Source organism: Pseudoalteromonas sp. 31A1, assembly GCF_011378815.1.
Taxonomy (GTDB): Bacteria; Pseudomonadota; Gammaproteobacteria; order Enterobacterales; family Alteromonadaceae; genus Pseudoalteromonas; species Pseudoalteromonas arctica.
This window is the reverse complement of record NZ_WTKY01000019.1, coordinates 1-57,317: the sequence shown is the minus strand read 5'-3', so window position 1 is coordinate 57,317 and position 57,317 is coordinate 1. Positions and strand designations below refer to the sequence as shown.

The 57,317-nt window shown below is 39.5% G+C and carries 59 protein-coding genes and 1 pseudogene (1 of these 60 running past the window's edge); 20 read left to right on the top strand and 40 right to left on the bottom strand.

The annotated features are described in order from the left end of the window. The 3 genes in view from GQR52_RS16090 to speA are tightly spaced (at most 60 nt apart) and all read right to left on the bottom strand, a layout consistent with a single transcriptional unit that may run on beyond the window. Positions 1 to 868: the 5' portion of an acetyltransferase gene (locus GQR52_RS16090; protein WP_165729081.1), read on the bottom strand. 53 nt of this gene lie to the left of the window's left edge; 868 of the gene's 921 nt are visible here — the first part of the coding sequence; it begins with the start codon at positions 866 to 868; its stop codon lies beyond the left edge, outside the window. 25 nt (positions 869 to 893) lie between these two features. Next, positions 894 to 1,772, bottom strand: a complete 879-nt coding sequence (locus tag GQR52_RS16085; protein ID WP_024594279.1) for an acyltransferase — start codon at positions 1,770 to 1,772, stop codon at positions 894 to 896. 60 nt (positions 1,773 to 1,832) lie between these two features. Continuing rightward, positions 1,833 to 3,713, bottom strand: coding sequence for a biosynthetic arginine decarboxylase (gene speA / locus GQR52_RS16080; protein WP_007584591.1), 1,881 nt, complete (start codon positions 3,711 to 3,713; stop codon positions 1,833 to 1,835). Between the two features lie 198 nt (positions 3,714 to 3,911). Between speA and speE the strand changes: the two genes are divergently transcribed. Beyond that, a complete protein-coding gene (gene speE, locus GQR52_RS16075; protein ID WP_010554937.1) occupies positions 3,912 to 4,775 on the top strand; it encodes a polyamine aminopropyltransferase in 864 nt (287 codons plus the stop codon). A 59-nt stretch (positions 4,776 to 4,834) separates the two neighbouring features. On the opposite strand, the gene GQR52_RS16070 is transcribed toward speE, so the two are convergent. Further along, positions 4,835 to 6,067: a hypothetical protein gene (locus GQR52_RS16070; protein WP_024594280.1), complete on the bottom strand. Its 1,233-nt coding sequence runs from the start codon at positions 6,065 to 6,067 to the stop codon at positions 4,835 to 4,837. Then, a complete protein-coding gene (locus GQR52_RS16065; protein ID WP_024594281.1) occupies positions 6,057 to 6,680 on the bottom strand; it encodes a plastocyanin in 624 nt (207 codons plus the stop codon). Before GQR52_RS16065 ends, GQR52_RS16070 begins: the two co-directional genes overlap by 11 nt. A gap of 158 nt (positions 6,681 to 6,838) precedes the next feature. Here GQR52_RS16065 and GQR52_RS16060 point away from each other — a divergent pair, with 158 nt between their 5' ends. Then, positions 6,839 to 8,881 (top strand): glycoside hydrolase family 97 protein, encoded by a 2,043-nt coding sequence (locus tag GQR52_RS16060; RefSeq protein ID WP_165729080.1) that lies wholly within the window; start codon positions 6,839 to 6,841, stop codon positions 8,879 to 8,881. A gap of 42 nt (positions 8,882 to 8,923) precedes the next feature. Here the strand turns inward: GQR52_RS16060 and GQR52_RS16055 are convergent, their stop codons facing one another. From GQR52_RS16055 to ompR, 3 genes are read right to left on the bottom strand one after another with little or no spacing between them, the layout of a single operon-like run. Next, on the bottom strand, positions 8,924 to 9,637 hold the full coding sequence (locus GQR52_RS16055; RefSeq protein ID WP_024594282.1) for an ion transporter: 714 nt from the start codon (positions 9,635 to 9,637) through the stop codon (positions 8,924 to 8,926). A gap of 58 nt (positions 9,638 to 9,695) precedes the next feature. Then, the gene (gene envZ / locus GQR52_RS16050) at positions 9,696 to 11,003 is read right to left on the bottom strand and encodes a two-component system sensor histidine kinase EnvZ (protein WP_024594283.1); all 1,308 of its coding nucleotides are present in this window, start codon (positions 11,001 to 11,003) and stop codon (positions 9,696 to 9,698) included. Between the two features lie 5 nt (positions 11,004 to 11,008). Continuing rightward, positions 11,009 to 11,728: a two-component system response regulator OmpR gene (ompR, locus tag GQR52_RS16045; protein WP_002959552.1), complete on the bottom strand. Its 720-nt coding sequence runs from the start codon at positions 11,726 to 11,728 to the stop codon at positions 11,009 to 11,011. Between the two features lie 195 nt (positions 11,729 to 11,923). Between ompR and greB the strand changes: the two genes are divergently transcribed. From greB to GQR52_RS16025, 4 genes are all read left to right on the top strand, one after another. After that, positions 11,924 to 12,403, top strand: a complete 480-nt coding sequence (greB, locus tag GQR52_RS16040; protein ID WP_165729079.1) for a transcription elongation factor GreB — start codon at positions 11,924 to 11,926, stop codon at positions 12,401 to 12,403. A 116-nt stretch (positions 12,404 to 12,519) separates the two neighbouring features. Further along, on the top strand, positions 12,520 to 12,831 hold the full coding sequence (locus tag GQR52_RS16035) for a hypothetical protein (RefSeq protein ID WP_007584977.1): 312 nt from the start codon (positions 12,520 to 12,522) through the stop codon (positions 12,829 to 12,831). A gap of 50 nt (positions 12,832 to 12,881) precedes the next feature. Then, the gene (locus tag GQR52_RS16030; RefSeq protein WP_165729078.1) at positions 12,882 to 13,463 is read left to right on the top strand and encodes a CBS domain-containing protein; all 582 of its coding nucleotides are present in this window, start codon (positions 12,882 to 12,884) and stop codon (positions 13,461 to 13,463) included. 168 nt (positions 13,464 to 13,631) lie between these two features. Beyond that, the gene (locus GQR52_RS16025; protein WP_165729077.1) at positions 13,632 to 15,959 is read left to right on the top strand and encodes a Tex family protein; all 2,328 of its coding nucleotides are present in this window, start codon (positions 13,632 to 13,634) and stop codon (positions 15,957 to 15,959) included. A 72-nt stretch (positions 15,960 to 16,031) separates the two neighbouring features. On the opposite strand, the gene GQR52_RS16020 is transcribed toward GQR52_RS16025, so the two are convergent. The 3 genes from GQR52_RS16020 to bioH form a co-directional block, all read right to left on the bottom strand. Further along, a complete protein-coding gene (locus tag GQR52_RS16020; RefSeq protein ID WP_165729076.1) occupies positions 16,032 to 16,886 on the bottom strand; it encodes a putative metalloprotease CJM1_0395 family protein in 855 nt (284 codons plus the stop codon). A 4-nt stretch (positions 16,887 to 16,890) separates the two neighbouring features. After that, a complete protein-coding gene (locus GQR52_RS16015; RefSeq protein ID WP_007584971.1) occupies positions 16,891 to 17,199 on the bottom strand; it encodes a hypothetical protein in 309 nt (102 codons plus the stop codon). A 90-nt stretch (positions 17,200 to 17,289) separates the two neighbouring features. Further along, positions 17,290 to 18,027, bottom strand: a complete 738-nt coding sequence (gene bioH / locus GQR52_RS16010) for a pimeloyl-ACP methyl ester esterase BioH (RefSeq protein WP_024594288.1) — start codon at positions 18,025 to 18,027, stop codon at positions 17,290 to 17,292. A 74-nt stretch (positions 18,028 to 18,101) separates the two neighbouring features. Here bioH and GQR52_RS16005 point away from each other — a divergent pair, with 74 nt between their 5' ends. Next, positions 18,102 to 18,779, top strand: coding sequence for a ComF family protein (locus tag GQR52_RS16005; protein ID WP_010554946.1), 678 nt, complete (start codon positions 18,102 to 18,104; stop codon positions 18,777 to 18,779). Between the two features lie 224 nt (positions 18,780 to 19,003). On the opposite strand, the gene GQR52_RS16000 is transcribed toward GQR52_RS16005, so the two are convergent. Then, positions 19,004 to 21,553, bottom strand: coding sequence for a M14 family zinc carboxypeptidase (locus GQR52_RS16000; protein WP_165729075.1), 2,550 nt, complete (start codon positions 21,551 to 21,553; stop codon positions 19,004 to 19,006). Positions 21,554 to 21,699: 146 nt separating this feature from the next. Between GQR52_RS16000 and nfuA the strand changes: the two genes are divergently transcribed. Beyond that, on the top strand, positions 21,700 to 22,275 hold the full coding sequence (nfuA, locus tag GQR52_RS15995) for a Fe-S biogenesis protein NfuA (protein WP_007584966.1): 576 nt from the start codon (positions 21,700 to 21,702) through the stop codon (positions 22,273 to 22,275). A gap of 9 nt (positions 22,276 to 22,284) precedes the next feature. Continuing rightward, a complete protein-coding gene (locus GQR52_RS15990; protein WP_002959572.1) occupies positions 22,285 to 22,554 on the top strand; it encodes a hypothetical protein in 270 nt (89 codons plus the stop codon). A gap of 176 nt (positions 22,555 to 22,730) precedes the next feature. Here the strand turns inward: GQR52_RS15990 and GQR52_RS15985 are convergent, their stop codons facing one another. Continuing rightward, positions 22,731 to 24,002, bottom strand: a complete 1,272-nt coding sequence (locus GQR52_RS15985) for an MATE family efflux transporter (protein WP_024591683.1) — start codon at positions 24,000 to 24,002, stop codon at positions 22,731 to 22,733. Between the two features lie 42 nt (positions 24,003 to 24,044). Here GQR52_RS15985 and GQR52_RS15980 point away from each other — a divergent pair, with 42 nt between their 5' ends. After that, a complete protein-coding gene (locus tag GQR52_RS15980) occupies positions 24,045 to 25,082 on the top strand; it encodes a polysaccharide deacetylase family protein (protein ID WP_165729074.1) in 1,038 nt (345 codons plus the stop codon). On the opposite strand, the gene GQR52_RS15975 is transcribed toward GQR52_RS15980, so the two are convergent. The 13 genes from GQR52_RS15975 to GQR52_RS15915 all read right to left on the bottom strand — a co-directional run bounded on the left by GQR52_RS15975 (position 25,072) and on the right by GQR52_RS15915 (position 37,152). Next, entirely contained in the window at positions 25,072 to 26,103 is a 1,032-nt protein-coding gene (locus GQR52_RS15975; RefSeq protein ID WP_165729073.1) for a chemotaxis response regulator protein-glutamate methylesterase, read from the bottom strand. The two genes, GQR52_RS15980 and GQR52_RS15975, sit on opposite strands and share 11 nt — an antisense overlap. Before the next feature lie 8 nt (positions 26,104 to 26,111). Beyond that, positions 26,112 to 26,729 carry a chemoreceptor glutamine deamidase CheD gene (gene cheD / locus GQR52_RS15970; protein ID WP_007584962.1) on the bottom strand — a complete coding sequence of 206 codons (618 nt, stop codon included), beginning with the start codon at positions 26,727 to 26,729 and terminating at the stop codon, positions 26,112 to 26,114. Next, positions 26,713 to 27,543, bottom strand: coding sequence for a protein-glutamate O-methyltransferase CheR (locus tag GQR52_RS15965; RefSeq protein WP_165729072.1), 831 nt, complete (start codon positions 27,541 to 27,543; stop codon positions 26,713 to 26,715). Before GQR52_RS15965 ends, cheD begins: the two co-directional genes overlap by 17 nt. Positions 27,544 to 27,622: 79 nt before the next feature. Beyond that, positions 27,623 to 29,929, bottom strand: coding sequence for a methyl-accepting chemotaxis protein (locus GQR52_RS15960; protein WP_010554953.1), 2,307 nt, complete (start codon positions 29,927 to 29,929; stop codon positions 27,623 to 27,625). Between the two features lie 45 nt (positions 29,930 to 29,974). Further along, positions 29,975 to 30,460, bottom strand: coding sequence for a chemotaxis protein CheW (locus GQR52_RS15955; RefSeq protein ID WP_007584959.1), 486 nt, complete (start codon positions 30,458 to 30,460; stop codon positions 29,975 to 29,977). Next, positions 30,457 to 32,547, bottom strand: coding sequence for a chemotaxis protein CheA (locus GQR52_RS15950; protein WP_165729071.1), 2,091 nt, complete (start codon positions 32,545 to 32,547; stop codon positions 30,457 to 30,459). The genes GQR52_RS15955 and GQR52_RS15950 overlap by 4 nt, the downstream gene beginning before the upstream one ends. Positions 32,548 to 32,557: 10 nt before the next feature. Continuing rightward, positions 32,558 to 32,920 (bottom strand): response regulator, encoded by a 363-nt coding sequence (locus GQR52_RS15945; RefSeq protein ID WP_007584956.1) that lies wholly within the window; start codon positions 32,918 to 32,920, stop codon positions 32,558 to 32,560. 8 nt (positions 32,921 to 32,928) lie between these two features. After that, positions 32,929 to 33,201 (bottom strand): STAS domain-containing protein, encoded by a 273-nt coding sequence (locus GQR52_RS15940; RefSeq protein WP_002959595.1) that lies wholly within the window; start codon positions 33,199 to 33,201, stop codon positions 32,929 to 32,931. Between the two features lie 152 nt (positions 33,202 to 33,353). Next, entirely contained in the window at positions 33,354 to 33,971 is a 618-nt protein-coding gene (locus tag GQR52_RS15935; RefSeq protein WP_165729070.1) for an SCO family protein, read from the bottom strand. Beyond that, entirely contained in the window at positions 33,968 to 34,897 is a 930-nt protein-coding gene (cyoE, locus tag GQR52_RS15930; RefSeq protein WP_165729099.1) for a heme o synthase, read from the bottom strand. Before cyoE ends, GQR52_RS15935 begins: the two co-directional genes overlap by 4 nt. Before the next feature lie 12 nt (positions 34,898 to 34,909). Continuing rightward, positions 34,910 to 35,899 carry a COX15/CtaA family protein gene (locus GQR52_RS15925; RefSeq protein WP_165729069.1) on the bottom strand — a complete coding sequence of 330 codons (990 nt, stop codon included), beginning with the start codon at positions 35,897 to 35,899 and terminating at the stop codon, positions 34,910 to 34,912. 28 nt (positions 35,900 to 35,927) lie between these two features. After that, positions 35,928 to 36,422: a hypothetical protein gene (locus tag GQR52_RS15920; protein WP_007584950.1), complete on the bottom strand. Its 495-nt coding sequence runs from the start codon at positions 36,420 to 36,422 to the stop codon at positions 35,928 to 35,930. Further along, complete coding sequence (locus tag GQR52_RS15915) at positions 36,412 to 37,152, bottom strand: SURF1 family protein (protein WP_165729068.1); 741 nt, start codon at positions 37,150 to 37,152, stop codon at positions 36,412 to 36,414. Before GQR52_RS15915 ends, GQR52_RS15920 begins: the two co-directional genes overlap by 11 nt. A gap of 14 nt (positions 37,153 to 37,166) precedes the next feature. Between GQR52_RS15915 and GQR52_RS20705 the strand changes: the two genes are divergently transcribed. Continuing rightward, positions 37,167 to 37,475 (top strand): DUF2909 family protein, encoded by a 309-nt coding sequence (locus tag GQR52_RS20705; protein ID WP_076916441.1) that lies wholly within the window; start codon positions 37,167 to 37,169, stop codon positions 37,473 to 37,475. Here GQR52_RS20705 and GQR52_RS15905 read toward each other — a convergent pair. The 5 genes from GQR52_RS15905 to lexA all read right to left on the bottom strand — a co-directional run bounded on the left by GQR52_RS15905 (position 37,378) and on the right by lexA (position 42,654). Next, on the bottom strand, positions 37,378 to 38,253 hold the full coding sequence (locus GQR52_RS15905; RefSeq protein WP_024594298.1) for a cytochrome c oxidase subunit 3: 876 nt from the start codon (positions 38,251 to 38,253) through the stop codon (positions 37,378 to 37,380). The genes GQR52_RS20705 and GQR52_RS15905 overlap by 98 nt on opposite strands. 35 nt (positions 38,254 to 38,288) lie before the next feature. Next, positions 38,289 to 38,819: a cytochrome c oxidase assembly protein gene (locus GQR52_RS15900; RefSeq protein ID WP_002959612.1), complete on the bottom strand. Its 531-nt coding sequence runs from the start codon at positions 38,817 to 38,819 to the stop codon at positions 38,289 to 38,291. After that, positions 38,819 to 40,411 carry a cytochrome c oxidase subunit I gene (gene ctaD / locus GQR52_RS15895; RefSeq protein ID WP_165729067.1) on the bottom strand — a complete coding sequence of 531 codons (1,593 nt, stop codon included), beginning with the start codon at positions 40,409 to 40,411 and terminating at the stop codon, positions 38,819 to 38,821. Before ctaD ends, GQR52_RS15900 begins: the two co-directional genes overlap by 1 nt. After that, complete coding sequence (coxB, locus tag GQR52_RS15890; protein ID WP_024594300.1) at positions 40,411 to 41,553, bottom strand: cytochrome c oxidase subunit II; 1,143 nt, start codon at positions 41,551 to 41,553, stop codon at positions 40,411 to 40,413. Before coxB ends, ctaD begins: the two co-directional genes overlap by 1 nt. 483 nt (positions 41,554 to 42,036) lie before the next feature. After that, positions 42,037 to 42,654 (bottom strand): transcriptional repressor LexA, encoded by a 618-nt coding sequence (gene lexA / locus GQR52_RS15885; protein WP_007584941.1) that lies wholly within the window; start codon positions 42,652 to 42,654, stop codon positions 42,037 to 42,039. Between the two features lie 167 nt (positions 42,655 to 42,821). Here lexA and GQR52_RS15880 point away from each other — a divergent pair, with 167 nt between their 5' ends. Continuing rightward, entirely contained in the window at positions 42,822 to 43,262 is a 441-nt protein-coding gene (locus GQR52_RS15880) for a PaaI family thioesterase (protein WP_007584940.1), read from the top strand. Here GQR52_RS15880 and GQR52_RS15875 read toward each other — a convergent pair whose 3' ends face one another. Continuing rightward, positions 43,263 to 43,643, bottom strand: coding sequence for a hypothetical protein (locus tag GQR52_RS15875; protein ID WP_008138697.1), 381 nt, complete (start codon positions 43,641 to 43,643; stop codon positions 43,263 to 43,265). 313 nt (positions 43,644 to 43,956) lie between these two features. Between GQR52_RS15875 and GQR52_RS15870 the strand changes: the two genes are divergently transcribed. After that, on the top strand, positions 43,957 to 44,682 hold the full coding sequence (locus GQR52_RS15870; protein WP_165729066.1) for a hypothetical protein: 726 nt from the start codon (positions 43,957 to 43,959) through the stop codon (positions 44,680 to 44,682). A 75-nt stretch (positions 44,683 to 44,757) separates the two neighbouring features. On the opposite strand, the gene GQR52_RS15865 is transcribed toward GQR52_RS15870, so the two are convergent. Together GQR52_RS15865 and GQR52_RS15860 are read right to left on the bottom strand one after the other, a co-directional pair. Continuing rightward, positions 44,758 to 45,078: a chaperone modulator CbpM gene (locus GQR52_RS15865; RefSeq protein ID WP_007584937.1), complete on the bottom strand. Its 321-nt coding sequence runs from the start codon at positions 45,076 to 45,078 to the stop codon at positions 44,758 to 44,760. After that, positions 45,078 to 46,046, bottom strand: a complete 969-nt coding sequence (locus tag GQR52_RS15860) for a DnaJ C-terminal domain-containing protein (RefSeq protein ID WP_165729065.1) — start codon at positions 46,044 to 46,046, stop codon at positions 45,078 to 45,080. The genes GQR52_RS15865 and GQR52_RS15860 overlap by 1 nt, the downstream gene beginning before the upstream one ends. Before the next feature lie 231 nt (positions 46,047 to 46,277). On the opposite strand from GQR52_RS15860, the gene GQR52_RS15855 reads away from it, so the two are divergent. The 3 genes from GQR52_RS15855 (at position 46,278) to GQR52_RS15845 (ending at position 49,006) form a co-directional block, all read left to right on the top strand. Continuing rightward, positions 46,278 to 46,931: an endonuclease gene (locus GQR52_RS15855; protein WP_029751433.1), complete on the top strand. Its 654-nt coding sequence runs from the start codon at positions 46,278 to 46,280 to the stop codon at positions 46,929 to 46,931. 99 nt (positions 46,932 to 47,030) lie between these two features. Next, on the top strand, positions 47,031 to 48,635 hold the full coding sequence (locus tag GQR52_RS15850) for a S41 family peptidase (RefSeq protein WP_165729064.1): 1,605 nt from the start codon (positions 47,031 to 47,033) through the stop codon (positions 48,633 to 48,635). Next, positions 48,635 to 49,006, top strand: coding sequence for a hypothetical protein (locus GQR52_RS15845; protein ID WP_002959634.1), 372 nt, complete (start codon positions 48,635 to 48,637; stop codon positions 49,004 to 49,006). Before GQR52_RS15850 ends, GQR52_RS15845 begins: the two co-directional genes overlap by 1 nt. An 80-nt stretch (positions 49,007 to 49,086) precedes the next feature. Here the strand turns inward: GQR52_RS15845 and hmpA are convergent, their stop codons facing one another. The 3 genes from hmpA to GQR52_RS15830 are packed head-to-tail and all read right to left on the bottom strand — an operon-like array spanning position 49,087 to position 51,790. Then, entirely contained in the window at positions 49,087 to 50,268 is a 1,182-nt protein-coding gene (gene hmpA / locus GQR52_RS15840) for an NO-inducible flavohemoprotein (protein ID WP_165729063.1), read from the bottom strand. A 20-nt stretch (positions 50,269 to 50,288) separates the two neighbouring features. Beyond that, positions 50,289 to 51,521 (bottom strand): NnrS family protein, encoded by a 1,233-nt coding sequence (locus GQR52_RS15835; protein WP_165729062.1) that lies wholly within the window; start codon positions 51,519 to 51,521, stop codon positions 50,289 to 50,291. Further along, positions 51,521 to 51,790, bottom strand: a complete 270-nt coding sequence (locus GQR52_RS15830; protein ID WP_165729061.1) for a hypothetical protein — start codon at positions 51,788 to 51,790, stop codon at positions 51,521 to 51,523. Before GQR52_RS15830 ends, GQR52_RS15835 begins: the two co-directional genes overlap by 1 nt. A 160-nt stretch (positions 51,791 to 51,950) precedes the next feature. On the opposite strand from GQR52_RS15830, the gene norR reads away from it, so the two are divergent. Next, the gene (gene norR / locus GQR52_RS15825; RefSeq protein WP_165729060.1) at positions 51,951 to 53,507 is read left to right on the top strand and encodes a nitric oxide reductase transcriptional regulator NorR; all 1,557 of its coding nucleotides are present in this window, start codon (positions 51,951 to 51,953) and stop codon (positions 53,505 to 53,507) included. 32 nt (positions 53,508 to 53,539) lie between these two features. Here the strand turns inward: norR and GQR52_RS15820 are convergent, their stop codons facing one another. After that, positions 53,540 to 54,439, bottom strand: coding sequence for a LysR family transcriptional regulator (locus tag GQR52_RS15820; RefSeq protein WP_007584924.1), 900 nt, complete (start codon positions 54,437 to 54,439; stop codon positions 53,540 to 53,542). 119 nt (positions 54,440 to 54,558) lie between these two features. Between GQR52_RS15820 and GQR52_RS15815 the strand changes: the two genes are divergently transcribed. Continuing rightward, a complete protein-coding gene (locus GQR52_RS15815) occupies positions 54,559 to 55,125 on the top strand; it encodes an NAD(P)H-dependent oxidoreductase (RefSeq protein ID WP_165729059.1) in 567 nt (188 codons plus the stop codon). 21 nt (positions 55,126 to 55,146) lie between these two features. Here GQR52_RS15815 and GQR52_RS15810 read toward each other — a convergent pair whose 3' ends face one another. After that, positions 55,147 to 55,587: a TerB family tellurite resistance protein gene (locus GQR52_RS15810; protein ID WP_007584919.1), complete on the bottom strand. Its 441-nt coding sequence runs from the start codon at positions 55,585 to 55,587 to the stop codon at positions 55,147 to 55,149. A gap of 99 nt (positions 55,588 to 55,686) precedes the next feature. Here GQR52_RS15810 and GQR52_RS15805 point away from each other — a divergent pair, with 99 nt between their 5' ends. Beyond that, on the top strand, positions 55,687 to 56,067 hold the full coding sequence (locus GQR52_RS15805; protein ID WP_024591701.1) for a hypothetical protein: 381 nt from the start codon (positions 55,687 to 55,689) through the stop codon (positions 56,065 to 56,067). 2 nt (positions 56,068 to 56,069) lie between these two features. On the opposite strand, the gene GQR52_RS15800 is transcribed toward GQR52_RS15805, so the two are convergent. Next, positions 56,070 to 56,663, bottom strand: a complete 594-nt coding sequence (locus GQR52_RS15800; RefSeq protein WP_165729058.1) for a hypothetical protein — start codon at positions 56,661 to 56,663, stop codon at positions 56,070 to 56,072. 145 nt (positions 56,664 to 56,808) lie between these two features. Between GQR52_RS15800 and GQR52_RS15795 the strand changes: the two are divergent. Next, positions 56,809 to 57,144 (top strand): annotated as a pseudogene (locus GQR52_RS15795) (sugar O-acetyltransferase); the annotation flags it as partial. Positions 57,145 to 57,317 lie beyond the last annotated feature (173 nt).

The following is a 57,317-nucleotide window of genomic DNA, read 5'->3' as shown; positions in this document are numbered from 1 at the left end:
CATAAATGTCGGCAAGCTGCTGATCTTTAGCAACCCATAGCTCATTCACATAATATTGAAAATTAACTTTAAATACGTCATCGCTTTGATAGCTGCCCTGCATATTGTCATTAATGGGCGTTACGTCTATTGAAACATAAATAGAATCTAGCTCACCTTTTAGCAAGTTACGACAAACGTGATCTGTCTTACCGCTGTATACTAAACTTGTATTAAGCATGGCATCAAATTGATCGGCTAATACTTCAAGCGCAAAAGCAATGCCACCCGCTTTGGGCTTTAATAAATGCTTAAAAGGACTTTGTTGCAGATTATGTTTGGCTGGCGTATAGCGTGTACCTTCAACAAAATTAATGATGGTAGTAGGATGATGACGAAAATTACGACAGCTACGCTTCGTGCGCTCTACATCCAACCCTTTCAACTTTGGATTTTTAGCAAGCTGCGCTTTGCTTACCCGTTTCATAAACGGCATACCCATAGCCCACGCACCAGTGCCAATAAAAGGCATGTACTTTAACCCGTCTTTTAAAAAGAACTTAGGGGCAGGCAATGCATGTAATGAGCTAAGTACAGTTATATCTAACCAACTCGCGTGGTTACAAATAAGTAAATACCAACTTTTTGAGTTTAAGTCGCCACTTATATCAACCACAATGTTAGGGCAACCTAACCAAAGCCCTAAACGGTTGCCGTTACACCAACCTCGGTAAGCGCTGTGTAATATAGAGTTAACCACAGGCAAAGGCAGTAATAACTTAATAAGGCCCAGTACAAATACTAGCGAGCCAAAAAGTATCATGTTAGAAAACAATACGCAGCCTACAATTAAGCCGTTAAGCCAATTTGGTAACCACTTTTTTAGCATAACTGTAAGCTCATATTTTTACCTTTTACTTATGGGTTTTTTCGAGCGATTGTAGTGTTTGCTCTTTGTTTTCCCATAAGCGGTTTAACTCGCTTTGAAAGCGAACTCTAAATTCAGAATCACCGGTGTAGTCACCAATAAGCTCTTCGCTTACCGGCCTTACTTCCACGTGTACGTTGATATTTTTTACCTTACCACCAGCAAAATCCATAAAAGTAGGAATACCATCTGGGTACTGAATGGTAACGTTAACCACTTTAGTAATTTGCTCGCCCATTGCTTGCATTACAAAAGCAATACCGCCCGCTTTTGGTTTTAATAAATGTGGGAACGGGCTATTTTGGCGCTCATGCTTTTGCGTAGTAAAACGAGTGCCTTCTACAAAGTTAACCACACTTACAGGCATCTCTTTAAATTTTTCGCAGGCTTTACGTGTGGTTTCTAAATCTTTGCCACGCAGCTTTGGATTCTTTTTTAATTGGCTTTTACTCGTGCGAGTCATAAACGGAAAATCAAGCGCCCACCAACATAAACCTAAAATAGGCACGTAAATAAGCTCTTTTTTCAAAAAGAAGTTTAAAAATGGAATTTTACGATTAAACACGCGCTGTAATACTAAAATATCGACCCAGCTTTGGTGATTTGCAATTACTAGGTACCAATCTTTTAATTTAAGGTCTTCAAGGCCAGTTACATTAAGTTTAGTTGGCGTGAATAACGCTTGATTTAAGCTATTAAAGGTAACCCAAATAGTTGCAAATTGCTTAGCTGCCCAGCTCATAAGCTTTTGTAGAGGCTTAATAGGGATAAGCTTTATAAGCCCACAAACAAAAATAGGCACAAACCAAAAAAGTGTGTTTATTGTGTAAAAAATAATACTAAATACACTGCGAATAACTGACATTACTTCCATTCCTTTAAACATTGCGCAGCCACTAATACTGCGCTTTCAGTTGCTTACAAATTAATCTTCAAAATAGGTATAGCCTTCAAGGCCTGCATTAAGCTCAGCTAAATAACCTTCTTTACACTGCGTCGATACATCAAGTTTATTAACTTGGTACGCAAAGTTGTCAGCTAAAATGGCGCTATCATAGTCAACAAACTTTAATACATCCTTAACGCTATCACCTTTTATAGCATTGGTTAACACGTAGCCGTCGTCGTTAAGCTCTACGTGCACCGAATCAGTGTCACCAAATAGGTTATGTAAATCACCTAGAATCTCTTGATACGCGCCTACCATAAACATAGCAATGTGGTATTGCTCGCCATGCTTATATTCTGGTATTGGTAGGCTGGTTTCGATACCAGCGCCTTCAACGTATTCGCGAATTTGCCCGTCAGAATCGCAGGTAATATCTTGAATAATCGCGCGCTGAGTCAGTGGCTGAGTTAAGTTTTCGATTGGCATAACAGGAAACAACTGCTGAATACCCCATACATCAGGCAACGACTGAAATAATGAAAAGTTAACAAAGAGTTTATCAGCAAGCTTTTCATTTAAATCGTCGAGTACTTCACGATGCGCGCGCGCGTTATTACTAAGCGATGCACGTACACGATGTAAAATAGTAAAGTAAAGCTGCTCTATTTTCGCCCACTCTAGCATGCTTACTAAGCCATGCACGTACTGATCGTGCGCTTCGCTAAATAAGTGCATAGCGTCGTGATAAATTTCTAATGCCATACGCGGGTTTAAACGCTGTAAACACTGCCACATTTCATCAAGCACTAATGCGCTATTTTCAAGCGGTGGCTCTGGATTTAAATGATTAGGCGCTTTTTCTACGTCAATTACATCGGTAATTAATACCGCATGGTGAGCAGTTAAAGCACGCCCCGATTCGGTGATAATGGCAGGATGCGTAAGGTTATGCTGATCGCACACTTCTGCAAATGCATTCACTACGTTACGCGCGTACTCTTCTACGGTGTAATTCATTGAACATGCACTACGCGAGCCAGAGCCCTCGTAATCAACACCTAAGCCGCCGCCCACATCAACGGTATTTAACGGTACGTTTAATTGTGTAAGCTCAGCAAAGTGACGCGCACATTCACGCAAAGCACGGTGAATATCACGAATATTGGCAATTTGAGAACCAATATGAAAATGCACCATTTGCATTAAGTGCAGCTTATTATGCTTTTTAAGCACTTCAACAGCACTTAGTACTTGGCCTGCTGTTAAACCAAACTTGCCTTTTTCGCCGCCCGTGTTTTGCCACTTGCCTTTGCCTACTGAGTTTAGGCGAATGCGAATACCAATAGCCGGTTCAATGCCTAGGTTGTCTATTTCTTCAAGTAGTGTGGTCAGTTCTGAAAGCTTTTCTACCACAATTTTTACGCTGTGGCCCATTGCTTGACCAATACACGCTAAGCGTAAAAACTCACTGTCTTTATAGCCGTTACACACTATTGTGATTGGCTCTTTTGCTACACCCAAAATAGCCATAAGTTCTGGCTTTGAGCCTGCTTCTAGGCCAACAAGCCCGCTTGGATGCGCTAATAGTTTACTTACTACAGAACGTTGTTGATTTACTTTAATTGGGTAAACACAGGTGTATTTTCCGTTATATTCGCGATTTGCTCGCGCCTGCGTAAACGCGTTAGTAAGGGTGTCTACACGATTTTTTAAAATATCGGTAAAGCGTACTAAAACCGGCAACGTTAAACCTTGTTGCTTAAACTGCTCAGTTAATTGCGTTAAAGAAATGGCCGGTTTTGTTTGGTCGCCATCTGGGTAAGCCACCAGTTCGCCTTGTGCGTTAATATCAAAATAACCATCACTCCAATGAGCAACGTTATAAGTGGCGCGTGCTGTTTCTAAACCCCAGGTCATGGCAACTCTTCTTTAGTCAATTAGGTATAAAGGCGCATTTTAATACGTCACTATCCACTAGGCTAACAAAAATTGAACTTTCACTCACTCCTAACTAACTTTATTCGTCAAATCAGTTAAAATGTCATTGAGCAAAACGCCAAGCACTGGCAGAATTGCCCCTTTTTCATACTCAACCTAAAAAGTGTAATAGTAACTATGGCAAATTTAGATCAAAGTAAGTGGTTTACTGAAATTAGCGACCGCGATGGCAGCGCATTTTCATTACGTATTAATAAAAAGTTAGATGAAAAACAGTCTCCTTTTCAAAAGGTAGAAATGTTTGAAACCACAGACTTTGGTAATTTAATGATCATCGACGGGTGTACTATGGTAACAACCCGCGAAAACTTCTTTTATCATGAGATGATCAGCCACCCTGCACTTTTAGCGCATCCAAACCCTAAAAACGTCGTTATTATTGGCGGCGGCGACTGCGGTACTTTACGCGAAGTATTAAAACACCCAGGCGTAGAAACTGTAACGCAAATAGATATCGACGAAGTAGTAACGCAAATGTCGTTAAAATACTTCCCAGAGCTTTGTGAATCTAATAACGACGCCCGTGCAACTGTTATGTTTGACGACGGTATTAAATACATGCGCGAAGCCGCTGGCGAATCTATCGACGTAGTGATTGTTGATGGCACAGATCCGGTAGGTCCAGGTGAGGGTTTATTTAACCATGCGTTTTACACAAGCTGTTTAGATGCACTGCGCCCAGGTGGTATTTTAGTACAACAAAGTGAATCACCACTTATGCACATGCCACTATTAGTTGAAATGCGCGAAGCAATGTTAAGCGTAGGCTTTAACGATTTACAAACATTACCATTTCCACAACCAATTTACCCAAGCGGTTTATGGTCAGTAACACTTGCACGTAAATCACAAGCATTTGACGGCTTTAGAGAAGATGGCGCGGCACAAATAGCCGAGCACAGTGAATACTACAATAGCGGTATTCATCATGGCGCACTCGCTACACCTAACTACATGAAACGCGCATTCGATAAAAAATAATCTATACCAATTTTATTAAACTAAAAAGGGAGCATTTAAATGCTCCCTTTTTTATGCTTTTAAAAACGCCATTGCGCATTTAGCATTATTTGCTGCTGCGAGATTCGTTCATTAAATCCAATTGGCTCTCTATTTTTTGCAACACTTTTAAGTGCAGAACCTTCAACCCCTATTTGTAGTTTATTAGTGAGCTGGTAGCGCCATGTTGCGGTTAAGCCTTCCCCATTACTTGCATTAGGGTCAAACGCGGTTGTGTCGTTGTCAGTAACTTTAAAATAATCATAACGTACTGAAACTCGATGTTTGCCTTCTTTATGGCTCAGCATTAAATAATGGCTATAAAAAGCATTATCAATTAATGCGTTACTGCCCATTTCAGTTTTACCATTAAGTACCTGTGCTATTAAACGTGTTTTACTATTAAACTTATAAAGCCAAGCGGCGCTTGTAAAGCGAGTATCCCAAGCATACTGCCCTGTACTAATATTAAGTGTGGTTGGGTCGCCATTATTGTTGTAATAATAAATTCGAAATTGTGATTTTTTTAAGTAATCCCAATGTACGCCAGCGTAATAGCCAAAACGACCGTCTACTTCTTCAAACGGTAAAACCTGATTAGCCTGCCAACGTAATTCGTATGCATTTAATGCCGCTATAGGCGCAAATTTAATACTTTCGTTAAATGTAGTTTGTCTATCGTGTAATGCAAAACCACGCCACGCAAGTAAAGTACCGGCAGGATCATTGCCTTTAAATGTAGCACCTACAAAACTAAAGCTATGAGCGCTGTTAAAACGTTTTGCTGGGCGCTTAATAGTTACCTCTGCGCCAACAGTGCGTACTTCCTCGCCTATCCAGCTATTAATAGCTGAGTTTGTATAGTTATAAGGAGAAGTCCACCCTATATCAGGATTTTCAAGCGACATAAGTGGGTAAAAACCCCCCACGCGCATGTGCCATTTATAGTTGCTGTTAGATAGCGGCTGATACTTTATATAAGCCTGCGTAAAACCAAGGCCAACGTCAGGATCTTGATTCGCATTTAACACCCCATGAGCCGACCAACTAGATGCTAAATCAACATTAAAATCTAAAATACCTTGGGATAAAATAAGTTCGTCGCTTTTAGTATCGTGCCGATATAGCCCAAGACCGCCCTCTTGGAAGCTACGTATATCGTCCCCCTGCACGGCTCTAATTTGTATCAAGCCTTTTACTTGTGCATACAATGCATTACTAAAACATAAAGCACCGGCTACAAATGCCAGCCTTATTAAGCGATTAATAGTCATCAAATTCATCCGTAGCAAAATCAATTTGCTCCGCAATTTCCTGCTTTACTTTATAAGTGATAGGGTTAGTAGCCACAGTAATAGTTTGAGATTCAACCTTACTAATATCACTAAACCCAGAATGCCAAACACTTAACGTGTATTCGCCTGAATTGGCATTTAAATCAACATTCCCGCTTTCATCAGTGATTGCAAAAATAGTGCTATCTACCACTACAATATAACCTAACATCCAATCATGAATATTACAGCCAAGCTCAACAACACCCGTTTGATCAAAAGTAATGGGCGCTTTTGGATGCTCCTTATATAGCTTTAATTCAAATGTTTTAGCTTTAGAAAATGAATAAACATGATGCATGATTGAGTCCGCATTCGGAAACTCTACCTTTGCATTTTGTGGGACAACTAAAATACGCGGCTTAAATTCTCGATTTTGCTGGGTCATCGCATAAGGTGCTTCTGGAGGAATAACGCTAGAGGGGCCTCCTGCAGTTAGCCATACAACAGCATTAGGTAATGGGTCATTATTAGCATTTTTAATTGTAATATTTGCTGCAAAAACTCCAGTACTAACACTTAGTAAAAATACATAAAGTAAGCTTTTTATCATTTTCTTGTCGCTATTATCAATTTGTTTACATTATAGACCGATTAAGCCACCAAATTCTTTCTATTTTTTAAAACATTGAATACGTATGTAAGCAGTCGTATTAATCATCAACAGTCATTATCCTTAGATGTCACCACCGACTCATCTAAGGACATACCATGAGAATACCAGCACTTGTGCTTTTAGCCTTTGCTAGTAATAGCTACGGACAAACCGTAGAGCTAAAATCGCCAGACACACAAATAACAGTAAGCATCTCTGACGAAAACAACACGCCAAGCTACGCTATAAAATTTAAAAACAAAGCGGTTATAAACAAATCTTTACTGGGGTTTGAATTTAAAACACAAGCAGCTTTTAGCGACGGCTTTAAAATTAAAAGCATTGAACAACAAAGCGTTAACTCGCAGTGGCAACAACCTTGGGGCGAACGCCAAAACGTTATTGACGAATATAACGAAGTAGCCGTTACCTTTACAAAAAACGAGCCAAATAAAGGTACCTACACTATTCGATTTAAAGCATTTGATAGTGGTGTAGGTTTTCGATACGAAGTACCACAACAAGCCGGGTTCGAACATACAGAAATAACCAAAGAGTTGACTGAATTTGCAATAAACAATAGCCATGATGCAACAGCATGGTGGATACCTGCTCGTGGCTGGAACCGCTACGAATATGTTTACAACACTACTCCACTTAACGAAGCTCCACTAGCTCACACACCATTTACGTTTAAAACAAGTGACGGTACTCATATTAGTATTCATGAAGCCGCACTTGTTGATTACGCAGGCATGGTGCTTAATCAACGCCGCTCTGGTACGTTCACTGCCGATTTAACACCGTGGTCAGATGGTGTTGCAGTTAAAAAACAAGGTGCTTTTAAAACACCATGGCGCACCATTCAAATAGCCGACAGCGCTGTTGGCTTAGTTAATTCAGATATAATACTAAACCTAAACGAGCCTAATAAACTCGGTGACGTGTCGTGGGCTAAGCCTGGCAAATACGTGGGTATTTGGTGGGGTATGCATATAAACACGCAAACTTGGGGTAGCGGTAAAAAACACGGCGCCACTACGCAAACCACAAAATACTATATGGATTTTGCAGCGCAGTATGGTTTTGATGGCGTACTCGTTGAAGGCTGGAATATTGGTTGGGATGGCGATTGGTATTTTAATGGCGATGTATTTAACTTTACCAAACCGTACGACGACTTTGATATAGCAGCACTGACTCAATACGGCAAAGAAAAAGGCGTACAGCTCATTGGCCACCATGAAACATCAGGCAATGTAAGCAACTACCGTGACCAAATGGAAGATGCTTTTGCCCTTTACGAAAAATCAAACGTAAGCCAAGTAAAAACAGGTTATGTAGCCGATGGCGGAAATATAAAACGTATAGACAAAAACGGTATTGCTCGCCACGAATGGCATGACGGCCAGTTTATGGTTAACGAATACCTTTATAACGTAAAACTTGCGGCTAAGCATAAAATTAGCATTAATACTCACGAGCCAATTAAAGATACAGGCCTGCGCCGTACTTATCCAAACTGGATTGCGCGCGAAGGCGCACGCGGACAAGAGTATAATGCATGGGGTTCACCACCTAACCCACCAGAGCATGTACCAATGCTTGCTTTTACCCGCATGCTTGCAGGACCAATGGACTTTACGCCAGGTATTTTTGATATGAGCTTTAATGGTTTAGGAGGCGATACAAACCGCCCACAAACCACACTCGCCAAACAACTCGCACTTTATGTTGTTTTGTATAGCCCAATTCAAATGGCTGCCGACTTACCTAAAAACTATTTGGCTAAGCCCGATGCGTTTCAATTCATTCAAGACGTACCAACAGATTGGCAGCAAAGTATTGCTATTGATGGTGAAGTAGGCGACTTTATTGTATTCGCTCGTAAAGAACGTAAAAGCACTAAATACTCAGGAAATGATTGGTACCTAGGTGCTATTACTGACGAAAAAGCCAGAACTGTTGAGGTAAAACTCGACTTTTTAGAGCAAGGCAAAAAGTTTGAAGCACAAATTTATAAAGATGGTAAAAGCGCAGAGTGGAAAAACAATCCGTACGATCTAGCTATCGAAAAACGTGTTGTAACTGCAAGCGATAAACTAATACTTAAATTAGCCACTAGTGGCGGTACAGCTATTCGTTTTAAAGCACTTTAAAATAGAAATTAAAGGCCGCAGTAAAATATAGCGGCCTTTAATTTAGTTCTCTAAATTGCAACTAACTTCATCTTCGCGTCTGACAGCAGACAAGGCTGAAGCTACAATACCAGTGGGGACAGCTACGAGTCCAAGCCCAATCATTAAGATGAAAAAAGTAAAAAAACGTCCCCCAATAGTTATAGGGTAGATATCGCCATATCCAACTGTAGTTAATGTGGCAACTGACCACCAAAGGCTATCAAAAATTGATTTAAAAACCTCTGGCTGCGCAGTGTGCTCAAAATGATAAATACCTACAGCTGAAAGATATAATAAAACCAAACTCATCCCTGTAAAAATAACTAACTCTTCTTTTGCTAAGTAAATAGCCCTCGCAAATCGAAGTAAAGCAGTGTTATATCTTACTACCTTCAATACTCGAACTAATCTTAATAGCCTAATTAAGCGTAATGTCCTTAAATCTACAGCAAATGCTAGATAAAAAGGTAAAATAGCAACAAGATCCACAACTCCATAGAAGCTAAAAACAAAGTTTAGCCTGCGTTGCGATAAGGCAACCCTTGTTAAATATTCAAGAGTAAAAATTACAGCAATTAACAGTTCGGAGTACTTTAAAAATACTTTTGTTTCACTACTTAAGTCTGGCAATGTTTCAACTGAGAAACACAATACAGAAAATAAAATTAACCCGGAAATGACCCATACGAATATTGGTCTATCTAAAAATATTTTATCATCTTCCTTAACAACCACATTTATTCCTTGATATTAAAATTCAATAGTCTAAAAGCGCCTTTAGGTATTTTTTAAATTAATTCAAGACCTTTATTGGCAAATATACTTGTGCACTTAAACCGCCTTCTGGGCGGTTTTCTAGCTTTACTTTACCGTCGTGCATATCAACAATGCGTTTAATAATAGCAAGGCCTAAACCACTGCCTTCACTTCCGCGAGCTGCATCGCCTTGTTTAAAGGGCTCAAACACAGACTCTAGTTCGTTTTCAGGAATGCCGGGGCCATTATCGTTTACAGCGATAACTACATACTTTTTGTTTGAATTAAAGTAGCTAAGTACTTCAATATCGCCCTCAGAATAACGCAGTGCATTACCAATCATATTGGTAATTACACGCTTAATAGCCACAGAGCTTAACGGTATATTGCCTATATTTGGATTACTTTTAAACGTAATAGTACGTTGATGCTGAAGCTCAGAATTGACAACCTCGGCAACTAAAGCATTGATATCTTCGCAACTTAGTTCTTCACGTTTATGGTGGCGTAGATACTCAATAAACTGATCAATAATCCCGTTCATGTCTTCTATATCGTAAATAATACCTTCACGAAGATAATCATCTTCATCAACCATCATTTCGGTGGCTAAACGAATACGCGTAAGCGGCGTACGTAAATCATGAGATACACCGGCCATTAGTAAACGGCGGTCGTTTTCAAGTGCGGCAATTCCGCGCGACATTTGGTTAAACGCGCGCGTTACTTCTATTACTTCTGTTGAGCCTTGTTCTTCTAACTTGGTAGAAAAGTCGCCTTTGCCTACTTTTACTGCGGCTTGTTGCAAAGCTTTTAAAGGCCTATTGAGGTGCCTTGCAAACAGCCATCCACCCAGCACACTCAAAAATCCAATACTTGATAAGTAAAAAGTCAAAAACTCTAAGTTATTCTCTTTAAAGCCTTTAAGCGGTACTTTTACCCAATAACCTGGCGCTTGCGGTGCTTCAACCCAATAAATCAACGGATCAGTTTGGCTAATACGTACACGAGAATAACCACCAAGTTGCTCAGTCATGCTGCGCGATAGCATAGAATATTCGCGGCTTTGCCCAAGCCCTTGGCGCATTGCTTCGCGCTGCGTCATGACTTCAATGCCGGTAATTTCAAAAAACTTTGCAGATACTTCGTCGTTTATTTCAACGCCATCTTCCCAGTCAATGAATACTGTTTTAATTTGCTTAGCAAGCATCAAGTTAACTTGCTCAATGGTTGGTTTTACAACATAAAAACTAACCGTAACATAAGACACTATTTGATTTATGAGCAGCAGAGCCGCCACTAAAAAAACAGTTTGTCCAAAAGCACTGCGCGGAAACATGCCCATAAATATTACTTTTCACCGTCGGGAACAAACACATACCCCAAACCCCAAACGGTTTGAATATATCGTGGATTGGCAGCATCTACTTCGATCATGCGACGAAGTCTCGACACTTGCACATCAATGCTTCGCTCAAGCGCACTGTAATCGCGGCCACGCGCTAAGTTCATTAGCTTATCGCGGCTAAGTGGCTCACGTGGATGCGAAACAAGCGCTTTAAGCACTGCAAACTCACCACTGGTAAGCGATATTGTTTTATCCCCTTCACTCATTTCGCGCGTTGCTAAATTAAGCGTAAATTTACCAAAAGCGATTAAGTTTTCTTCAGCAGCAGGTGCGCCTGGCACTTCTTTTGCGCGGCGACGTAAAATGGCTTTTATGCGAGCAAGTAGCTCTCGTGGATTAAATGGTTTTGGAATGTAATCGTCAGCGCCAAGTTCAAGGCCAATAATGCGATCTACTTCGTCGCCCTTTGCAGTAAGCATAACAATAGGAATTTCATTTTCTTTTTGGCGTAGACGGCGGCAAATAGATAAGCCATCCTCGCCTGGGAGCATTAAATCGAGAACCATTAAGTGAAAGTTTTCTCGCTCTAGGAGTCTATCCATTTGCTCCGAGTTTCCTGCGGTTCTAACAATAAAGCCTTGCTCTACTAAATAACGTTCAAGCAAACTGCGTAAGCGCATATCGTCATCAACAACTAATACTTTTGTGGTTTCGTGTCCCATAATCTCTTTCTTATTTTTATATCCAATTACTAGTTAATATAAATGAAAAACTTAATAATCAAAAACTAATTACTTGCTTAGATTGTTACTGAACATTTCAAAGCTTACTTACTCGTACTTTATTACATTTTACGCTCGACAAGTTTTGGCAAATTTAATAACGTGCACACCATTAGAGCTAATAAAGAATTCACCATGAAAACAAATTTAGTTACCCGCGAAGGTTACTTACAATTACAACAAGAACACGACCAACTATGGAACGTTAAACGCCCAGAAGTAACAAAAATAGTAAGCTGGGCAGCCAGCCTCGGAGATCGCTCTGAGAACGCAGACTATCAGTACAACAAGCGTTTGCTACGCCAAATTGACCGTCGTGTACGCTATTTACGCAAACGCATACCTGATTTAAAAATCATCGACTACTCTCCCGCTCAAGATGGAAAAGTGTTTTTTGGTGCATGGGTCGAAATTGAAAACGAAGAAGGTGAAACTAAAAAATTCAGAATTGTCGGACCTGATGAAATTTACGACCGAAAAGACTACATATCGATAGACTCACCTATGGCGCGGGCGCTGATTAAAAAACAAGTAGATGACGATTTTGAGGTACCTACTCCTCAGGGTAAAAAACAGTGGTATGTAAACAGTATCGATTACCAAAAAAAGAAATAAAAAGTTTTGATTCAGATCATGTTAACTTTTGATTGTGTAAATTAAACCAATAAGCTATAACTGAATTATTCAAGTTGATTTGTTTAATTTGAAAGCAGTTAATTAAGGTCGTGGTTATGTCAAACATAGTACAGCGCATATTAAATAATGCCGTATTGTTTGCACTTTTAATGAGTGTAAGTTTGACGCTGCATGCCAGTAACACTGAAGTAAACCTTGATAACGCTAAACTATCTAATCACTTTATTGCTTGTGACATTCCTGACCAAGCAAACCTCGATTTTGACGTAGACTCTCACGTTAATACTATTACCTTTAGGTCGCCTCAACCACTTCCTAATGTCGTAGATTCTTTTTATAAGAGCACCAACCTAAACAGACCTTTTAGCACTGCGTACCAACGCGGACCACCTAGCTATTTAATTTAATTCATTATTTTACAACTTAATTAAATTTTATAACTACTAAGGTGACTACTATGTCTAACTTTAAAGAATTACATACTCAAAATGTTTCTCACGGCGTTATTGCAAGCACATTTGCAGATGACCAACCTTTGATTGATTTATCATCTCCAGCACTAAAAATGGTAAATAACTTTACTCAAAAAACGCCCATTCGCGCAGAGCATACAACAACGATTACAGATGCACTTAAACAAGTTAGTGCACAACAATCTGATTTTGTTTTAGTAACCGACGAGAACCAAAAATTGATTGGTCTTGTTTCTAGCGCCGATTTACAAAGCTCTAAAATTACTATTATTGCAGAGCGTTTAAATACCCCACGAAGTGAAGTAAGCTTGCGCGATATTATGACGCCAATTAGCCGACTTACAGGTGTAAGCATGCAAAGTTTAAGCTATGCATGTATTGGTGATGCGCTGCAAACAATGGAGCATCAAGGTGTAATGTTTTTATTAGTAACAACAGCAAGTAGCGAAATTTGTGGTTTAATTTCAGCTCGCCAAATAGCTAAAACATTACATATTCCACTACATATTAGCCCTATTGCTCACTCTTTCAGTGAAGTATTAGAAAACATTGAGCATCCTCACTAGGGCGCTCTTTTAGTTGAATTGATTTACTCCCCTCCCAACCATCTTAAAGCAAGTGAAATAGCTTGCTTTAAGAGCTTTTTATTACTACCTCCTGTGATATTATTCAAGCAATTAACGGCGCCAGTAACACGCTTCTGGTCTTATTTTATTGTATAAAAAGGTTTTTGCATGAGCGATATCTCTGCACGTTTAGCCGGTGAGTTAAACGCACAGCAGCAACAGGTTGTTGCAGCTACAAAATTACTTGATGAAGGCGCAACTGTTCCTTTTATTGCCCGCTACAGAAAAGAAGTTACCGGCGGCCTAGACGACACCCAATTACGCCTTTTAGAGCAGCGTTTATCGTATTTACGTGAACTAGAAGAGCGCCGTAGTTTTATTTTATCGACCATCGAATCGCAAAATAAATTAACGCCAGAGCTAAGTGCCGATATAACTAATGCACAAAGTAAAACTGAACTTGAAGATTTATACCTACCTTACAAAGCTAAGCGCCGTACTAAAGGCCAAATAGCAATTGAAGCAGGTTTAGAGCCACTTGCAGATGCACTATTTAAAGATGCTAACCTTGACCCAGAGCAACAAGCAGATCAATTTGTAAGTGCTGAAAAAGGCTTTGCAGATACAAAAGCTGTACTCGAAGGCGCTAAATTTATCTTGATGGAGCGCTTTGCTGAAGACGCAAAATTACTTGCTAAATTTAGAAGTCACATAAGCCAAAACGGCGCAATTGAAAGCACTGTAATTAAAGGCCAAGAGCAAGCGGGTGCAAAATACCGTGACTACTTTGAGCATCAAGAACTTCTCAAAAAAGTACCTTCTCACCGCGCGCTTGCTATGCTTAGAGCCCGAAATGAAGGTGTACTTCAGTTAAATGTTAATCCAGAGCCTAGCGCTGAAAATTCAGCGCAACTATGTGCCAACATGATTGCTGACCATTACCGTTTAGATATTAAATATAAAGCGGCAAGTCCTTGGTTATTAAACGTTGTGCAATGGGCGTGGAAAATTAAGTTAGGATTACACCTAGAGAATGAATTTTTTGCAGCAATGCGCGAAAAAGCAGAAGCTGGTGCAATCGACGTATTTGCTAAAAACTTAAAAGATTTATTAATGGCAGCACCTGCAGGCCCCCGTACTACTTTAGGTCTTGATCCAGGCCTTCGTACTGGCTGTAAGATTGCCGTTGTTGATAGCACAGGTAAATTACTAGCTACACAAACTATTTTCCCTCATGCACCACAAAATCATTGGGATAAATCAGTGCGTACGTTAGAGCAACTTTGTCGTCAGCATAAAGTTGAGCTAATTGCGATTGGTAACGGTACTGCATCACGCGAATCAGATAAGTTGGTTGCTGAGCTTATGAAAGCAAACAGCGAACTTAAGCTTAGTAAAATTATGGTTAGCGAAGCGGGTGCATCGGTTTACTCAGCTTCTGAATTTGCAGCTAATGAATTCCCAGATTTAGATGTTTCTATACGAGGGGCTGTCTCTATTGCGCGCCGCCTTCAAGATCCTCTTGCTGAACTTGTTAAAATTGAGCCAAAATCAATTGGTGTTGGCCAATACCAACACGATGTATCGCAAAGCCAATTAGGCCAAAGCCTTATTTCAGTAGTTGAAGACTGTGTAAACTCAGTAGGCGTAGATTTAAACATGGCATCGGTACCGCTACTTACACGCGTATCTGGTTTAAACAAAACATTAGCGCAAAATATCGTTAATTATCGCGATGCTAACGGCACATTTACTAAACGTAGTGAGCTTAAAAAGGTTGAGCGTTTAGGGCCAAAAGCATTTGAACAAGCGGCTGGTTTTTTACGTATTAACAATGGTAGCGATCCTCTAGATAACTCATCAGTTCACCCTGAAGCTTATCCTGTTGTTAAACGTATTTGTGAACGCAATAGCGTCGATGTCAGTAACCTAATTGGTAACAGCGACTTTTTAACTAAACTTGCTGCTAACGATTACACTGACGAAAAGTTTGGCTTACCAACCGTTACCGACATTATTACTGAGCTTGATAAACCAGGCCGAGATCCTCGTCCTGAATTTAAAACAGCTGAGTTTAAAGCCGGTGTTGAAAAAATTAGTGACCTAAAACCAGGTATGATTTTAGAAGGCGTGGTTTCAAACGTTGCTAATTTTGGTGCGTTTGTTGATGTAGGTGTTCACCAAGATGGTTTAGTGCATATTTCAGCAATCACGAATAAATTTATATCAGATCCGCGTGAAGTTGTTAAAGCTGGTGATATTGTAAAGGTTAAAGTTGTTGAAGTAGACGCTGCACGTAAACGTATAAGCTTTACTATGCGCTTAGATGACGACATTGACACAAGTAATAAGTCAGCAGCGCCAGCTACGCAAAAACCACAAGCACGTGCTAATAATTCGCAACTTCGCGCTGCAAAGCCTAAACGTGACAACGGTAATGCGTTAATGGGTAATGCATTTGCCGATGCGTTCGCTAATGCTAAAGTGAAAAAATAATAGTTGTACAGCTAAGCTAAAACGAAAAAAACCGCGTAAGCGGTTTTTTTGTGGTTATGTTTTGCTAAATTATTAACTTAACGCTGAAAAACTACTTTGGCTCGCTGGCGATGTAGCCATTTGATAAAAGTTAGCAATACGCCCCGCCCGTGCCTCAACATCGGCATCACGTGTTTGCTCATCACTTTTAGCTGTTTTTGTATCGTTGCTTTCATCGCTAGAGAATGAAGCTTCAAGCTTACTTTTTGCGTCTTCGTCGTCTTCTTTTTCAGGTTGTGCAAGCTCAGCCTGAGCCGCTGCTAGCTTTTGCGTAGCATCTGCAGCAATAGAGCGATCAGCTCCCGAAGGCTCTGCAGGCGCTAATGCGGCAGCGCGTACCGTTTGCATTTTGTCTATAGTCGCTTGCGGATCATTGGGAACTTCAGATACATCTATTTGTACTTCTCCGCCAACTGCGTAGTTAGTACCATCTGGGCCACGTTGATACTCATAGCTTGGCGAGCCAGCATGTTGCCCACCTACAGAAGCGTGCGCTTGCTCGTGTATTCGTACTTCAGTATCTCGTGCTTTTAGCTCTGTAATTTGTTGTTGTTCTTGTTCTAATTGCAGCTCTTCTTGCTCAGATTCTTTTTTCTCAATTGCTTCACTTTCTTCCTCAGAGCCCTCAGGGTTTTCTGAGTTTCCATCGCGCTGCTGAACTGACTTTTCGTCTGCTATTTTTCCCGTTGCGTTATACGTCGCACCATCGCTACTGCCTGGTAATTTTGCTTTTTCAGAATCACTTTGCGCTTTGGTTTCTGTATTGCTTGCGCTACTAGATGCGGGAGCAGGAATAACTTCGCGTAGTTGGTTGTCACGCCGTGCAGTTTCCGTATAAACATTTGCAGTGTTTATATTGATAGACGGAAATGGCGTGACAATATTCATAATACTAAACTTTAATATCGATTAACGTGCCAAGTACATCATCGGCCGTTTGAATTGATTGCGTATTTGCCTTGGCATTAAACTCTTCAACTTTTAAGTTAACAAGCGCTTCATCAACACGAGCTGGCTGTGCTACAGGTGCAGTAATAGCTTCTTCAGGGCGTGCTGCTGTAAGCTGACGTTGCTGCGCTAATTGTGCGTCATCTTGCTGTTCTATACTGGCACGGTTAATCTCAGCACTGGCCTTTTCAATACCTTGGCTAGCTCGATTAAACCCTTCTACACCACTATTAAATACAGATCCGATTGGCATATTAAAACCTCCACCAAATAAACATTGTTTAATTATCGCTCAGGTTCTGCTCAAAATAAAGCTTTAAACAGCGCTATTATTAGCTCTATTTTAAAGCATTGATTTAACGACAGATAAAAACTCACTTTTATGAGAAATAAATGGCGCGTGCGACGCTTTATCTAGCACCTCGTATTCAAATTCAGTATTTAGTACTGACATTTCACTAATTGCTTTATAAGGCACTAAGGCATCAAGTCGGCCAAATACTCCTTTGATAGGTACTGGGCAATGAGCAAATAAATCACGTAAATCGTCGTTTTGTAAAATATCTAAACCAGCACTCAGGGCGTCGCTTTGTGGTGCGCTGTACTGATTTAGTAATTGTTTAAGCAGCTTTATATCATCACGCGCCGACTCGCTACCCATCGCTTGAATAGCTAAAAAGCGCTCTATTGTTTTTTCTCGATGATTAACTAACTGCTCTTTAAACTGCGCCAATACATTCGCTTTTATTCCGGGCCAATTATCTGCCTCCGCAAAGAAAGGAGTCGATGCAATTAAAATAACTTTTGATACTTTTTCAGGCCAATGCTTAGCAATATAAAGTGCAAACAATCCACCTAACGACCACCCCATTAAAATGCTCTTCGGCTTTAATTGCTTACTTAAAGTTTCTGCTGCATCATGCAAAGTATAAGGGCTTGGGCAAACATGGCTATTACCAAACCCAGGTAGGTCAAGGCTACGTACACTTCCTGAATATAAAAACTCAAGTTCTGGCTGTACTAACTGCCATACGCCCTGATTCATTCCCCAACCATGTAATAACACTAACTCATTTTGCATATTTGCCTAACCTTTACCAAACTTAGGCTCATCATAACGTTTAAAAAGGCGATTGCAATGCAAGGAGCGAGTCAGTGAAGCAAGCCATTTTAAATTGGTTATTTCCCTCTTATTGCGTGCAATGTCAAAATACGATTACGACCTCTTTAGGGCTTTGTGATTATTGCCTTGAAGATTTACCATTGTTTGATTTTAGTAAGCATAAGAATTTACTGCATCGACCCGATATTGTTGAGATGTTTCCTAATTGCGAGTTTGATAAATTATTTGCCTGTGCTTTTTATCAACCTCCCTTTGAACATTGGCTTAAAAGGCTAAAATTTAATAATCAAATTCATTATAAAAAGGCATTGCAGCAAGTTATACAAAAACAATTAACGCAGTTTTTTGAGCAAAGCCCTACTTTGCCAGATACCTTTATTATTTTACCTCTTCATAAAAGCCGATTCATTACTCGCGGGTTTAATCAGGTAAGCCAAGTTTGGCAACCATGTTTAGCTAATTACGCATCAGTGAGTAACGTACTTATTCGCAATAAAAAAACACAAGCTCAGTCGGAGCTATCTAAAGCAAAGCGTATTAAAAACTTAAAAAATGCCTTTATTTGTACAGAGGATATGGGCGGTAAAACAGTCGCTATTGTTGATGATGTGATGACGACAGGGGCAACATTAAACGCAGCTACTAGTGCACTAAAACAAGCAGGCGCTAAACAAGTGTGGGCTTTTACAACTTGCTTAACGCCTATTTAATTATTAAAAAGTATTATACCAATCCGCAATAATACTTAATCATTTTACGGGGCTAAACGTGTCGCTACCTGAGTTAAAAAATTCTCATTTACGACTGCATGGATGCAGAAGGTAGAGCAATGCAGGAGCAATTGCCGAGAACAACTAAATAGCGAATTTTTTGCCTAGCTATCAACACGTTTTTCCAGCCTCAAAATAGATCACTTAATTTAAGCGAATTAGTATTATTCGCCATTTGCACGAAACGTATGGCCAAAAAATAAAGCGTTGCTTAGTAGTCGACTAGTCCCATACCAGTAACCTCTAAATACAGGGTCATCGGTCATGCCTATTACTGTACCTCGTCCGTATGAGTGAGCAATTAAGCCTGCGCCGCCAGCAACTTGCTCAACATTAACGGCATCGGTAAAGCCTGCCAATAATGGATTTTTAGTGTAGGTAAGTACATTTACGAACGGAGCATCGGAAGCTTCTAGCAACCAAGTACTGTTTTTGAATACGGGCAATGTATTACGCTTAAGTGAAAATGTAAGCGGATGAGTTAAATCTACATTAGTATTAAAAATAGCACCTGCAATGCGTTGACGTCCTGCTAAATGATCTTTATCGCCATAACTTAAATCTGTCGTTTTAAATGCACTTGCTACATCTTGTCGTGATAGATAGCTTGCTTTGAGTAATTGCTGATCAGCTAAAAATTTAGCGCCGCCTTTGTGACCCCAAATAACGCCGCCTTTTCTTACCCAGCTTTTAATAGCCACTTTGTCGGCATCAGATAAGCTATTGTAATTGCCATGAGCAAGCACAATATGACTGTAGTCACTTAACTCGAGTGAACTAAAGCGATTCATTTCAACAATTGTTGGTGCAACACCTACAAAGCGATCTAGGTAATACCACACTTCGCCGACTTCGTACTGGCTTGCGCCTTGCCCGCCAATAAGCAGTGCTTTTGGAGCACTAACAACCGCCATTGATCGCGACCCTAAATCGGCTCCTTTGCTTGTTAAACCTGATGTAATAGGTTTGATTGCAATACCAAACTCATTTTGTGCTTTATTTAGCAAGGTAATCCAATCTGTATTTGTTTGTAGTCCAGCCGGTATAATAATACTTCCAGGTTTAAAATTAATTTCTCCTGATGTTGATTTAGCCGTTAATGCTTTTAGCGCTACACGTGCTTTTATACCTTGCTGTAATAAGCTATTTAACATTTTAGGTGCTAAATAATCATCCCACGAAAAACCAAATGCGTAACCTTCGGTGAGTGAAGAAAATGATGGGGTTGCTACTTTTTCCCATGCTTTATCAGCAACCTTTAATCCCCAACTACTTTTAACTTTAGAAAATGGCAAATTAAACGCATGCGCTAATGTCCAGCCAGATACATCGTAAAAAGTATTATCGGCAAAGTTTTTTTGCTCACTAAAAATCGCTTTTACCAAACGATATTGTGGTTGTGCTAATGGTACAAAATAGCTATGTGTACTGAAATTCTTACCATCTGCTTTTAATGATTTAGTAAGTGGGTAAGCGTTAATTTGATGCTGCTTTAACAATTCTAAAAAGTGCATAATACGGGTGTTGTCGCTTGCACCTTCAACAACATAACCTTCAAAGCTTTCATCGCTGGCTAAATCAGTAGCTTGATTGTAAAACTTAGCCTGGTAATCAAGTAATGCTTGGCGGTTATCAACTGCTGCCTTAAAGGTAGATAAACTCGTTAACAGTTGATTTTTAATAGTGAAAGGAAAGCTCAAAGGTCCATTTATGGTGTCTTGAATATGTCCGCGAGAACTTGCTTGTTCAAATAAAATGCCTATGCCGCCATTTACATCTGGGTAAGTTGAGCCTTTCCCATAGTAAAAATCGTCAAAGCTTTCTTCTGTAAAATAAAGTGCATTGTTTTCATCTAAGGTTTTTGCATGATAGTTGGCAATTGTCTTTGTTAAGGTAACATTTTCATCAGGTGTTATAGGGTGCTTACGACTTGGAATACCTGGTTGAAAAAAGTAACTGCTGTTTGGACCCATCTCATGAAAGTCAGTTAAAATATTTGGTTTCCACTGATGAAATTTAGCAATACGTGCACGCGATTCAGGATGCTGTAGCAGTAGCCAATCGCGATTTAAATCAAACCAATAGTGGTTAGTACGGCTGCTAGGCCAGTTTTCAACATGCTCACGGGTTTTAGGGTCACTTGATAAATTCATGCCTCGGTTACTGTTGGCCCAATTAGCAAAACGAGCAAGCCCGTCAGGATTAAGTGAAGGGTCGAGTAAAATAACCGTGTTATTTAATAGCTCATCTATTTCAGTACCTTGTGCAGCAGCTAAATAATAAGCCACCAGCAATGATGAGTTACTACCTGATGACTCATTACCATGAACACTGTACCCCATCCATACAACGGCAGGATCGTCTTGTGCTTTACTACTGTTATTACTTAAGCGTGCTAAGTGAGCTTGGCGTGTCTGCTCTATGCTTGATAACTTATCAGCAGCAGTAATTGTTAGCATTACTAACGGGCGTTGTTCATGCGTGCGGCCAATCACCTCAAAATTTATACGGTCGCTTTTATCAGCAAGTATTTCCATATAACGTACGAGCTGATCGTGTCTCACGTGCCACTCTCCTACTTCGTAACCGAGTACTTGCTCAGGAGTAGGAATTGAAGGGTCAAATTTTACATCTTGTTCAAAATAATACGAAAGTGGCTTAGCTACACTTGAAAAGCTAAGCAACACCACCATTAATGTTAATACCAAACGCATATAAATCACTCAAAAAATGTTCGTTGTTTGCACGCTACCATTGCTTAAAATAGATGCCAACTTTTTACGCTCAACACTAGCCGCAACACGATGAGCGGAGTATGATACGCAGTATCCGAGTAATTTAGTCAAGTATAGATGGTTTTATGATTTCTATTTCCGAAACAGCGCAAGCGCATTTTGCTAAACTATTAGCAGATCAATCACAACAAACCAATATTCGTGTGTTTGTTGTAAACCCTGGTTCATCACAAGCGGAATGTGGTGTGTCTTATTGTCCAGAAGACGCTGTAGAAGCGAGCGATATTCGCCTAAACTTTAACGGTTTTGATGCCGTTGTAGATGCAGAAAGTGCTCCATTTTTAGAAGAAGCTGAAATCGATTTTGTTACCGACAAAATGGGTACTCAGTTAACGCTAAAAGCACCAAATGCAAAGGCGCGTAAAATAGGTAACGATGCATCGTTAAACGAACGTGTACAGCACATGCTAGAAACTGAAGTAAATCCACAACTTGCTAACCACGGTGGTCAAGTAAGCCTTGTTGAAATTACAGCTGCAGGTATAGCTATACTTCAGTTTGGTGGTGGTTGTAACGGTTGTTCTATGATCGATGTAACGCTAAAAGAAGGCATTGAAAAAGAAATGATAGCTAAGTTTGAAGAAATCACCGGTGTTGCTGATATAACAGAGCACGAAGCGGGCGATCACTCTTACTATTAGGCCTTCTAAATGCTAAAGCAGCTTATTTATCGCTTAGGGAGCAACCCTAAGCTGAGCTTAAAGCGCTTTTTTCGCGGCTTAGCACTGTTTGTGCTAGCCGTGATATTCATATCTATTGGGTATTACACTCACTACAGCTTACAAATAATTGGCGTTATAATTTTACTCCCCGCATTATTTTTTGCCGGTTGGGGCTACTGCGGTATTTTTGCTAATCGTTTTTCACAAGTTTTAAAAGATATGGGCCCTAAACACCACGACCCCGATCTCTGGAAATAAACCATTTATTTATACCAACCTCCATATATATTTGGGCAATTTATCGAATTAAATCACTCTATAACGTTGTTAAAAATTTTTTATTTAGAACAACTAGATACAAAAATTTTTGCCTAGTTCTAGCGCAATTTCCTTATCGTTAAATAGACCCCATATATAAGCAGATTAGTATTAGTTTAATCCAGTAGCTGATTATTTATTTTTAAGTGGTGATATTTAATTATTAATGTAACCCCGCGCATTAACATAAAACAGCTCATAGCCAGCCATAACCCGTTATTTTGCAAGTCTATAAACACCCAAAACACACCAAAAAAGCCAACTCCAGCTGAAAGTATCATACTGTTACGCATGTTCTTTGCTCGCGTAAGCCCTACAAAAACACCATCAAACAAAAAGCAACTCATGGCCAAAATAGGCAACACTATTAGCCATGGTAAATAGTGTGTTGCCTCTTGAATAACCTCTGGCACATTGGTTAAAAGCTTGATTATACCGCTGCCGAATAATGCAAAAAAAGCGCTATATAAGACGCCAAAAAGCATGCCCCAAAATACACTTATTTTAACCCAAAGCTCTATATTTTTAACGCTTCCTTGGCCTTTAGCTTGCCCTACTTTTGCCTCAGACGCGTAAGCAACGCCATCAAGAGCAAAACTCACCAACATTAGAAAGTTAAGTAAAACAGCATTAGCAGCTAATGTGGTTTCGCCTATACGCGCTGCGTAAAACGTCATAAAACTAAAGCATAATTGCAGTATTAAAGAGCGAATAAATATATCTCTATTCAAACTCAATAATTCAGCCATTTTGCTAATACTCAACCAATTCGGTACATTTAGATCAATGTCTTGTTTTTTAGCTAGTTTAACCACTAAAAACAGTGCAAATACTAAAGCCGTATAATCAGCAATAAGTGAAGCCCACGCAGCGCCTGCAACTGCCCAATCTAAATAAACAACAAAATAAATATCGAGTACTATATTAACGATATTAGTGACGAGTAATAAATAAAATGGGCCTCGACCATAATGCACACCAAGCATCCAACCCAGTAACACTAAATTACACAATGCTGCTGGAGCACTAAAAATACGAATGCTAAAATACTGATACGCTTGGATAAGTACATCGCTATTGGCGGCGGAGAGGTAAGCAATAGCGTGCTTTATTAATGGGGATAACACAATTAATAGCACAGCCACTGCGCTTGCAAGCAATAAGCTTCGTTTAAGTAGAGCTGCAAGTTGGGTTAAATCGTTTTTTCCATATGCTTGTGCCACGAGCCCCGTGGTGCTCATTCTTAAAAAACCAGCCAGCCAAAATAAAATAGATATAACTGCAGAGCCAAGGGCAATACCCGCTAAGTAATGAGCGCTTCCTAAGTGCCCAATTACAGCGGTATCAACAATTCCTAACAACGGCACTGTGATATTTGATAGTATCATCGGACCCGCTAACAACAGCAAGCTTTTATGGTGTGCCTTATTATGTATAAGAAATTGTTTCATTTAGTATTATTTATCCTCATTAGTGTATCTGTGCGGGCTCAAGCAGCCGTTATTTTACAGTATCATCATGTTAGTGAAACCCTACCCGCTGTAACGAGCGTTAGCGCCAATACATTCACTAAACATTTGAGCTATTTAAAAGAGCACAACTTTAACGTTATTCCTCTTAATGAGTTAATAAGCGCACTTCAGCAAGGTGAAACCTTACCTGATAAAACTGTCGCCATCACCTTTGATGATGGTTATAACAATAACTATGAACAAGCCGCGCCTATTTTAGAAAAGTTTGGCTACCCGTACACTATCTTTGTAAATCCTAAATTAATAGACGAGAGCATGAGCTACGTAATGGGGTGGGATAAGCTCAAAGAATTATCTAAAAAAGGGGCATTAATAGCCAATCATAGCGGACAACATGATTACTTACACCTTAAGCTTGAAAACGAAACCGATGCACAATGGCAATCACGTATTAAGCAAGATATTATTAGCTCTCAAAAGCGTATAAAAGAAGAAATAGGCCACGACTATAAATACTTAGCATACCCGTATGGTGAGTTTAATAACGAGCTGCAAGCACTTGTGACAGAGCTTGGTTTTGTGGGTATTGGTCAGCACTCCGGCGCTGTAAATAAAGACTCTAATTTTAGCCGCTTACCGCGTTTTCCTGCATCAGGCTTTTACAGCAAACTAGAAACTCTTATTACTAAGCTTAACTCACGCGCGTTTAATATCACCAATTTAACTTATCAAGATAGCGTTACACAACAAAATCCACCCACGCTCACAATTGAATTTAAAATGGGTGACTTTCATAAAAGCCAATTTGCCTGTTACGTATCAAGCGTAGGCCAAGCAGATTTAAAATGGGTAAATAAAAATACAGTCGAAATAACCTCACCAAAGGTGCTTAATAAAGGGCGATCTCGTTTTAATTGTACGGCCCCTTCTATTTCTAGCCCTGGTGATTATTTTTGGTTTTCGCAGCCTTGGGTAATTGAAGCGCCTAAACCTTAACTGCCTGATGTAATAGTCGCTGGGTTATTTTATCCAGCGCAACTATCTCGTCCGTTGCATTTAACTCAGCGGCAGCCTTAGGCATACCCCATACCACCGATGAGTACTCATCTTGAGCCAAGGTATACGCACCGTTTTGTTTTAGTGCAAGTAATCCTTTTGCGCCATCACTCCCCATCCCTGTTAGTATGGCTGCAACTACGTTTTTAGCTCCTGTCTCAACTAATGAGTTAAACAGCACATCTACCGCAGGTTTATGTCTGTTAACCGGCTCGCCATCATCAAGCTGGCAATACAAGCTAACACCTCGCTTTTTAATACTTAAATGAAAACCACCTGGTGCTATATAAGCCCAGCCAGTGCTAAGCTTATCGCCATGTTCAGCCTCTTTCACATTTATCGTGCATGTACGATTCATTCGCTCAGCAAATGAGGCGCTAAACACAGGAGGAATATGCTGAGTAATTACAATGGGCGGGCAATTTTGTGGCATTTTAATAAGTACTTCTTTGATAGCCTCAGTACCACCCGTTGAAGCACCTATCGCAATTACTTTATTAAGTAAAAATTCAGAATGGGTATTAATAGGCTCATTTTTGACGACCGTTTTTTTATAGCTTCTTACTCTTGCTCCAGCAGCTATTCGCACCTTTTGTTGAACAAGTGATGCATATTGGCTCAATTGCTCTCTTACGTTATTAGTAGGCTTAGCTATAAAATCAACAGCCCCTAATTCGAGTGCCTCGAGTGTAATAGGAGAGCCTTTTTGGGTCAGTGTTGAAATCATCACTACTGGCATTGGTCTTAATCGCATTAAGTTTTTTAAAAAACTAATGCCATCCATTTTTGGCATTTCTACGTCGAGCGTTAATACATCAGGATTTAACTTTTTTATCATTTCGCGAGCTTCGTAGGGATCCTCAGCGCTCCCCACTACCGTAATATCTTTAGCTTGCTGTAATATTTCAGTGAGTAAACGCCTAATTAAGGGGGAGTCGTCAATTATTAATACTTTAATCATGCATACTCCTAAAACAGCTCTATATCAGTTACTACTTCTTGCTTTTTAAGGTTTTGTAAGTAACGGACTTCGCGTTTTTCAATCGTATTATTATGTAGGTTTTTAAGTTTTTTCATATGAACTTTACCGGTGTTCGGATGAAAAAATATTTTTCGTGGCCATGGTCCACCCATATCGTGGGCAACTAGATTTAATGCCTCTTCTTTAATATACGCCGCTGCAAAACTAATATTACCCAGCCCTATATCAGTCATCGCACTAATAATTTTACCCCCACCAAAAAGTTTTACTTTTAGGTTACGGCGAGATGCACCATTTTTTAAAACTTCGTTTATAAGATACTCCATAGCCCAATTGCCATACCGACAACTTAAACTATGCGCATTCTTAAGTTCTACTCCCTTTTGAATTGGTAACATAAAGTGATTCATGCCCCCAATCCCTAGTACTTCATCGTAAACACAAGCCGCAATACACGAACCCAGAACTGTAGAGATCAGCTCATTATTTTTAGAAACATAAAACTCACCCGGAAGCACTTTAGCAACAACGCTACCTCGGCCCGAGTCCCAATATCGTTTAATATGTTCAAAGTTAGGTAATACCGGCCTAAACTCTGCGTGCATTTTGTCCCTTTTGGTACATAGTTTTCCCTAAATTTTTAAATTGCGTATGCTCTTTTCCCATACTTTCTGAGTGACCTAAAAACAAATAACCTTGTTCATTTAATATATTGGCGTAACGTTTAAAAAGCTGATCTTTTGTTTCTTTATCAAAGTAAATAACAACATTACGACATAAAATAAGATCAAATGATCCTTTCATTGGCCAATCTTGCAATAAGTTTAAACGCTTGAATGAAATAGACTCTTTTAGCCTATCTTTAACTTTATAGTTTTCACCGTCTTTACTTTTTAAAAACCAACGCTTAAGTTGCACGTCATCTAAGCCGTTAACATTCGCTGCGGTGTAAATACCCTTTTGTGCTTTTGCCAATACATTAGAATCTAAATCGGTTGCTAGTATTTTTACATCCCAATTGCTCGGAAATGCATTATTTAAAGTCATCGCCAAACTGTAGGGTTCTTCTCCTGTTGAGCAACCTGCAGACCAGACTCTTACTCGCTTACTATTTTTATTTGCCTTTAAGAGAGCAGGTACAAGCTCAGATTTTATAAATTCAAAGTGGTGTATTTCACGAAAAAAAGACGTTAAGTTAGTTGTTATTGCATTAATAAAGGCATCAAACTCCTGATCTTTATGGCTATTTAAATACTCTAAATAGGCTTTAAAGTCAGTTAGTTTTCGCTCTCTAATACGTCTTGCTAAGCGTGAATAAACCATCTCTCGCTTATGCTCACCTAATACAATTCCACATGCGCTATAAACTAAACTGGCAATTTCTTTAAAGTCGCGGTCGGTACACAAAAACTCTTTCATTGTTCGCTCTCAATTTAGCCTGCCAAATAATACCTCGCTGTGATTATGTATTCAGCGAGGTATATAAGAAGATTGGTTGTTAAAATTCTTCCCATTCATCAGCAGAGTCTACAAAGTTATCGCCTCTGGGTTTATTACTTACAAAACTGCTTTGCGACTTATGAGATAATTTAGGTGTGCGCATAGTCGGCGAAATCATCGCCATCTCTTGCTGACCTATTGAGAAAAAGTTGAGTAGTTGGCGCATCTCATTAGCTTGCTCAGCCATAGACTCGCCAGCGGCAGAGGCTTGCTCTACTAAGGCGGCATTTTGTTGCGTCATTTCGTCCATTTGTGAGATAGCGGTATTAACTTGTTCAATACCCGCACTTTGTTCTTCAGATGCCTCTGTAATATCAGAAATCATTTGCGTCACTCTTTGTACCGATACAACAATCTCTTTAAGTGTAGCGCCCGACTCATTAACTAATTGAGAGCCATCAGCTACTTTGCCTACACTATCTCTTATTAACTCTTTAATTTCTTTCGCTGCGCCTGCAGAGCGCTGTGCTAAATTACGCACTTCACCTGCAACAACCGCAAAGCCTCGACCTTGTTCACCAGCCCTTGCAGCCTCTACTGCAGCATTAAGCGCTAATAAGTTAGTTTGAAATGCTATTTCGTCAATGACACCAATAATATCTGCAATTTTCTTGCTCGACTCATTAATTGCCGACATGCTCGTAACTGCTCTATTTACAACCTCACCACCTTGAATCGCCTTTTCGCATGTTTCTTCTGCTAAATCGTTTGCCACTTTTGCGTTATCAGCATTTTGGCGAACGGTGCTAGTCATCTCTTCCATGCTCGACGCTGTTTCTTCAAGTGACGAGGCTTGCTCTTCTGTACGTTGGCTTAAATCAGCATTACCTTGAGAGATTTCCTCTGCACCACTGGCTACAAGCGTTGCCGATGAATTAATGCGATTAATCACTTCCGTTAACTTATCTGCCGTAGCATTAGCATCGCGTTTGAGTTTATCAAATGAGCCTTTATATTCTTTTTCAACTCGTTTTGATAAATCACCATTTGCCATCGCATCGAGCATACTGCCCGTGTCAGCAACTGCATCATCAACTATTTTAACTAAGCTATTTAGCCCTTGAGCCAAACGTAAAAAGAATCCTTCCTTGCCTTCTTCCGCGACTCTTGTATCTAATTCGCCATTACCTGCAGCGCTAATAAGTTCGGCTATTTCTTTTTCAAGCGCAACCTCATTGGTCCTATCTTCCCACTCAACAATGGTGCCTAAATGCTTTCCATCTTGGCTAATCCAAGGTGAAGCAATCAAGGTGAAAGTGACACCCGCTAAAAGTAATTCGGCTTTATGAGGCTTATCGAGATTTTTTAATAAATCGCGCTGATGATTAGGGTGCTTATGAAAATCATCAACACAGGTGCCAATTAAATTATCAACAGAAAAGCTTGGTAATACAGTTTGTAATTCTTTTTCGCGGACTTTTAGCATTTGCTGAACACGATCGTTCACAAATACTATATTAAGGTCTTCATCAGCAATCATTACGTTCGCTTGGCAAACTTTAAGCGCATTTGCTAAATCGGCTGCTTTGCGAGATGCTTTTTCAAGCTCTTTTTGTTCAGTAATATCAGATGCGTATTTAATCACTTTAAACGGCTTGCCGTTCATATCATAAATTGGGTTATAAGATGCTTGAATCCAAACCTCCTGACCCTGCTTCCCTATTCTTAAATATTCCCCTGAATCAAATTCACCACGACCTAGTTTGGCCCAAAATTCTTTATATTCGATACTATTTGCATGTTCGGGTTCAATAAAAAGCCTATGGTGCTGACCTTTAATCTCGCTAAGTTGATAACCAAGTGCATTTAAAAAGTTATCATTGGCATCAATAATAGTGCCATCTAAATTAAACTCGATAACCGCTTGAGATTTACTTATAGCACTAATTTGCCCTGAGGCTTCTGCTGCTATTAACTTTTGCTCGGTCACGTCGGTGGCAAATTTAACTACTTTTAATACTTGCCCTTGCTCATCAACAATTGGGTTATAAGTTGCTTGGATCCATACCTCAGCTCCACCTTTTGCATTACGCTTAAACTCATCTGAGATAAACTCGCCATTACGCAGGCGTTGCCAAAAGTTCTTATAATCGTTGCCCTGAGCTTCATCTGGGTCAACAAACATAGAGTGATGCTGGCCTTGAACCTCTTCAAGACGATAGCCCATCGCGTTTAGAAAATTCATATTTGCAGTAATTATTTTTCCGTTAGGTTCAAACTCAATCACCGCTAATGATTTATTCAATGCGTCTACAATTAAATCATTACTTGATTTTGACTGCTTTGGATTACTAAACCATCCCATGCTCATCACCACCTTTAAGTTTATTATTCATTTAGTTTCTATTTGCTAAATATTCATTGTTTTTTGCAGGTCAATTAGCGCTACCATTTTTTCACCAACATTCACCAACCCAGCTACATATTCACAATTATTCGACTCAGATAAACTAGGAACCGCTTTCGCATCTTGCTCCGCAATACTGTAAACATCAGAAACGGCATCAACAGCAACACCTATAATTTTACTACCTAGTTCAAATTCGATTTTAACAACGATAACCACCGTTAATGGCCCATAGTCGACACTTGGTAATCCAAAGCGCAACCGTAAATCAATAATTGGCACTATTGTTCCACGTAAATTAATAACGCCTTTTACAAATTCAGGCGCATTGGGCAGTACTGTAATTTCTTCCCAACTGCGAATTTCTTGTACTGTTAAAATATCAACGCCGTATTCTTCATCAGCCATAATAAAAGTTAAAAACTGTTTTACACCTTGCTGTTGCTGAAGATTTAATTGATTACTTAACTGGCTTTGCTCTGAGCTCATAACGCCTCCAAAGTGGCTTGCGTTTCAATCGTTAATTCTTGGCTACCTGGTTTTTTTAAACCTGAGAGCTTTATTAAGCCGCTAATGTCCACAATCAGCGATACACGCCCATCGCCTAAAATAGTGGCTCCCGATACGCCATCCACCTTATGGTAGTTTGCCTCTAAACTTTTAATAACAACCTGTTGTTGAGACAGTAAATCATCAACTAATAAACCCACCTTTTGGTTATCTGTTTCTACAACAACAAGCAGCGTTTTATCGAGTGATTCAATGGCATTTTTATGATTAAAAATATCGTAGAGCCTTAAAATAGGAATGTATTCGTCCCGAAGCCTCAATACATCAAGGCTTTTACCGACTCGACTCACTTTAGCAATATCAATTTGCAGAGATTCCACAATAGAAATGAGCGGGATAATATAAGTATGCTGAGCCACCTTAACTAATTGCCCATCTAAAATAGCGAGAGTAAGTGGTAATCTAATAGTAAACGTAGAACCAACACCGGCCGCTGAGGTTACTTCTACTGAGCCATTTAATGATTGAATATTTCGCTTAACTACATCCATCCCAACTCCACGACCAGATAAGTCACTTACCTCATCTACTGTCGAAAAGCCGGGCATAAAAATAAGCTCATTTATTTCATCGTCACTGAGATGGTTATCAGCTGAAATTAATTCGTTAGTGATGGCTTTTTCTTTTATTTTTTTTGTATTTAACCCCTGCCCATCATCCATTATTTCAATAACAATGTTTCCACCCTGATGAAATGCATTTAAGGTTACTGTGCCAACGGGATCTTTACCTGCCGCCAGTCTTTGCTCAACAGTTTCTAATCCATGATCAAGTGAGTTCCTCACTAAATGCACCATAGGATCGGATATTTTTTCCATTACTGTTTTATCAAGCTCGGTTTGCTCTCCAATCAACTTTAGCTCAACTTGCTTATTTAGTTTTTGCGCTATATCTCGCACTAATCGAGGAAAACGACTAAATACAAAGTTTATTGGCAGCATACGAATGCGCATCACATTTTCTTGTAAATCACGCGTATTATGGGCAAGTTGCGCTAGACCTTCTTGTAGTAAAGTGATTGTGGCTGGTGTGATTTCTTGTTCGCTAAGTTGATTGAGCATAGCTTGTGTAATAACAAGTTCACCTACCATATTTATTAACGAATCAACTTTATCAATACCAACTCGAATGGAGGTAGACTCTGGTGTACTTGCAGGTTTTTTATCTTTATTAGCAGCGGGTTGCTTTGGCTTACTAGGTAGCTCAGCTACTTTTATTAAATCGGATGTTTCAAGCTCAACAGCTTTAGATATCTCACCTTGATTAGGTTGTATTTGCTCATCATTGCCAAATAAGCCTCCGCATAATTCAATTTTTATGTCGGCATCGTCTTCTACCCATTCAAATACTTCTTTTATGGCTTTTTCATCATGGCTAGTATCTAAAAAAAAGCGCCAATGTAAAAAGCATTCATCACTACTTAAATCGGTGATTTCTGGAACTTCATCGTAAAATACTGTGGTTTCTAACTCACCTAGCTCTTCAAGCTCACTGATCATATACAGTGGCTCGTTTCCTGTTTTAAATAAATGATGATGGGGTTTAAAGTCTATTTGATAGGTGTTACTACTTGTTTGCTCTTCACAGCTTTGAGGTTTATTCTCTTGTGTTTCGTTTTTCATTCCAAGTACATGTTCAAATTGTACTTTTAACAAATCTGCCTCAGTTAAATCTGGCTCTTGCTCACCTTGAAGTGCAGCAAGTAAAGCGCGCAAGCAATCCACAGCTTTGAGTAATAAATTGACATGCTCGGTACTAAGCTCTCGTTCACCTTGGCGAATTTGATCCAGTAGTGTTTCAAGTACATGAGTAAAGTCAGCAACGGAGCTAAAGCCAAAAGTGCCACTGCCTCCTTTTATTGAGTGAGCAGCTCTAAAAATAGTGTTGATAGTTTCTAAATCTTCCTCACCTGGCACTAAGTTTAATAGCTCAGCCTCCATGGTATCTAGGCCTTCAAAACTCTCTTCAAAGAAAACTTCAAAAAATTGACTTAAATCTATACTCACACTGCGCTCCTTAGCGAATAACTTTTTTAATTACCGCTAGTAGCTGATCGGGATTAAATGGTTTTACAATCCAGCCTGTTGCACCAGCAGCTTTACCCTCTATCTTTTTTTCTAAGCCCGACTCTGTAGTAAGCATTAGTAATGGTGTAAATTTATAACTCGGTAAAGTACGCAGCTCTCGTATTAATGTAATTCCATCCATTATTGGCATGTTTACATCTGAGATCACGGCATCAAAATCTTGTTGCTTGGCAATAGCGAGAGCTTCACTGCCATCTTTAGCTTCGGTTACATCAAACCCGGCAGTTTTTAATGTAAAGCTCACCATTTGACGCATCGATGCTGAATCATCAACCGCTAAAATTCTTTTCATATATACCCCTAACTTTTACTTTCGGTTGTTAAGTATTGGCTTAAGCCAAGTTTATTAATTGTATGCGTTAAGGCCTCGCTACTGCCTACCCATATTATTTTGTGCTGTATAGTAAGTAGGTGTTTTTGTAAGGCGCATAAAAGTTGAATTGAGGCAGTATCAGCAGAAATCACATCGTTAATATCAAGACAGATATCATCGTTGCTATTGAGTTCGTGTAGTAAGTCTTGATGTAGTGTTTCAACTTGCGTAATAGCAAGTTCGCTCGGAAGTTTTAGCATTTAGTAAGTGCATTCCCTGTCAATTCAATTCATAACAAAAGCTTAGCCCTAGTTATTAAAATTGCCATAAAATGCTTAATTAAATTTAACCTGTCGTTAAAATACAAAAAAAGGAGCCTAAAGCTCCTTTAAAATTGGTAAAAAGTAAAAAACTAGTTTTTATAGTAATCAGCTATTTTTTTAAACTCTTCGGTTAAAGTCGTCGCATTAATTAATGGCACACTACCTTGTTTAAATTCTGGTTTAAAAATAGCTCTAACGGCTCCATTTTGATCAACCATAGCGACCGAGGCACTATGATCAACAGCATATTCTGATTCACTACTATCGCTAATGGCGTAAATTAAACCAAGCTCTCGAACAACAGGAAAAAGGTGTTTATGTTCCCCTGATACAGCTAAAAAGTCTGGGTTAAAGTAATCTATATATTGCTTTCGTTTAGCTGGTGTATCGCGTTTTGGATCGACCGATAAAAACCAAATTTGCAGCGGATAATCTGCTTGTAAGTTTTTATAAACAGCATTTAACTTAGCAAGTGTTAATGGACAAATATCTGGACAGCTTGTATAGCCTAAAAATACTAAATTCCACTGTCCTACAAATTGTTGCTTAGTCACTAATTCACCGCGCTGATCGTTTAGCGTAAAATCAGACAGTGGCTTTGCATTTTCGTAAACTAATGCATCTACATCTGGTGGACTATTTTCATTTGAACATGCTGATAAAAACGAAACTAAAATAACAATTAATCCAAGCCATAACTGCTTCATAAAGGGAGCCATTTATCTATAAATAAGATTACAAAGAGTACCATTAAATGAATAATCGAAAAACGAAATAAGTCCATTGCAGTCTCATCATTTCCAGCAATTTTTAAATTGACCGCCTTATATATAAACACGGCATTTAATACACATGCACCTATCAAATAGATTAATCCAGACATACCGATTAAATAAGGTAATACGCAAACAACAGCGAGTAAAACAGAGTAAGCAACGACGCACGTTTTACAAAAGTCGATTCCATGGGTTACTGGTAACATAGGGATTTTAGCGCGTTCGTAATCACTTTTTCGTGCTATAGCCAGCGCCCAAAAGTGTGGCGGAGTCCAGGTAAATATTATCATTACAAGTAACCAAGGGGCTGCTGCCATTTGGTTTGTTTCTGACACCCAACCTAATAATGGAGGCATTGCGCCAGCCAACCCACCTATAACAATATTTTGCGGTGTAGCACGCTTTAAAAATGATGTATAAACAAATGCATAACCTACCAATGCAAATAACGTTAATATAGCGGTTAAGGTATTAGCCCACACCATCAGCATAATAAAACCCGCAACCCCAATAACAGCTGCAAAACTAAGCGCATGTGTTTTACTTAAACGCCCTTTAGCCACAGGGCGATGACGAGTCCGCGCCATTTTTGAGTCTATCTCGCTATCAACCACATGATTAATAACCGCTGCAGCAGCAGAAAGTAGCCCTATACCTAACAAGCTAATAAACTGTACGACCATACCGCGCCCTACATCGGGAGCCAGCGCTAAACCAACCCAAGCTGTTAGCACCAGCATGGCTACCACTTTAAATTTACTAATTGCTAAGTAGTCTTGCAGCAAACTATGAGTACGCGAAATTAGCGATTGAGTATTAACGGGTATCAGTATTTTTTTATCAATTATAAGTGCCATCATATTTCCCCTTTATGTGCGTGATTTTAGGTAATAACACAACCTAACCATGCTTAATAACAGTATGGCTGCCATCAAGTTATGCGCCAGTGCAACTCCCAACGGAATATGCCAATGTACTAAAATAAGCCCTAAGCTAATTTGGCAAAGCAAAACAAGTAATACACTCACAACGCAATTTTTAATTTTTTTAGAGTACGCTTGGCTGTATATTTTCCACATAATTACCGCCAGAACAATGCAAGTAACGAGTGCCCAAATGCGATGTAATAAATGAATAGACATACGCGCTTGCTGCGATAACACACCAAACTCATAATTACTGTGCTCAAGTGGTAATTGAAATACGCTACTCAATGAAAACGGTTGTGCGTAATTACACAATGGCAAACCACTACAATGTGGAGCGGCGTAATTTGCAGCCAGCCAACCACCAAGTGCAATTTGGATAATTAATACACTGAGCGCTACTAAACTTAAACCGAAATAGCGTTTTGCGCCGCTATCGCCACCCATAATAGGTTTTGCGGTTAGCCGTAAATATAAAAGCGTTATAAGTGACAAAATACTAAAGCCACCTAATAAGTGGCCCATTACAATAAGCGGCTGAAGGTTCATGGTTACTGTCCACATACCAAGAGCAGCCTGAAACACCACTAGTAGAAGTAAAGCCAAAGGCAATTTAACTGGCGTAGTTGGATATTGGCGTTTTAAAAAAGCCAACACAAATAAACCTAAAATAAGTAAGCCTAAAGCACCTGCAAAGTAGCGATGAATCATTTCTTTCCACGCTTTTGCGGTTTCGAACATCATATCGGGGTAGCTTTGAGTTGCTAAGGCTATGTCAGCCTCATGCTTAGGTACCGTTAAAAAACCATAACAACCAGGCCAATCGGGGCACCCTAAACCTGCATCACTTAAGCGGGTGTACGCACCTAAAGCAACTACAATCAAAGCGAGTAATCCTGTTATTAATACTAAGTTTTTATAATTTTTATACATAAGATACTCCAACTTAAGCTCAACTTAGTTAGCTAGAACGAGAATAGTTAAGTAATTTTTTTAGATCTTTTAATAACCCTTTTTGTACTAAACGGTTTTCTTGTGGCTCGACCTTAAAGGGATATTCAAGTACCACTAACCCCATATGATCAATCAAATACAAACTTGCAGGATTTAAACTCTGTTGCTCGGTAATAATTTTCCATGGTAGGTTTTTATTGTCGGGACTTCCCATTACAGCCATATCAACCTTGCCTTGGTTTTTACCAAGTGCCACATATAAATTATTAAGTGCATTGAGTTGTTCGCTGCATGGGGTGTTACATTCGTTTGAATAATTAAGTGCGATAGTCCATTGCTTGGGATTATTTTGCGGCCAATTTTTAAGTTTTATTTCTTGGCTTAAAAACTCGCCATTATTAGTAATTGCAGTAGGCAACCAATCAAACTTTAATGCGCCATATGCCAAAATTAATGGGATAGCGCAGCAGCCCACAAACAACACAAGGGGGTTATTTTTCATTATGTGTCCTTTTTTTACTCGCAAAAATAGCCACAACAGCACATGCAATAGCAATTAAAAACCATTGCACAGCGTAGGCATTATGCTTTTGAGGGCTCATAACAACTGCCTCATAATGAGGTGTTGCAATCTCATCACCAGTACCTTGTCTGTAAGCCATAAAATTAATTAATGATTGCTGGCTTTGAGTGTTCAGCATATTCAAGTCGATAGATTGGATTCTTGTAGGTAAGTCGTTATTTATAGTTTTATCTTCAAGCGTAAAGCTACTTAGGTTATTTTCTTTTATTTGCGCTTTAAGAATAAAAACACCTGTAGGCAGAGTAACCTTTGGCAGTGTATCTCTAGATATAGGCGCTTTTACCCATCCTAAATTAACTAAAATCACTTTTTCTTCGCTGGCTGGCTTTAGTAAAGCAAGTAGGTCGTACCCTACTTGTCCGTTATAAACTTGATTATCTAAAAGCCAATATTGGTTTTGTACAAACCGCCCTTTTAACTCAACCAATACACCTGTTTTGTTCCAGCTATCAGGCAGGTTATGTAATTGAGACCAACTCATCACACCACGAGTATGTTGCTTAGCAATAGCGGTTAGTTGCTGCTGTTTTTGCTCACCCCGCTCCAACTGCCAAAATCCTAGTCGCACACACACAAGTACAACAACCACAACCATACAAAGTGTGATTAGTGAACTAAGCTTTTGTTTGTGCCATAAAACTAACTGCATAAAGGGTCAACTCAGTGATTATTAAAATTATTATCGTACTGTTGTTAATATTTATACTTTTTAACTTATTTAGAGCATTGTTTATTATGGTGTCAGGGAAAACTGGGGGACGACCTATGTCTCACTTTTTAGGTCGTCGCGTATTGTTTTCGGTCGTTGTTTTAGTTGTTGTTATTGCAGCGCTTAAACTTGGTTTTATTAAAGCAAATAATTCGCCAATAAACGCTACAGCACATATACAAATACAAACAAACACAGCCACACCACATCAACAAAGTGCCAATACCAAGCAGCTGCTTGAAAAGCAAAATGCTTATCTTTAGTAAAGTGCCCTTTTAATATCCGTAAAAATATTACAAATAAAAGTACGGTTCCTAACGTTACATGCATGCCATGAAAACCAGTCAATAAAAAGAACGTATTACCGTAAATGCCCGCATCTAGCGTTAGGTTAAGGTCATTATATGCATGCATGTACTCCTCAACTTGCAGCCCTAAAAAGCAAACGCCCAATAAAATAGTAGCGCCTAAAAAAACTTTAAGTGGAGTGCGTTTATTGTTTTCCATCGCTACGTGGGCAAAATGTAAAGTAACTGAGGAAGTAAGCAGTATTAAGGTATTTATAAGCGGTAAGCCTTGCCAGCCCATAGCTTGAGTAGTTTCACCAGCAGGTGTTGAAACTAGCGGCCAAACAGCTTCGAAAGTTGGCCATAAAACCTCGTTAGTCATTGCATTATTGCCTGCGCCTCCAAGCCAAGGTACCGACAATACGCGTGCATAAAAAAGCGCACCAAAAAAGGCCATAAAAAACATAACTTCAGAAAAAATAAACCAGCTCATACCTTGTCTAAAAGAGCGATCCATTTGTGCTGAGTACAAACCTTGGTCCGATTCATTAATTACATTTTTAAACCAGCTAAACAACATATACACAAGTACAGCAATACCGGCATAAAGCAGATAAACCCCGCTACCACCTTCTTTACCTACACTCATAACTGTCAAGCCTGCCCCTACTGCAATAAAAAACAATGCAACAGCACCTACAATAGGCCATGGGCTTTGCTCAGGTACGTAATAATGCTCATATTCTTGATTCATTTTATTTACTCCTAGTTTCACACTAGTTTAAAAAGCTAGTTGTTACTTGCCACCAGCTGTTCACTAATATCAAATACGGTATAAGATAAAGTTAATTCTTCAATATCGCTCGGCAGTGCGGTATCAACATAAAAAAGTAATTTAAATTCAAGTTCTTCCCCTGCTTTTAGAGGTTGCTGATCAAAGCAAAAACAGGCTATTTTGTGTAAATACTTTGCCGCTTTACCTGGCGAGACTGATGGTACAGCCTGCATTACTTTATCTAGGTTGCTGTTATTTTTAGCACTAAACATTACTTCACGCATTGCACCGGGTTTTACCACTACACTGTATTCTTTTGATTTAACTTCAAACGGTGCACCACTTTGTGCGTGAGTAGTAAAGCTAACGCCGACTTCTCGGTTTTGTACTATTTGTGTACTTTGCTCTGCTTGCTCAAGCGAAGGTTTTCCATTAAGCCCTGTTACATCACAAAACACGTCATACAAAGGTACTAAAGCAAAGGCAAAGGCAAACATGCCTATGCAAATAAGTACCAAACGTTTGAGTAGCGGTGCGTGTGTCATTACTTAATTACCGGCGGCGTAGAAAAAGTATGATATGGCGCTGGAGAGTCAACTTCCCACTCAAGCCCTTCTGCCCCTTCCCATACTTTTGCAGGCACTTTATCACCGCCACGCGCGCATTTAATTACCACAGCTACAAACAACAATTGCGATAAACCAAAGGCAAATCCACCAATACTTATGATTGCGTTAAAGTCGGCAAATTGAAGTGCATAATCGGGAATTCGACGCGGCATACCGGCAAGCCCTACAAAATGCATAGGAAAAAACAGTACGTTCACACTCACCAGCGATAGCCAAAAATGCCATTTAGCTAGCGTGATATTAAACATGTTGCCTGTCCATTTGGGTAGCCAATAATAAGCACCTGCCATTATCGAAAACACAGCCCCTGTTACTAATACATAATGAAAATGCGCCACTACAAAATAAGTATCGTGGTACTGAAAGTCAGCAGGTGTAATTGCCAGCATCAAACCCGAAAAGCCACCTAAGGTAAACAGCACAATAAACGCAATACTAAAAAGCATTGGCACTTCAAAAGTTATTGAGCCTTTCCACATTGTGGCAACCCAATTAAATACTTTTACTCCTGTAGGTACCGATATAAGCATGGTCGCGTACATAAAAAACAACTCGCCAGCGACCGGCATCCCAGTGGTAAACATATGATGAGCCCATACAATAAAGCTCAATAGTGCTATGGAGGATGTGGCGTATACCATTGAGGCATAGCCAAAAAGTTTTTTACGAGAAAAGGTAGGTACTATTGTAGATATAATGCCAAAGGCAGGAAGAATCATTATGTATACTTCGGGATGACCAAAAAACCAAAAAATGTGTTGGAACATCACCGGGTCGCCACCGCCTGCGGCATCAAAAAAGCTGGTCGCAAAATACTTATCGGTAAGTACCATAGTGACAGCTCCTGCAAGCACTGGCATTACCGCTATTAATAAAAAGGCAGTAATTAACCACGTCCATACAAATAAGGGCAACTTCATCCATGTCATGCCTGGGGCACGTAAGTTCACTATGGTTACAATCACATTGATTGCGCCCATTATTGAACTAATCCCCATAATATGTACGGCAAATACAAACAATGCAGTATTATCATTACTGTATGTTGTAGACAGTGGTGCATAAAAAGTCCAACCAAATGCAGGACCCCCACCAGGCATAAATAACGATGCCAATAGGATTAAAAACGCAAACGGTAAAATCCAAAAGCTCCAGTTATTCATTCTTGGCAATGCCATATCTGGCGCGCCAATCATGAGTGGTATCATCCAGTTAGCAAGGCCTGTAAAGGCCGGCATAACCGCACCAAACACCATAATTAAACCATGCACTGTGGTCATTTGATTAAAAAAGTGAGGATCGACCAACTGTAAACCTGGTTGAAATAATTCAGCTCTGATCACCATGGCCATTCCACCACCAATTAAGAACATGGTCAGCGAAAAAATTAAATATAAACTACCTATATCTTTATGATTAGTTGTGTAAAGCCAGCGTTTAAAACCTTTAGCTGGGTGATGAGCATGATGAGCTTCATTGGCGTTAGATTGTTCTACTATGCTACTCATTAGTTCGCCTCCACTTTGGCATCAAGTGCTGCCTGTATTTGACTCGGTTGAATAACATCACCCGTATCATTACCCCACGCATTACGTTTATAAGTAATAACCGCTGCTAATTGCTTTATAGATAACTGTTTGGCAAATGCTTGCATTGCCGTACCGGGTCGCCCATGGATAACTACATCAATGTGATCTTTTATATCGCCAAGCACTATAGGGCTGCCTTTAAGTGCAGGAAATACACCCGGTAACCCCATGCCAGTAGGCTGATGACATGCAGCACAATTGGCCATATATACTTGTTCGCCTAAAGTCATTAATTCTTCTTTTGGGAGGGTTTTATCAAGTAATGCGGCATCTGCTAATGCTGCTTTTTGTTTAGCTTGCTTTGCATCTGCAAGCCACGTTTTAAAATCAGCCTCAGATTTAGCGACCACCACAACGGGCATAAAGCCATGATCTTTACCACACAACTCAGCACATTGGCCTCGGTAAGTACCTTCTTCGTTTATGTTCGTCCATGTTTCGTTTATAAAGCCGGGATTCGCATCTTTTTTAACTGCAAAATCAGGTACCCACCAAGAGTGAATAACATCGTCAGAAGTCATTAAAAATCGTACTTTTTGATTTATTGGCAGTACGAGAGGTTTATCAACCTCAAGTAAGTAGTTAGGATTTTTATCTGCAAGATTCGCTATTTCATCTTGCGGGGTAGATAAAATAGAGTAGAACTCTACATCTTCACCCATATATTCATAATGCCATTTCCATTGCGAGCCTGTAATTTTAATAGTGAGATCAGCTTTGCTGGCATCTTCCATTGCAATTAGGGTTTTAGTGGCTGGTACTGCCATAGCAATTAAAATAACAAACGGGATTGCAGTCCAAAGTATTTCTACTTTAGTGCTTTCGTGAAATTGGGCAGGTACAGCCCCTTTAGATTTACGGTGATGAATAAGTGCCCAAAACATAATTGCGAACACTATCACCCCAATCACACAACATATTATAAATATGGTCATGTGCAGCTGATATACATTATTGCTTATATCGGTTACGCCTTTGCGCATATTGTATTGGCTGTTAGCCAAAACTGGGTGCGAAAAAACACATAATATAAGCCACAAGGTAGAGGTCAGTTTACCCATGTGACGGCTCCTTTGATGCTATTGCGAATGCAAAGCGAAGAGGCATACGGCTTAAACGCCAATTCGTTATTTTTATTTTTTTAGTCAATCTCATTTAATATTGATTGGTTTTGCTGCGCCAACAACGGGTTTGTGTATATTGTGTGTTCTCAAAACTAAAAAGCTGTGAGTTATTATTAGCTCAGCACATTAATAATTAGCTAAAAAATGAACAACAAGCAAGTTTTAGTATAAAAAACAATCAGGTGATATTGAGTAATTAATAAAAAATCAGTAACCAACTAGGTAACAGGAAGTTCAAAAGATGAGCAAAACAAAGGGGTTTAACGCATTCGGAGGGGGAAAATATAAGTGCAAAAAAGTTTACAGCTTAAATTGTCAGTGAGCTATTTATGCCCTATTTTTAGTGCGAATTTAAAACAGAAAATGCGTACTAATTAGTACGCATTTATAAAACTGCTTGTTTAAAAGCTATTTTTAAAGTCACATCCAATCAGCGTTTCTTATAACGCCAACGGCTAAGCCTTCAATATTAAAAGACTCATTCTCAAGATCTACTTCAATAGATTCAAAATCGTCGTTTTCAGCATGAAGTAATACTTTACGACCCGCTTTCTCAAGACGTTTTACAGTTACGTCTTCGTCTAGGCGGGCAACAACAACTTGCCCGTTTTCAGCGGTTTGAGTACGATGTACAGCAAGTAAATCACCATCCATAATACCAATATCTTTCATGCTCATACCGTTAACGCGTAGTAAAAAATCTGCAGCCGGTTTAAACATTAATGGATCGATTTTGCAGTGACTTTCAACGTGCTCTTGCGCCAAAATAGGTGAACCAGCAGCAACACGCCCTATAAGCGGTAAACCTAATTGTTCTGGCTCTTCTTCTTCAATTAACTGAATACCACGGCTTGCACCTGGTTTCATTTTAATTGCGCCTTTTTTAGCAAGTGCTTTTAAATGTTCTTCAGCAGCATTGGCACTTTTAAAACCTAATGTTTGCGCTATTTCAGCACGTGTAGGAGGCATACCAGTGTCTTTAATAAAAACTTTAATTAGTTCGAGTATTTGAGCTTGGCGGTTCGTTAATGGTCGCATACAACTGGTTTTCCATACAGTACATTTAACTGTGAGTATATACAGTTAAATAAAAATCGCAAATTTAAATTAAGCCTTAAAATAGCCAAAGTAATTTCACTTGTGTACATTTTAGGGATATAACTAACGCTAGGTTTATAAATGATTAAAAAAGCAAAGGAGTCATTATGAGTATTTGGTACCAGCCCATCACTTTAGAGCTGTGCAAGCAGTTAGAACAAGGCATTGATGGCCAAGGAACATTAATGAAAACCATGGGAATAGAAGTCACTGAAATTGGTGATGATTACTTAGTAGCCACTATGCCGGCAATTCCTGAGCATCATAACCCAATGGGAATGGTTCACGGCGGTGCTAACGTTGTACTTGCCGAAACAGTTGCCAGCTATGCAGCTAACTTTGTTGTCGATTTTACAAAATTTTACTGCGTGGGGCAGGAAATTAGCGCAAGTCATTTAAAAGCATCTCGCAACGGCACTTTAACAGCAACGGCAAGAGCGTTTCATATTGGCAAACGTAGTTCAGTGTGGGAAATAAAAATTACAAATAGCCGCAATGAGCTGTGCTGCGTATCAAAAATGACCGCAGCAGTCGTAGAGCGAAGATAGTTACTTTTCGATTGGGTAAATTGTAATTTCCATACCCGCACCAATCGCAGATATACGTAGTAATGTATCTGCATCTAAGGCTTGATTAAAGCACTTAGGGGAAGTGCCTGATTCAAAACCAATATCAAACGTTCTACGTGAACAGCTTAACCATTGCTTTAGCGCGTTACGCGAACACGATTCAATAAGCTCACATATATGGTTTATTGCTTTGTCAGGCGTGTTTACTACACCTGTTGCTTCAATACGCGCTAATTGACGGTATTCGTCTTTGTCATAATGTAAAATCGTCGCGACTTTTTTCAAGTCTGCCACTAGCAAACTAATATCTTGCTTTGATTCAAGCTCAAGATCTACATTTAAAAATTGAATTTCCGACATCGTTTCGTATTTATCCTCTAATAATTTCATTGCAAACTTTAACGCAGTTTTACCGTTATACCAAATCAACTATGCTCTATTAACCACTTTATATAGATATTTCGCAGCTTTTAAGTATTTTTTAGCGTTTAAAGCTAGCTGGATATCAAACACTCAGCTCAATTAAACAAATAAGTCATGTTAGCAATTTAAGTGTAATTTTTTTTATTTTTAAATGATTACAGTAAGCTATAGTTTAAACTGCGACAAAATGTCGCAGTAACTAATCCCATTAATGTAATAAACTAGCCTCTAAAAATAATAAGACTAAAACATGAATAAAAAAATATTTAAGTATGCTCGCAAGTTACATAAATGGCTCGGTTATTTGCTCACATTACAAATTTTAGCTTGGCTATTAGGCGGTTTAGTCATGAGCGCTATTCCTCTTGATAAAGTTCATGGGGAGCATCTTGCAACACGTACTCTTAATAACCCATTTACGCAGGCTGATTATGTTGCCTCCCTTAACGATATTGCATCTCAGGTGGTTAATCCAACACAAATAATTTTTGAGAACTTTTTAACCACACCTATAATTACAGTAATAAATAAAGATGAACAGCAAAGCTTTAACGGTATAACAGGCCGGCCTTTTGAGCCGCCAACTAAAATACAAATTACCGCAAATGCTAAAGCACACTTACTTATTGATGCTCAAGTGACAAGCGCTGTACTGCTAAAGCAAGGTATGCGAGAAGTTGGATATAAAACCAATGTTTGGCAGGTACAATTTGACGACACATTTAACACAACACTGTATTTGTCAGAAAATAACGGCAGAGTTATCACCGTTTGCAGCACACTATGGCGAATTTTCGACTTTTTTTGGATGTTACATATTATGGATTACGATGAGCGAGAGGACTTTAATAATCCGCTGCTTATTAGTTTTGCAGCAACCAGCGTACTTTTTTGCCTAAGTGGAATATTACTACTTATGCAAAACATACGACTAAAACGATTTATCCGAATTAAAAGTAAGAATAAATCAAAGTAGTCATATTGGTTTTTAAGAACTAGCGCACTCTCACCAAAGAGTAAATAAGCCCTAGGAAGTACCCAAGGGCAGATTTTATTCCAAGTGTTTAAATCGACTCAAATGTCGCTTTAACATTTCGTTTTCGAAAATCAACTCATCACGCTCATCCAGCAATTGTAAAACTAAAGCTATTGCCGACCAATCTAACGAAAAGTCATGTTGAATACGGGCCGCTTTTTTAACTAAGGTCACTGCAGATACCGTAAATTGCCACTGCGTAACATGCTTCCCCTCAATTGGAACCGCAATATTGTGCTCAACTAGCTCATATAAAATTGCTTCGCTAATATCACTACTCAAACATAGCTCTTTGCTAGTAAGTAAATCATCTTTTTGTGTCACGATAATTTGCATTATGGCTTGCTCCAGTTATTACGGGGATCAAAGTGAGCTTTTTCGGCTAATTCTTCCCAAAGTTTTTTACTGGTATCATCAACAGATGTTGGATTAACAATTTTAAGCACAGCAAATAAATCACCTTTGGCTTTTTTACTCATTAATCCCTTACCTTTAATACGCAAGCGTTGACCAGACTGACTATTAGATGGAATAGTTAATTGGATTTTGCCTGCCAACGTAGGTAAATTTATTTTTGTACCAAGAGCCGCTTCCCATGGTGCAAGAGGGACGACTATATTTAGGTTATGACCTTCAACATCAAATAATGGGTGGGGCACTAAACTAATTTGTAAGTACAAATCGCCATTTTGCCCGTTCGCTGACCCTAATCCGCCTTGCCCTTTTAGTCGAATTCGTTCGCCATTTACTGAACCTGCGGGAATTTTCACTTTAAGTGATTTTTTAATTTCAGAGACACGACCACTACTATCTCGCTGCGGTAACATAAACTCAACAGGCTTAACGGTATCAACTAAAGTCTCTTCAAGAAAAATCGGGAACTCTATTTCCACATCTTGTCCTTTTTGCGCGCGAGCGGCGTTACTTCTGCCCTGCCCGGAACGATTGAATCCACCGGCGCCGCCAAACATTGAATTAACAAAATCAGAAAACTCTTGATCGGTTTGAGGATCGCTTTGCTGATAATTACTTTGCGATGAAGCATTGTTACCACCATAATTACCTTGCTGTTGACGAGCACGATTTTGTTGATGACGACGTAACTCGTCGTATTTAGTGCGTTCTTCTTTGTTATGAATGACTTCGTAAGCTTCTGCTATTTCTTTAAACTTATCTTCTGCTTGAAGCTCTTTGCTTACATCTGGGTGATATTTTCTGGCTAACTTTTTATAAGCTACTTTAACCGCTTTATCGTCTGCATCAGGCGATATTCCAAGCACTGCATAATAATCAACAAATTTCATTTGCAATCCAAATCCCCATATTGAGTAAGCTTTAAGCATACTCCTTAACGTATAATCTTGTGTGGTTAAAATACGATAAATAGTAAGAAATAAATGAATAGTGAAAATAACTTTGAATAAAAAATTAATCGGACACTTTTTAGTAATATAAGTGCAGGCCTTAAGTTAACTTTATCTTTTATCTTCAAGGCTTTAAACTGCCTGTTCCTGTAGTTCACATTTGTGATGGATATGACTCGATTTATTCTGGCCTTACTGGCTTGTTGTGTGTGTTTTTCGGTATCTGCCGAACAATTTACCCGTTTTTCAACGGCTAAAAGACATTTAATTAAAACCCTCCCTGACAACGCCAAAAGTATTTACTGCGGTTGTGATATTAAAAAAGAAGGCAAAAAACTCATTCCTGATCCTTCTAACTGTGGTTACATTCCTCGAAATACACTTACCCGCTCAGGCAAAGTAAATGTACGAGCACTACGTATTGAATGGGAACATATTGTTCCGGCGTGGGAATTTGGTCATCAGCTACAATGTTGGCAAGATGGCGGACGTAAAAACTGCCGTAAAGTAAGTGCTAAATTTAGAAAAATGGAAGCTGATATAAATAACTTAGCGCCAGCTATTGGCGAAATTAATGCCGATCGCTCTAATTATCGTTTTGGCATGCTTAGCGAAAACGCCACACAGTATGGTCGCTGCGAAGTAAAAGTAAACTTTAAGCAACGTGTAGTTGAACCGCCTGTCTATGCACGTAAACGTATAGCCGACACTTACGCTTACATGCAGAAAACATACGGTTTAAAAATCTCTGATAAACAGCAAAAGTTATTTAATGCGTGGAAAAAGCAAGCATTTGCAGATACAAGTAGTGCGAGCAAGCTCTAAGCTTTAACACTCATTTACATAAATCAAAGTTATAAATGTTGAATAAACGAGCGAGTGTTGTAATATTTTAAACAACTTATTTACAGAAAGTCCTTAACTATGTTTAAAAATAATAAAACCTCGCTTGCCATTTTTGCAGCACTTTCGGGCTTTGCTTTAACGGGTTGTGGCGGCGGAGGCGGTATCGACTCTGCTCCTGTAGTTACAACACCTGTTAGTAGCAGCCCAACATGGACAGCGGCGGTATTTGAGCCCTCTAACGATTTAAAAAACTTTTGCGAAACCCCTCGTACGGGTAACGATCCCTTTAATAACAACAACCCCTACCCAGATCAAACGGGTTCTGCCCTTTATGAAAAGCTCTGGCTTCGCTCTTGGAGCGACGAAACCTACCTTTGGTATGATGAGATTGCCGATAACGACCCTGAAAGCTTTACAACAGTAGCCGATTACTTCGCTCAATTAAAAACAGAGCAGCTTACCGACTCAGGGGCAAAAAAAGATAACTTTCATTTTTCAGAACCTACTGAAGATTACTTTCAAGAAGCGCAATCGGGCGTTACTTCTGGTTACGGTATAAATTGGGCGTTTATTGGCGATACAGCCGACCGTATTTTACGCGTCGCTTATCTTGAAGATGATTCACCTGCAAGCCAAATAGGCTTTCAACGTGGTGATACTGTACTTTCAGTTGACGGTGTTAGCATTAATACCAATACAGAGTCGGGTGTAGATACGCTTAACGAAGGTTTATTTAGTCCTACTAACGGCGACTCACATACTATTGTTGTACGCAGTAACGATGGCGCCGAAAAAACATTTAATGTAACCGCTGGTAATATTGAACAAACACCTGTTCAAAATGTTAAAACGATTACAACCGCAAATGGTTCAAGCGTGGGTTACATGCAATTTAATAGCCATATAAGCATTGCCCAAGAAGGACTTATTGATGCGGTAAATAAGTTTAAAACCGATGGTATTGATGAGCTTGTAATCGACTTTAGATATAACGGTGGTGGTTTATTAGCACTGTCGGCACAATTAGCTTATATGGTTGCCGGTAATGCCAACGTTAACAACCGCTTTTATTATCAAACTCAACAAAACGATAAACAACCTGTTGATTCGCCTTTTCCATTTATTGATGAAGAAATAGATTACTCTACTTTTTTTAGCACAGGTGAAAACCTACCTGATTTAAACCTATCAAAGGTTTATGTATTAAGCACATCAGGCACCTGTTCGGCATCAGAAGCTTTTATTAATGGTTTAAAAGGTATAGACGCAGAAGTTATTTTAATTGGCGACACAACCTGCGGTAAGCCCTATGGCTTTACCCCAACTCATAACTGCGCAACAACCTATTACACTATTCAGTTTAGTGGCGTAAATAGCAAAGGATTTGGCGAATACGCTGCGGGTTTTACACCAACCCCTACTCCACAATTTGATGCTGATGTTCAAGGTTGTGAAATTGAGGACGACTTTGATCATCAGTTAGGTGACAGTGACGAGGCCGTTTTAGCCACCGCATTATTTCATGTTGAAAATGGCAGTTGTCCAGTTAGAACGGCTGCTGCAAAAGCAGAACCAGCTAATTTTTCAAGCTCTCGTGAATCTCTCATTCCTTTAAATATGCCGGTACAATTTACCCAGCGTAATATGGACTTAACTTGGCCAACGCTGGGTGAGGAAAGGTAATGGCTAAATTATTACTCCCATTAGCCACCTTGCTCGCTTTAGGCGGATGCCAAAGTGTAGATAGTGAGCCTGCTAAACCCGCTATATTAACGAGCGTTAATCCCAGCGTTATTACAACACTACAACAGGCAATTCAACAAGCTAAGGGAGGCACATTAGTAACACTTGCCGATTCGGTATTTACTAAACGTAGCGAACTGCTAATTGATCATGCAATGAGTAAAGGGTCTGATGGCAGAGTAATTATGGGCGCGCATAATATAAAATCTGAGAAGTTTATTTTGCAACTACGTAATAACCAATGCGAGCTTTACTATCCTAAAAAAGAGCTTACTACAGTACTTGAAGGTGTTACCTGTAAAGAGTTATAAGGCACTTTATTAATGTTTATAAATTAATAAAAAAGGCGCGCAGCATATCGCTGCGCGCCTTTTTCTATTTTAAAGCGTTATTACAAGTCTTGATGCGGACCAAACACTTCATAATGAATCTGCTCGTTTTTAACACCTAATTCAAGTAACTGGTTTTTTATAAATGCCATAAAACCGGCAGGACCACATAAGTAAAAGTCACCATTACTCAATGGTAGCTGTGCTTGTACTGCGTTTAGGTTCATTAACCCAGTAAAGTCAGCGCCCTCTGTCGCTTGGTTAAACCACGTCATTGTTTGTAAACGGTTATAAACTGCATTTAACTCATTTAAATATTTTGAAAACGAATGCTGCTGAGTATTTTCGCAGGCATGTAAATACATAATCTCTTGATTAGAGTTGTCACTTAATAACGTTTCAAGCATAGCCAGCATTGGCGTTTGCCCAACACCTGCTGAAATGAGTACCGCTGGGTTTGTGTTATTGCGTAAAAAGAAGTCTCCTGCCGGCGGGTATAACTCAACAATAGTGCCTTGCTCTAATGAGTGTAAATAATTAGACACCATGCCAGGCTTTGGCTGTAGCTCTTTTTTAACACTAATACGGTAGTTTTTAGCGTTACTTTTTTGCGAAATAGAATACTGGCGAATTTCTTCATATTCAGCGCCCTCTGGCTTAACTTTAATACCTAAATACTGCCCTGGTTTATGTGTAATAACAGCTTCGCCATCAACTGGCGTAAGTGTAAAGCTCGTTACTAGTTCTGATTCAGCCTGTTTGTTGGTTATTTCAAATTGGCGAGTTCCCGCCCAACCACCGTGTTTATTTTTACTGTGCTCATACAAAGCAGCTTCTTCGGTTATACAAATATCAGCAAGTACGCCGTAAGCTTCGCGCCAAGCGTATTCAACATCGGGAGTAAATTGCTCAGGAATAAGCTCTTTTAAAGTACCAATTAAATGCGCACCTACAATAGGATAATGCTCAGGTAAAATATTCAAGCTTGTATGCTTATGATTAATACGTGTTAGCGCTTCTTTTAATACGGCTAAATTATCAATATTTTGTGCATACGCAGCCAATGCATTAAAAAGTGCAAATTGCTGACGACCTGTATCTTGATTCGCCATATTAAAAATATTTTTAAGCTCAGGATTATGGCTAAATAAACGCTTATAAAAATGATCGGTAACAACCGTACCCGCCTGCGCTAATAACGGAACTGTGCTTTTTACAATCTCAATGGTTTTATCAGATAACATATGTGTTTCCTATGGATGAACTAACCACGACGCCCATCAACACGACGCCGCGTTAATATAGGTGTGCAGTGAATTAAAAATAATGAAAAAGCCACTAACCACAGCAAAGCACTTATTTGCCAAGCAAGGTGAGGCCCAATAATAAAAGGGAGTAATGAACGAGTAATAGCGGCCACAAGCAAAAACGCAAAAGCAACAGCCATGTAATGAGGAATAGCGAGTGTCCGCCCTGTATGACCATGTGATACACGCGTCATCATTGCTAAAATCATCATACCTATTGTGCCAATAGTGATTAAGTGCAGCGCATCTTTAAATTGTATTGCACTGCTATAAAAGCTAAATGCAACCATCATTAACCCTACGCCTAACGCTAAGTAGGAAAAATGTAAAGACCATAACAACGGCACTCTCAATACCTTGCTATCCCACCAAAAACCTGCCCTGACCAGGTGAAGCGCAGCAACAGTTGCAACAACTAACGCAGGATTAATCGTGTTCAAAAACAACTTGTTGATGAAAAATAAAGTGATAGCCAAAATAGATAAATACATCACCGCTTTATCTATTTTAGGAGTGCGAACTTGTGCGGTTAAACCTAGACCTTTAGCGGTAAAAAATGGTAAAACGCGACCCGCAACAATGCCAACTAGTAAAGTAATGACCAGTACTGCGGTATCAACCACACCAAGTGCAAGCTGCATGTTTTTCTGTAAAATGAGTATTAAATACAATACATTGAGCCCACAAAGCACAGCCAAAATAGCTAAAAACGGATAGTTACTTTTGCTATTGGCTTTTAATAACATATTAGCCAACGCGGCTATGGCGCCTAACCACCAAATAACTTGTAATGTAAGTGCAGCATATAAATTAAAATGAGTAATATCAGGCAATATCACAAAAAAAGCTAAGCGCGCTGCAAGCCATATAAACGTAAGCCACATAAGGGCTTTGCCACTTATGCTCGGCACGCCTGTCCATGTTTGTGCAGCGGTAAGTAAAAAGCCAACAGCTACAACTCCTGCAAAGCCAAACAGCATTTCGTGCGCGTGCCATAATGTCGCAGGTATCGATAAGTGCCAACTTGCATGGCCTGTTAAAATAAGTAGCCAATACCCCACCGACAAAAATGCCAATAAGCCACCGCCTAAAAAGAAAGGTCTAAAAGCGAGCATCCATAATGGCCATTGAGATACTTGATGAATAGCAACGCGTGCTGGCATTGGCTCAGTTAAGTTTATAGGGCGCATTATCGTACCTCCTGCCCTAAACCATGTTGTGCAACACAGCGCAGTACGTAACTTACTTTTAAAATAGCAGCAATAACAATAGTGCCAATATGAGCTGATACTTGCACCGCCATGGAAAAGTACTCAGCAAACGGGTAGCTAATTAAAGTACTTGCCGTAATACACACTAAACTCACAGCCAATGCAGTATTGGCAGCAAATAATACTGTTTCGTATAGTGAACTAAACTGTGTTTGATTATTTAAATTATTCAGCATTAGTGTGTTCATAGCGATCTCTGTAACTAACTACGTTACTTAGCTATTACACATACTGTGCCAACAAATTTAATTAATTAAATTCAATAAGTTAAATTAAACCACTTTACAGTATGAGTCTTTATGACCTACTATAAATTAACTCATAAGAACACAAACAGGTCATTTTGACATGAACCAGCAATTCAACCTTACCCAAGTTGCTCTAGAGCTTGCTCAAAGTACACTACACGAGCATAGCTTTGATCAATTACTAGCAACGGTTGAGCGGGTGATTCCTAGTGATGCAAGTGCGTTATTAGTGCTTCAGGGTGAGCAATTAAAACCACTGGCAATTAAAGGATTAATGTCCGACAGTCTTGGCAGGCGATTTAAGATAGTAGAACACCCTCGTCTAGAAGCTATTTGCAAAAGCACACTCGCGCTACAATTTGCGCACGACTGCCCACTACCCGATCCATACGACGGATTGCTATTAGCTAAAACCGGCGACATACCGGTACATGCATGTTTAGGTTTACCTCTTTATGATAAAAACGCGCTACTTGGCGTACTTACGTTTGATAGCCTTAACGCCAATGCATTTAACAGCATAAGCGCTGATACACTCAATACTTTACAAACACTGTGTAGTGCGCACTTTAAAACAGCTTTAGAGCTTGCCCATTACAAACAGCATGCACAGCACTCAAGTGCATTAGTGCAAGAACTAAATCGTGAAGCGTTAACACGAGATGGCGGTGAAATTATTGGTCAAAGTCCGCTAATGCAAACACTTAAAAACGAAATTAAACTCGTTGCAGCATCTAACTTTAGCGTGCTTATATTAGGTGAAACAGGAGTAGGGAAAGAGCTTGTAGCGCGTAATATTCACTTAAATTCAGCTCGAAAAGATCAACCGCTTATTCACTTAAATTGTGCATCGCTTCCTGAGAACCTTGCTGAAAGTGAATTTTTTGGTCATGCGAAAGGGGCTTTTACAGGCGCACAAAATTCGCGCCAAGGTAAATTTCAATTAGCTGATGGCGGCACGTTATTTTTAGATGAAATAGGCGAACTGCCCCTGACCATGCAAAGTAAACTATTACGAGTGCTACAAAGTGGCGAAATACAAACGGTAGGAGAAGACACGCCAAAGTACGTAGATGTACGCGTAGTTGCCGCAACCAACAGAAATTTAAAAGAAGAAGTAGCTCAAGGTCGCTTTAGAGCCGATTTATACCATCGCCTCAGTGTCTACCCTATTACTGTGCCACCACTTAGTAAACGCGAGCACGACATAACACTCTTAGCTGGTTATTTTATTGAGCAAACAGCCCGTAAATTAGGGATAAAACAATTAAAACTAAGCCCTGAAGCGCAAGTACTGCTTAATCAGTACAACTGGCCAGGTAACGTTCGCGAGCTTGAACATGTTATTAGTCGCAGCGCCCTAAAAGCAAAACAAAGCCAATGGCAAAATCCAATAATAACCATTACAAGCGAGCACTGTGATTTAACCCCAAGTGCGCCACAAAACTCTCTAGTAGCAAGCCAAAGTACAACCAACACCTTAATCAACCAACCTTTAAAGCAAGCTGTAGAATCATTGCAATACAACGTAATTACCGAGCAATTAAAGAAGCATAACTACAACTGGTCAGCAGCAGCAAGAGTACTTGAATTAGATAGAGCTAACTTAGTACGCTTGGCTAAACGCCTAGGCATAGAAGTAAAAAAAACACTATAATCATTTAAAACACAGCTAAAATGCTGCTAAAACTATTGATTAGCAGCTAACTTACTAAAGTGTGTTTTTAACAACCCTGCAAAAGCTTGTACTTTAGCAGTGCGATGTACTAGGTGATGCGTGACTAACCATACATCGGTAGGCCAGCTTAACTCACTGTGTAATATAGGTACTAAATCAGAATATTGCGCCGCTACGTCATGCTGTAATCCGCCAATGCCTAGCCCTTTAATTATTGCACGAGTCGCTTCTGCGGTTTCAGATACTCGCAGCTTAATTTGCGATGCAGGAATATGTTCATCAGCCCATGCAAAATAAGGCACGCGGGCATTAAAACCCGCCACACCCGATACAAAATTATGTTGTTGTAAATCACTTAATAATTTAGGCATCCCGTACTTATTAATGTAACGTTTATTAGCGTATAAACCCGATGATAACTGCGCTAAATGCTGAGCAATATAATCGCCTTCATCAGGCCTTGGGCCTGCACGAACTGCAATATGTGCTTGTCCGTGATCGAGCCTTAACCTTTTTTGTTCTAAAATAACTTCTAACTGCACTTGCGGATGTAATGCCTGAAATTGCTCACATACATCACCAAGTACATCCATAAAGCCACTTACCGTCGTTAGCAATAAACTCCCTCTAAGGGTGCTATCGGCTGCTGCTATATCGTTATGTAACTGCTCTAAGGAGCTATGGATAGTTTGTGCTGTTTCAAATAACTTGGTGCCAATTTCAGTAACCTTGTAACCACGAGCATGGCGATGAAAAAGGCGTGCATTTAAGTTTTTTTCAAGATTATTAATTCGCCTAAGTACTGTGCTGTGGTGCACATTAAGCTCTTCTGCTGCTGCCGTTAACGTGCCTAATCGTGCTACTTCAAACGCTACTTTAACGTCTTGCCAATCTTCAAATTTTATCGCCATTCTGCTTACCTTATACTTATGTGCATTTACGCACACAAGTGTTGCGTTTATTGGGGTTTTCTACAAGTAAAATTTTGCTACATTAGCGTTGTAAGTTTAAACACTAAAAGGTCACTAGCATGTCAGCACCAAAAATTATCGCCCTAGCAGGAAGTCTTCGACAAGAAAGCTTTAATCAAAAAATTATTAATGAGGCAGCACGTTTTGCTCTACAAACAGGTGCTGAAGTAGAAGTAATAAAACTAAACGAATTAAACATCCCACTATTTAACGAAGATATTGAAGCGCAAGGTACCCCAAGCGATGTACAGCTTTTAAAAGACAAACTACGTGCAGCTGACGGTATTTTACTAGCAAGCCCAGAGTACAACGGATCTATAACTGCAGCACTTAAAAATGCGATTGATTGGGCATCGCGCACGGAACAAGGTGCTGTTCCTGCTTTTCGCAATAAAGTAGTGGCGCTGTTTTCAGCATCACCAGGTGGACTTGGTGGGTTACGCGGTTTAAATCATGTACGTGATATATTAAGTGGTATTGGATCGTTAGTGCTTGCCGATCAACTTGCAGTACCCGCTGTACAGACATTGTTTGATGAAAATGGGCAAATTAATGAACCTGTTACTACAGAGCGAGTATCGGCGCTTGCTCATCAGTTAGTAAGCGTTGCAAGTAAGTTAAGGTAACTTGCACGCCTAAATAACTAATTACTTTGTCGCCGCGAGTTTTGCGGCGATAAAATCGGTATGCGTTACATATAAAAGCCCTGCTACTTTACGTATTACGTAGTCTTCTTGGGGATCTATTTCTCCATCGGCATACGCTAAGCGCCATAATAACTCTATTATTTCAATTCGCTGCGCCGCGCTGCAATGCTCATTAATCTGTTTTGAAAACTGAAAGTAATCTATCGAATCATCTAAGCTGCTTGCCGCGTTATTAGTAAGCTCATTAACCTCAATATCTGTTAAATTAAAATACTTTTTTAAGGTTACAGTCAGGGTTCGTTGTTCATCATGTTCAAGCTTGGTATCTGCACGCATAACTTCAATTAATAATGCAGCAACAGCTGTTTTTAAATCGTGCTCTTGCATACTTGGCTGCTGTTCATCGAATACAGCAAAAAGTTGTTTTATTTGTTTGAACATCACACTTTCCCTTTTTGGGTGTTAGACTAATACGTAAAGAAATCGACCTTATTACTCTTATTAATGGGTATAAAGTTCGCAAATTAAAGGATACATTTTATGAAAGGAATAAACGCACCACGCTTATTTATAGGCGCTACACTGGTGGCCCTTTCAAGTGCAAATACTGCACTTGCTGAAAAAGCCGAAACAGAGAAGCTCTACGACTTTGACAACAAAGTGCATTACTACCAAACAAAAATTGGCGAAGACAACTATAAAATAGAAATCCAGTCAGACGATTACAAACACTTTACCAATCAAAGTGTATTTTTATTACGCCATGCGGACCGTCTATGCCGCGGCAATACCTTTATGTTGAAAATACTTGAAGGCGTGCAAGAGTACGAGCGCTTTCCAACAAAACCACGTGCTTACCAACCAGATTTAAGTGTTTTACTACAATGCGAAACTAAAGAAGATACAAACAAGGGTAAGTAGCCTTAGTCTTTATAACCCCAAGGTGCTGATGGTGGAGTAATCGGTTTAGTTAAATCAAAATCCACCTTAAACTCACGTCCTTGGCGAATTAATCGATAAGTAAATACTTCTGGGTAAATATACATTTGCCATGTATTACCTACAGACTGTGCAATGCCTTCTTTCACGAATAACTCTTTAGAGTATTGGTCTGCTGGAAACGACTGCATTTGCGCGAACCCTGCATCAAGCGTATGGCCACCATACATAGTTGATGTGTCGTCTGTTCCGTCTTTATGACGATGATCGTGCTTTAAACTCAAGCCACTACCCGTTTTAGTTATGATCCACGTACGTGATGCATCGTCTCCTACATGAAACGGCACTTGTAACTCAGTCTCGCTACATTTACGTACATGCATAACCAGCTTTTTATCTGTAAATGAGCTTGGCCCTTTCGCGTTATCTACCGCTACTTCACCTTCAAAAGCTTTACCGCAATGCGCTGCAATACTATTAAAAAAGGCATTATGAGTAGGAATAGACACTAACGGTGCAGGGCGTGCAAAAGCTGTCGATGAAGCAACTATTAAGGTTGCTGCAGTTAATAATTTCATATGTTTCTCGTTATAGTTATTTTAAAACACCTGTAATAGTACAGTTTTCTTAAGTACTTTATTAGAAGTATCTATATAAAATTTAGAACAAGACAACTAGGTAAAACTACTAAATAGCGATTAACGACTAAATATCTCAGCCTTCATTAACAATCCTACTTTTATAAATATTAATTACACACCTCAACTAGCCACTGGCCAATTATTTAATCACCATTTGTGATGCCTGCTTAATTGGCCCGAACGTTCAGCTTTTAGCTGTGTCACATGCTACTAATCCAGCAAAAAGGCTTAGTAAGAAAACTTTGCAGCGCCTATCGCGTTAGCCAATAACGCATGGGTTGGCACAGGTGTAATTATTTTAGAGGGTGTGAGTATTGGTGAAAACAGTATTGTGGGTGCGGGTGCTGTCGTTACTAAAAATGTAATGCCTAATACCGCAGTAGCGGATAATCCAGATCGTGAAATAAGAACACTGTAGTTATTCTCGATGTGATTTTAACGTTGGGAGTCGCTACGCTCGCCCTACGTGCTAGGTGTTGATGTAGTGTGCATTAATTGCACGCATTTCACTTTTCTGCAGACGTAAAAAAGCCCGAATCGCTAGATTCGGGCTTTCTACAATTTGAAGCCTGGTAATGTCCTACTTTCACA

Excerpts from the sequence above, each read along its gene's own strand:
- GQR52_RS16085 (WP_024594279.1), bottom strand. The coding sequence starts at position 1,772 with ATGTCAGTTATTCGCAGTGTATTTAGTATTATTTTTTACACAATAAAC.
- speA (WP_007584591.1), bottom strand. The coding sequence starts at position 3,713 with ATGACCTGGGGTTTAGAAACAGCACGCGCCACTTATAACGTTGCTCAT.
- speE (WP_010554937.1), top strand. The coding sequence starts at position 3,912 with ATGGCAAATTTAGATCAAAGTAAGTGGTTTACTGAAATTAGCGACCGC.
- GQR52_RS16070 (WP_024594280.1), bottom strand. The coding sequence starts at position 6,067 with ATGACTATTAATCGCTTAATAAGGCTGGCATTTGTAGCCGGTGCTTTA.
- GQR52_RS16065 (WP_024594281.1), bottom strand. The coding sequence starts at position 6,680 with ATGATAAAAAGCTTACTTTATGTATTTTTACTAAGTGTTAGTACTGGA.
- GQR52_RS16060 (WP_165729080.1), top strand. The coding sequence starts at position 6,839 with ATGAGAATACCAGCACTTGTGCTTTTAGCCTTTGCTAGTAATAGCTAC.
- envZ (WP_024594283.1), bottom strand. The coding sequence starts at position 11,003 with ATGGGCATGTTTCCGCGCAGTGCTTTTGGACAAACTGTTTTTTTAGTG.
- ompR (WP_002959552.1), bottom strand. The coding sequence starts at position 11,728 with ATGGGACACGAAACCACAAAAGTATTAGTTGTTGATGACGATATGCGC.
- greB (WP_165729079.1), top strand. The coding sequence starts at position 11,924 with ATGAAAACAAATTTAGTTACCCGCGAAGGTTACTTACAATTACAACAA.
- GQR52_RS16035 (WP_007584977.1), top strand. The coding sequence starts at position 12,520 with ATGTCAAACATAGTACAGCGCATATTAAATAATGCCGTATTGTTTGCA.
- GQR52_RS16030 (WP_165729078.1), top strand. The coding sequence starts at position 12,882 with ATGTCTAACTTTAAAGAATTACATACTCAAAATGTTTCTCACGGCGTT.
- GQR52_RS16025 (WP_165729077.1), top strand. The coding sequence starts at position 13,632 with ATGAGCGATATCTCTGCACGTTTAGCCGGTGAGTTAAACGCACAGCAG.
- GQR52_RS16020 (WP_165729076.1), bottom strand. The coding sequence starts at position 16,886 with ATGAATATTGTCACGCCATTTCCGTCTATCAATATAAACACTGCAAAT.
- GQR52_RS16015 (WP_007584971.1), bottom strand. The coding sequence starts at position 17,199 with ATGCCAATCGGATCTGTATTTAATAGTGGTGTAGAAGGGTTTAATCGA.
- bioH (WP_024594288.1), bottom strand. The coding sequence starts at position 18,027 with ATGCAAAATGAGTTAGTGTTATTACATGGTTGGGGAATGAATCAGGGC.
- GQR52_RS16000 (WP_165729075.1), bottom strand. The coding sequence starts at position 21,553 with ATGCGTTTGGTATTAACATTAATGGTGGTGTTGCTTAGCTTTTCAAGT.
- nfuA (WP_007584966.1), top strand. The coding sequence starts at position 21,700 with ATGATTTCTATTTCCGAAACAGCGCAAGCGCATTTTGCTAAACTATTA.
- GQR52_RS15990 (WP_002959572.1), top strand. The coding sequence starts at position 22,285 with ATGCTAAAGCAGCTTATTTATCGCTTAGGGAGCAACCCTAAGCTGAGC.
- GQR52_RS15985 (WP_024591683.1), bottom strand. The coding sequence starts at position 24,002 with ATGATACTATCAAATATCACAGTGCCGTTGTTAGGAATTGTTGATACC.
- GQR52_RS15980 (WP_165729074.1), top strand. The coding sequence starts at position 24,045 with ATGTATAAGAAATTGTTTCATTTAGTATTATTTATCCTCATTAGTGTA.
- GQR52_RS15975 (WP_165729073.1), bottom strand. The coding sequence starts at position 26,103 with ATGATTAAAGTATTAATAATTGACGACTCCCCCTTAATTAGGCGTTTA.
- cheD (WP_007584962.1), bottom strand. The coding sequence starts at position 26,729 with ATGCACGCAGAGTTTAGGCCGGTATTACCTAACTTTGAACATATTAAA.
- GQR52_RS15965 (WP_165729072.1), bottom strand. The coding sequence starts at position 27,543 with ATGAAAGAGTTTTTGTGTACCGACCGCGACTTTAAAGAAATTGCCAGT.
- GQR52_RS15960 (WP_010554953.1), bottom strand. The coding sequence starts at position 29,929 with ATGGGATGGTTTAGTAATCCAAAGCAGTCAAAATCAAGTAATGATTTA.
- GQR52_RS15955 (WP_007584959.1), bottom strand. The coding sequence starts at position 30,460 with ATGAGCTCAGAGCAAAGCCAGTTAAGTAATCAATTAAATCTTCAGCAA.
- GQR52_RS15945 (WP_007584956.1), bottom strand. The coding sequence starts at position 32,920 with ATGAAAAGAATTTTAGCGGTTGATGATTCAGCATCGATGCGTCAAATG.
- GQR52_RS15940 (WP_002959595.1), bottom strand. The coding sequence starts at position 33,201 with ATGCTAAAACTTCCGAGCGAACTTGCTATTACGCAAGTTGAAACACTA.
- GQR52_RS15935 (WP_165729070.1), bottom strand. The coding sequence starts at position 33,971 with ATGAAGCAGTTATGGCTTGGATTAATTGTTATTTTAGTTTCGTTTTTA.
- cyoE (WP_165729099.1), bottom strand. The coding sequence starts at position 34,897 with ATGGCACTTATAATTGATAAAAAAATACTGATACCCGTTAATACTCAA.
- GQR52_RS15925 (WP_165729069.1), bottom strand. The coding sequence starts at position 35,899 with ATGTATAAAAATTATAAAAACTTAGTATTAATAACAGGATTACTCGCT.
- GQR52_RS15920 (WP_007584950.1), bottom strand. The coding sequence starts at position 36,422 with ATGAAAAATAACCCCCTTGTGTTGTTTGTGGGCTGCTGCGCTATCCCA.
- GQR52_RS15915 (WP_165729068.1), bottom strand. The coding sequence starts at position 37,152 with ATGCAGTTAGTTTTATGGCACAAACAAAAGCTTAGTTCACTAATCACA.
- GQR52_RS15905 (WP_024594298.1), bottom strand. The coding sequence starts at position 38,253 with ATGAATCAAGAATATGAGCATTATTACGTACCTGAGCAAAGCCCATGG.
- GQR52_RS15900 (WP_002959612.1), bottom strand. The coding sequence starts at position 38,819 with ATGACACACGCACCGCTACTCAAACGTTTGGTACTTATTTGCATAGGC.
- ctaD (WP_165729067.1), bottom strand. The coding sequence starts at position 40,411 with ATGAGTAGCATAGTAGAACAATCTAACGCCAATGAAGCTCATCATGCT.
- coxB (WP_024594300.1), bottom strand. The coding sequence starts at position 41,553 with ATGGGTAAACTGACCTCTACCTTGTGGCTTATATTATGTGTTTTTTCG.
- lexA (WP_007584941.1), bottom strand. The coding sequence starts at position 42,654 with ATGCGACCATTAACGAACCGCCAAGCTCAAATACTCGAACTAATTAAA.
- GQR52_RS15880 (WP_007584940.1), top strand. The coding sequence starts at position 42,822 with ATGAGTATTTGGTACCAGCCCATCACTTTAGAGCTGTGCAAGCAGTTA.
- GQR52_RS15875 (WP_008138697.1), bottom strand. The coding sequence starts at position 43,643 with ATGTCGGAAATTCAATTTTTAAATGTAGATCTTGAGCTTGAATCAAAG.
- GQR52_RS15870 (WP_165729066.1), top strand. The coding sequence starts at position 43,957 with ATGAATAAAAAAATATTTAAGTATGCTCGCAAGTTACATAAATGGCTC.
- GQR52_RS15865 (WP_007584937.1), bottom strand. The coding sequence starts at position 45,078 with ATGCAAATTATCGTGACACAAAAAGATGATTTACTTACTAGCAAAGAG.
- GQR52_RS15860 (WP_165729065.1), bottom strand. The coding sequence starts at position 46,046 with ATGAAATTTGTTGATTATTATGCAGTGCTTGGAATATCGCCTGATGCA.
- GQR52_RS15855 (WP_029751433.1), top strand. The coding sequence starts at position 46,278 with ATGACTCGATTTATTCTGGCCTTACTGGCTTGTTGTGTGTGTTTTTCG.
- GQR52_RS15850 (WP_165729064.1), top strand. The coding sequence starts at position 47,031 with ATGTTTAAAAATAATAAAACCTCGCTTGCCATTTTTGCAGCACTTTCG.
- GQR52_RS15845 (WP_002959634.1), top strand. The coding sequence starts at position 48,635 with ATGGCTAAATTATTACTCCCATTAGCCACCTTGCTCGCTTTAGGCGGA.
- hmpA (WP_165729063.1), bottom strand. The coding sequence starts at position 50,268 with ATGTTATCTGATAAAACCATTGAGATTGTAAAAAGCACAGTTCCGTTA.
- GQR52_RS15835 (WP_165729062.1), bottom strand. The coding sequence starts at position 51,521 with ATGCGCCCTATAAACTTAACTGAGCCAATGCCAGCACGCGTTGCTATT.
- GQR52_RS15830 (WP_165729061.1), bottom strand. The coding sequence starts at position 51,790 with ATGAACACACTAATGCTGAATAATTTAAATAATCAAACACAGTTTAGT.
- norR (WP_165729060.1), top strand. The coding sequence starts at position 51,951 with ATGAACCAGCAATTCAACCTTACCCAAGTTGCTCTAGAGCTTGCTCAA.
- GQR52_RS15820 (WP_007584924.1), bottom strand. The coding sequence starts at position 54,439 with ATGGCGATAAAATTTGAAGATTGGCAAGACGTTAAAGTAGCGTTTGAA.
- GQR52_RS15815 (WP_165729059.1), top strand. The coding sequence starts at position 54,559 with ATGTCAGCACCAAAAATTATCGCCCTAGCAGGAAGTCTTCGACAAGAA.
- GQR52_RS15810 (WP_007584919.1), bottom strand. The coding sequence starts at position 55,587 with ATGTTCAAACAAATAAAACAACTTTTTGCTGTATTCGATGAACAGCAG.
- GQR52_RS15805 (WP_024591701.1), top strand. The coding sequence starts at position 55,687 with ATGAAAGGAATAAACGCACCACGCTTATTTATAGGCGCTACACTGGTG.
- GQR52_RS15800 (WP_165729058.1), bottom strand. The coding sequence starts at position 56,663 with ATGAAATTATTAACTGCAGCAACCTTAATAGTTGCTTCATCGACAGCT.